This is a genomic window from Streptomyces flaveolus (assembly GCF_000716535.1).
GTDB classification, from domain to species: domain Bacteria; phylum Actinomycetota; class Actinomycetes; order Streptomycetales; family Streptomycetaceae; genus Streptomyces; species Streptomyces flaveolus_A.
The window spans coordinates 115,344-173,014 of sequence record NZ_JNWV01000013.1; the positions used below are offsets into that span (position 1 = coordinate 115,344).

At 72.0% G+C, this 57,671-nt stretch carries 48 protein-coding genes (2 of these 48 cut by a window edge); 36 read left to right on the plus strand and 12 right to left on the minus strand.

Annotation, left to right across the window (positions count from 1 at the left end):
- Positions 1-521 carry the 5' portion of a response regulator transcription factor gene (locus tag OO52_RS15765; protein WP_030644519.1) on the minus strand. It extends 139 nt beyond the left edge of the window, so 521 of the gene's 660 nt are visible here — the first part of the coding sequence; its start codon is at positions 519-521; its stop codon lies off the left edge, out of view.
- Between the two features lie 351 nt (positions 522-872).
- Here OO52_RS15765 and OO52_RS15770 point away from each other — a divergent pair, with 351 nt between their 5' ends.
- From OO52_RS15770 to OO52_RS15805, 8 genes are all read left to right on the plus strand, one after another.
- Positions 873-1,610 (plus strand): SDR family oxidoreductase, encoded by a 738-nt coding sequence (locus tag OO52_RS15770; protein WP_030644521.1) that lies wholly within the window; start codon positions 873-875, stop codon positions 1,608-1,610.
- Positions 1,611-1,720: 110 nt separating this feature from the next.
- Complete coding sequence (locus OO52_RS15775; RefSeq protein ID WP_030644523.1) at positions 1,721-2,620, plus strand: SDR family oxidoreductase; 900 nt, start codon at positions 1,721-1,723, stop codon at positions 2,618-2,620.
- 181 nt (positions 2,621-2,801) lie between these two features.
- Positions 2,802-3,635 carry an alpha/beta fold hydrolase gene (locus tag OO52_RS15780; protein WP_030644525.1) on the plus strand — a complete coding sequence of 278 codons (834 nt, stop codon included), beginning with the start codon at positions 2,802-2,804 and terminating at the stop codon, positions 3,633-3,635.
- Positions 3,632-4,333 carry a DUF1275 family protein gene (locus tag OO52_RS15785; protein ID WP_030644527.1) on the plus strand — a complete coding sequence of 234 codons (702 nt, stop codon included), beginning with the start codon at positions 3,632-3,634 and terminating at the stop codon, positions 4,331-4,333. Before OO52_RS15780 ends, OO52_RS15785 begins: the two co-directional genes overlap by 4 nt.
- Before the next feature lie 69 nt (positions 4,334-4,402).
- Positions 4,403-6,751, plus strand: coding sequence for an FdhF/YdeP family oxidoreductase (locus tag OO52_RS15790; RefSeq protein ID WP_030644529.1), 2,349 nt, complete (start codon positions 4,403-4,405; stop codon positions 6,749-6,751).
- A 5-nt stretch (positions 6,752-6,756) separates the two neighbouring features.
- A complete protein-coding gene (locus OO52_RS15795) occupies positions 6,757-8,181 on the plus strand; it encodes a cytochrome ubiquinol oxidase subunit I (RefSeq protein ID WP_030644531.1) in 1,425 nt (474 codons plus the stop codon).
- 1 nt (position 8,182) lies between these two features.
- Complete coding sequence (locus OO52_RS15800) at positions 8,183-9,190, plus strand: cytochrome d ubiquinol oxidase subunit II (protein ID WP_030644532.1); 1,008 nt, start codon at positions 8,183-8,185, stop codon at positions 9,188-9,190.
- Positions 9,191-9,807: 617 nt separating this feature from the next.
- On the plus strand, positions 9,808-13,410 hold the full coding sequence (locus OO52_RS15805) for a S8 family serine peptidase (RefSeq protein WP_234339541.1): 3,603 nt from the start codon (positions 9,808-9,810) through the stop codon (positions 13,408-13,410).
- Between the two features lie 105 nt (positions 13,411-13,515).
- Here the strand turns inward: OO52_RS15805 and OO52_RS15810 are convergent, their stop codons facing one another.
- On the minus strand, positions 13,516-14,418 hold the full coding sequence (locus OO52_RS15810; RefSeq protein WP_030644534.1) for a TIGR03619 family F420-dependent LLM class oxidoreductase: 903 nt from the start codon (positions 14,416-14,418) through the stop codon (positions 13,516-13,518).
- A 205-nt stretch (positions 14,419-14,623) separates the two neighbouring features.
- Here OO52_RS15810 and OO52_RS15815 point away from each other — a divergent pair, with 205 nt between their 5' ends.
- Together OO52_RS15815 and OO52_RS15820 are read left to right on the plus strand one after the other, a co-directional pair.
- On the plus strand, positions 14,624-15,664 hold the full coding sequence (locus OO52_RS15815) for a Dyp-type peroxidase (RefSeq protein ID WP_030644535.1): 1,041 nt from the start codon (positions 14,624-14,626) through the stop codon (positions 15,662-15,664).
- Entirely contained in the window at positions 15,661-16,473 is an 813-nt protein-coding gene (locus OO52_RS15820) for a family 1 encapsulin nanocompartment shell protein (protein WP_030644536.1), read from the plus strand. The genes OO52_RS15815 and OO52_RS15820 overlap by 4 nt, the downstream gene beginning before the upstream one ends.
- A gap of 207 nt (positions 16,474-16,680) precedes the next feature.
- Here the strand turns inward: OO52_RS15820 and OO52_RS15825 are convergent, their stop codons facing one another.
- Both OO52_RS15825 and OO52_RS15830 read right to left on the minus strand, forming a co-directional pair.
- On the minus strand, positions 16,681-17,430 hold the full coding sequence (locus OO52_RS15825; RefSeq protein WP_051818418.1) for a sensor histidine kinase: 750 nt from the start codon (positions 17,428-17,430) through the stop codon (positions 16,681-16,683).
- Between the two features lie 83 nt (positions 17,431-17,513).
- Positions 17,514-18,383: a phosphatase PAP2 family protein gene (locus OO52_RS15830; RefSeq protein ID WP_030644538.1), complete on the minus strand. Its 870-nt coding sequence runs from the start codon at positions 18,381-18,383 to the stop codon at positions 17,514-17,516.
- Positions 18,384-18,616: 233 nt separating this feature from the next.
- Between OO52_RS15830 and OO52_RS15835 the strand changes: the two genes are divergently transcribed.
- The 6 genes from OO52_RS15835 to OO52_RS15860 all read left to right on the plus strand — a co-directional run bounded on the left by OO52_RS15835 (position 18,617) and on the right by OO52_RS15860 (position 24,230).
- A complete protein-coding gene (locus OO52_RS15835; RefSeq protein ID WP_030644539.1) occupies positions 18,617-18,931 on the plus strand; it encodes a helix-turn-helix domain-containing protein in 315 nt (104 codons plus the stop codon).
- Positions 18,928-20,499: a helix-turn-helix domain-containing protein gene (locus OO52_RS15840; RefSeq protein WP_030644540.1), complete on the plus strand. Its 1,572-nt coding sequence runs from the start codon at positions 18,928-18,930 to the stop codon at positions 20,497-20,499. The genes OO52_RS15835 and OO52_RS15840 overlap by 4 nt, the downstream gene beginning before the upstream one ends.
- Before the next feature lie 53 nt (positions 20,500-20,552).
- Positions 20,553-21,128, plus strand: a complete 576-nt coding sequence (locus OO52_RS15845; RefSeq protein WP_030644541.1) for a hypothetical protein — start codon at positions 20,553-20,555, stop codon at positions 21,126-21,128.
- A 209-nt stretch (positions 21,129-21,337) separates the two neighbouring features.
- Positions 21,338-21,874 carry a DUF4232 domain-containing protein gene (locus tag OO52_RS15850; RefSeq protein ID WP_030644543.1) on the plus strand — a complete coding sequence of 179 codons (537 nt, stop codon included), beginning with the start codon at positions 21,338-21,340 and terminating at the stop codon, positions 21,872-21,874.
- A gap of 131 nt (positions 21,875-22,005) precedes the next feature.
- Complete coding sequence (locus OO52_RS15855; protein WP_030644545.1) at positions 22,006-23,157, plus strand: acyl-CoA dehydrogenase family protein; 1,152 nt, start codon at positions 22,006-22,008, stop codon at positions 23,155-23,157.
- Between the two features lie 80 nt (positions 23,158-23,237).
- Positions 23,238-24,230 carry a helix-turn-helix transcriptional regulator gene (locus OO52_RS15860; RefSeq protein ID WP_030644547.1) on the plus strand — a complete coding sequence of 331 codons (993 nt, stop codon included), beginning with the start codon at positions 23,238-23,240 and terminating at the stop codon, positions 24,228-24,230.
- Between the two features lie 134 nt (positions 24,231-24,364).
- Here the strand turns inward: OO52_RS15860 and OO52_RS53975 are convergent, their stop codons facing one another.
- Positions 24,365-28,621 carry a carboxypeptidase regulatory-like domain-containing protein gene (locus OO52_RS53975; RefSeq protein WP_078876828.1) on the minus strand — a complete coding sequence of 1,419 codons (4,257 nt, stop codon included), beginning with the start codon at positions 28,619-28,621 and terminating at the stop codon, positions 24,365-24,367.
- A gap of 383 nt (positions 28,622-29,004) precedes the next feature.
- Here OO52_RS53975 and OO52_RS15870 point away from each other — a divergent pair, with 383 nt between their 5' ends.
- The 3 genes from OO52_RS15870 to OO52_RS15880 all read left to right on the plus strand — a co-directional run bounded on the left by OO52_RS15870 (position 29,005) and on the right by OO52_RS15880 (position 31,544).
- Complete coding sequence (locus OO52_RS15870; RefSeq protein ID WP_078876830.1) at positions 29,005-29,676, plus strand: TVP38/TMEM64 family protein; 672 nt, start codon at positions 29,005-29,007, stop codon at positions 29,674-29,676.
- A gap of 279 nt (positions 29,677-29,955) precedes the next feature.
- Positions 29,956-30,561: a TetR/AcrR family transcriptional regulator gene (locus tag OO52_RS15875; protein WP_030644554.1), complete on the plus strand. Its 606-nt coding sequence runs from the start codon at positions 29,956-29,958 to the stop codon at positions 30,559-30,561.
- Positions 30,558-31,544 (plus strand): DMT family transporter, encoded by a 987-nt coding sequence (locus OO52_RS15880; protein ID WP_267885019.1) that lies wholly within the window; start codon positions 30,558-30,560, stop codon positions 31,542-31,544. Before OO52_RS15875 ends, OO52_RS15880 begins: the two co-directional genes overlap by 4 nt.
- 241 nt (positions 31,545-31,785) lie before the next feature.
- Here OO52_RS15880 and OO52_RS15885 read toward each other — a convergent pair whose 3' ends face one another.
- Positions 31,786-32,025 (minus strand): hypothetical protein, encoded by a 240-nt coding sequence (locus tag OO52_RS15885; protein ID WP_234317028.1) that lies wholly within the window; start codon positions 32,023-32,025, stop codon positions 31,786-31,788.
- Between the two features lie 338 nt (positions 32,026-32,363).
- Here OO52_RS15885 and OO52_RS15890 point away from each other — a divergent pair, with 338 nt between their 5' ends.
- Positions 32,364-33,689 carry a helix-turn-helix domain-containing protein gene (locus OO52_RS15890; RefSeq protein ID WP_234339548.1) on the plus strand — a complete coding sequence of 442 codons (1,326 nt, stop codon included), beginning with the start codon at positions 32,364-32,366 and terminating at the stop codon, positions 33,687-33,689.
- Positions 33,690-33,836: 147 nt separating this feature from the next.
- Here the strand turns inward: OO52_RS15890 and OO52_RS15895 are convergent, their stop codons facing one another.
- Positions 33,837-34,877, minus strand: a complete 1,041-nt coding sequence (locus OO52_RS15895) for a helix-turn-helix transcriptional regulator (protein ID WP_030644560.1) — start codon at positions 34,875-34,877, stop codon at positions 33,837-33,839.
- Positions 34,878-35,373: 496 nt separating this feature from the next.
- Here OO52_RS15895 and OO52_RS15900 point away from each other — a divergent pair, with 496 nt between their 5' ends.
- Both OO52_RS15900 and OO52_RS15905 read left to right on the plus strand, forming a co-directional pair.
- A complete protein-coding gene (locus OO52_RS15900) occupies positions 35,374-35,910 on the plus strand; it encodes a hypothetical protein (protein ID WP_030644562.1) in 537 nt (178 codons plus the stop codon).
- Positions 35,911-36,141: 231 nt separating this feature from the next.
- A complete protein-coding gene (locus OO52_RS15905; RefSeq protein ID WP_030644564.1) occupies positions 36,142-37,485 on the plus strand; it encodes a helix-turn-helix domain-containing protein in 1,344 nt (447 codons plus the stop codon).
- 102 nt (positions 37,486-37,587) lie between these two features.
- Here the strand turns inward: OO52_RS15905 and OO52_RS15910 are convergent, their stop codons facing one another.
- From OO52_RS15910 to OO52_RS15920, 3 genes are read right to left on the minus strand one after another with little or no spacing between them, the layout of a single operon-like run.
- On the minus strand, positions 37,588-37,863 hold the full coding sequence (locus OO52_RS15910; protein WP_037629049.1) for a phosphopantetheine-binding protein: 276 nt from the start codon (positions 37,861-37,863) through the stop codon (positions 37,588-37,590).
- A 41-nt stretch (positions 37,864-37,904) separates the two neighbouring features.
- Positions 37,905-38,336, minus strand: coding sequence for a cupin domain-containing protein (locus OO52_RS15915; protein ID WP_030644566.1), 432 nt, complete (start codon positions 38,334-38,336; stop codon positions 37,905-37,907).
- Between the two features lie 44 nt (positions 38,337-38,380).
- Positions 38,381-39,250: a ParB/RepB/Spo0J family partition protein gene (locus OO52_RS15920; protein ID WP_234339549.1), complete on the minus strand. Its 870-nt coding sequence runs from the start codon at positions 39,248-39,250 to the stop codon at positions 38,381-38,383.
- 364 nt (positions 39,251-39,614) lie between these two features.
- Between OO52_RS15920 and OO52_RS15925 the strand changes: the two genes are divergently transcribed.
- Together OO52_RS15925 and OO52_RS15930 are read left to right on the plus strand one after the other, a co-directional pair.
- Entirely contained in the window at positions 39,615-40,277 is a 663-nt protein-coding gene (locus OO52_RS15925; protein ID WP_030644570.1) for an HAD family hydrolase, read from the plus strand.
- A 42-nt stretch (positions 40,278-40,319) separates the two neighbouring features.
- A complete protein-coding gene (locus OO52_RS15930; RefSeq protein ID WP_030644572.1) occupies positions 40,320-41,282 on the plus strand; it encodes an LLM class flavin-dependent oxidoreductase in 963 nt (320 codons plus the stop codon).
- On the opposite strand, the gene OO52_RS15935 is transcribed toward OO52_RS15930, so the two are convergent.
- Positions 41,269-42,270, minus strand: a complete 1,002-nt coding sequence (locus OO52_RS15935) for an aldose epimerase family protein (RefSeq protein ID WP_030644574.1) — start codon at positions 42,268-42,270, stop codon at positions 41,269-41,271. The two genes, OO52_RS15930 and OO52_RS15935, sit on opposite strands and share 14 nt — an antisense overlap.
- Positions 42,271-42,824: 554 nt before the next feature.
- Here OO52_RS15935 and OO52_RS15940 point away from each other — a divergent pair.
- Both OO52_RS15940 and OO52_RS15945 read left to right on the plus strand, forming a co-directional pair.
- Positions 42,825-44,174, plus strand: coding sequence for an aldehyde dehydrogenase family protein (locus OO52_RS15940; protein ID WP_030644576.1), 1,350 nt, complete (start codon positions 42,825-42,827; stop codon positions 44,172-44,174).
- A gap of 76 nt (positions 44,175-44,250) precedes the next feature.
- On the plus strand, positions 44,251-44,763 hold the full coding sequence (locus OO52_RS15945; RefSeq protein ID WP_234317031.1) for a GNAT family N-acetyltransferase: 513 nt from the start codon (positions 44,251-44,253) through the stop codon (positions 44,761-44,763).
- On the opposite strand, the gene OO52_RS15950 is transcribed toward OO52_RS15945, so the two are convergent.
- Positions 44,760-45,032: a phosphopantetheine-binding protein gene (locus tag OO52_RS15950; RefSeq protein WP_030644580.1), complete on the minus strand. Its 273-nt coding sequence runs from the start codon at positions 45,030-45,032 to the stop codon at positions 44,760-44,762. The genes OO52_RS15945 and OO52_RS15950 overlap by 4 nt on opposite strands.
- Before the next feature lie 261 nt (positions 45,033-45,293).
- Between OO52_RS15950 and OO52_RS15955 the strand changes: the two genes are divergently transcribed.
- The 10 genes from OO52_RS15955 to OO52_RS16000 all read left to right on the plus strand — a co-directional run.
- The gene (locus OO52_RS15955; RefSeq protein ID WP_030644581.1) at positions 45,294-46,199 is read left to right on the plus strand and encodes a TauD/TfdA family dioxygenase; all 906 of its coding nucleotides are present in this window, start codon (positions 45,294-45,296) and stop codon (positions 46,197-46,199) included.
- The gene (locus OO52_RS15960; protein WP_030644583.1) at positions 46,192-46,452 is read left to right on the plus strand and encodes an acyl carrier protein; all 261 of its coding nucleotides are present in this window, start codon (positions 46,192-46,194) and stop codon (positions 46,450-46,452) included. The genes OO52_RS15955 and OO52_RS15960 overlap by 8 nt, the downstream gene beginning before the upstream one ends.
- 71 nt (positions 46,453-46,523) lie before the next feature.
- Positions 46,524-48,083, plus strand: coding sequence for an aminotransferase class I/II-fold pyridoxal phosphate-dependent enzyme (locus tag OO52_RS15965; protein ID WP_030644585.1), 1,560 nt, complete (start codon positions 46,524-46,526; stop codon positions 48,081-48,083).
- A complete protein-coding gene (locus OO52_RS15970) occupies positions 48,068-49,681 on the plus strand; it encodes a class I adenylate-forming enzyme family protein (RefSeq protein WP_030644587.1) in 1,614 nt (537 codons plus the stop codon). Before OO52_RS15965 ends, OO52_RS15970 begins: the two co-directional genes overlap by 16 nt.
- Positions 49,682-49,756: 75 nt before the next feature.
- Positions 49,757-50,629, plus strand: coding sequence for a phytanoyl-CoA dioxygenase family protein (locus tag OO52_RS15975; protein WP_030644589.1), 873 nt, complete (start codon positions 49,757-49,759; stop codon positions 50,627-50,629).
- Positions 50,630-50,659: 30 nt separating this feature from the next.
- On the plus strand, positions 50,660-51,805 hold the full coding sequence (locus OO52_RS15980; RefSeq protein ID WP_030644591.1) for an acyl-CoA dehydrogenase family protein: 1,146 nt from the start codon (positions 50,660-50,662) through the stop codon (positions 51,803-51,805).
- The gene (locus OO52_RS15985; protein WP_030644593.1) at positions 51,802-53,421 is read left to right on the plus strand and encodes an amino acid adenylation domain-containing protein; all 1,620 of its coding nucleotides are present in this window, start codon (positions 51,802-51,804) and stop codon (positions 53,419-53,421) included. Before OO52_RS15980 ends, OO52_RS15985 begins: the two co-directional genes overlap by 4 nt.
- On the plus strand, positions 53,402-54,685 hold the full coding sequence (locus tag OO52_RS15990; RefSeq protein WP_030644595.1) for a serine hydrolase domain-containing protein: 1,284 nt from the start codon (positions 53,402-53,404) through the stop codon (positions 54,683-54,685). Before OO52_RS15985 ends, OO52_RS15990 begins: the two co-directional genes overlap by 20 nt.
- The gene (locus OO52_RS15995) at positions 54,682-55,743 is read left to right on the plus strand and encodes a serine hydrolase domain-containing protein (protein ID WP_030644598.1); all 1,062 of its coding nucleotides are present in this window, start codon (positions 54,682-54,684) and stop codon (positions 55,741-55,743) included. The genes OO52_RS15990 and OO52_RS15995 overlap by 4 nt, the downstream gene beginning before the upstream one ends.
- Positions 55,740-57,671: the 5' portion of a lantibiotic dehydratase gene (locus OO52_RS16000; protein WP_030644600.1), read on the plus strand. It continues 426 nt past the right edge of the window; the window shows 1,932 of its 2,358 coding nt (coding positions 1-1,932); its start codon is at positions 55,740-55,742; the stop codon falls past the right edge of the window. Before OO52_RS15995 ends, OO52_RS16000 begins: the two co-directional genes overlap by 4 nt.

Below are 57,671 nucleotides of genomic sequence, written 5' to 3' on the forward strand. Positions count from 1 at the left end.
CCGGTGTTGGAGTGTCCCTCGGCCATCAGCGCCAGTACCTCCCGTTCCTTCGGCGTCAGCGCGGCCAGCGGGTCCTGCGTGCGTTTCCGGCCGACCAGCGTGGCGATGACGTCGGGGTCGAGGGCCGACCCCCCGGCGACGACCCGCTCGACGGCGTCGGTGAGGACCTGGGGGCTCGCGACCTTTTCCTTGAGGAGATAACCCACGCCTCGCGCGTCGTCGCCGACCAGGTCCAGCGCGTAGGAAGCGTCGAGGAACTGCGAGAGCACGATGACAGCCGTCTCCGGCTGCGCGGTACGGATCTCCTGAGCGGCCTGGAGGCCGTCCGCGTTCAGGTTCGGCGGCATCTGGATGTCGGTGATCACGACGTCGGGGCGTTGTTCCCTGGCGACGCGGACCAGCTCCACCGCGTTGTCCATGGCCGCGACGACGGTGATGCCGGCACTGCGCAGGATGTGGGCGATGCCCTCCCGAACGATGGCCTGGTCTTCTCCGAGCACTGCTCGCAGAGGTTCACTCATGAACTGCATCCTAGTCCGTCGTTCAGTGGTGGGACATTGGAGTACATGTCGAAGGTTATGTCCGCCATATGACATAACCTTAAGTCGTCAAGTGGGGTAACCCCCACGTCATGTCAGGGCAAGCCACATGCCGACAGTCAAGCCTGCTCGATGGTGAGTCCTGTGCCGCGGCGGAAAGACTGGCTAGGTGCCGAGGGCCCAAGAGCCGGCCGCTCGGCGCTGTTATCGATGCTCACGGAAAAGTGTTGCCATCATTCCGATCCGCTGTTATCGTCGATAACGCAACGGCGACATCGCCGATGTAGTCCGTGGGATCGGACACGCTGCCACACATACGAAGGACTGGTCACCATGACGGAAACGAACACCCGCGTCGCGCTGGTCACGGGCGGTACCGGAGGCATCGGCCGGGCCGTGGTCGACCGCCTGGCCAAGGACGGCTTCGCCCTCGCGGTGCACTACGCCGGCAACAAGGCCAAGGCCGACGAGGCCGTGGAGGCCGTCAAGGCCCGCGGCGGCAAGGCGATCGCGGTGGGCGGGGACGTCGCCGACGAGGTCGCCATGGCCGCGGCCTTCGACGCCGTCGAGGCGGAGTTCGGCGGCATCGACGTAGTGGTCAACACCGCGGGCATCATGCTCCTGTCGCCGATCGCCACGCTGAACCTGGACGACCTGGACCGCATGCACCGCACCAACATCCGCGGCACGTTCGTCGTCTCCCAGCAGGCGGCCCGGCGCCTGCGCCGCGGCGGTGCCCTGATCAACGTCTCGTCGTCGCTCACCCGGCTCCAGTTCCCCACCTACGGCGCCTACGCCGCGAGCAAGGGAGCGGTCGAGGCGATGACCCTGGTGCTCGCCCGTGAACTGCGCGGCAAGGACATCACCGTCAACGCGGTCTCCCCCGGCCCCACCGCCACCCCCCTGTTCCTCGAGGGCAAGGACCAGGCGGCGCTCGACAACCTCTCCAAGGCCGCCCCACTGGAGCGGCTGGGCACCCCCGAGGACATCGCCGAGCCCATCGCCTTCCTCGCCGGCCCGGCGCGTTGGATCAACGGCCAGACCCTCTACGCCAACGGCGGCATCGCCTGAGCCCGCGGCTCCACCCCGCTCGGCCCTCCGCCGGGCCCGCCCCCTGACTCTCCCCCCACGCTCGCCCCTCCGCCCCCCGACAGCCCACTTCCGTGGTCAAGGAGACTGCCATGAGCAACATCGTCGTCATCACCGGCGCGTCCAGCGGTTTCGGCGCCCTGACCGCCCGCGCCCTCGCCGACACGGGGAACACCGTCTACGCCGGCATGCGCGAGACCACCGGCCGCAACGCGCCCCAGGTGCGGGCCGCCGCAGACTACGCCAAGGAGCACGGCGTGGACCTGCGCGCCGTCGAGATGGACGTCAACTCCCAGGAATCCGTCGACGCCGCCGTCAAGCAGGTGATCGAGGAGCACGGCCGCATCGATGTCCTGGTCCACAACGCCGGTCACATGGTCACCGGCCCGTCCGAGGCCTTCACGCCGGAGCAGCTTGACCAGCTCTTCGACATCAACGTGCTGTCCACCCAGCGCGTCAACCGCGCCGTCCTGCCGCACCTGCGCAAGGCCGGCCGCGGGCTGGTCGTCTGGGTCTCCAGCTCCAGCGTCAAGGGCGGGACCCCGCCCTACCTCGGCCCCTACTTCGCCGCCAAGGCGGCGATGGACTCCCTGGCGGTCACCTACGCCGGCGAGCTGGCCCGCTGGGGCGTGGAGACCTCGATCGTGGTCCCCGGCTCCTTCACCAGCGGCACCAACCACTTCGCCCACTCCGGTCACCCGGCCGACCAGGCCGTCGAGGCGGAGTACGAGACCAAGTACGCGGGGCTGATGGAGCAGGTCTCCCAGAAGCTCGCCGCCCTCGCCCCCGAGGGTGCGGAGGCCTCACTGGTCTCCGACGAGATCGCCCGCATCGTGGCCCTGCCCGAGGGCCACCGGCCCTACCGTGTGCACATCGACCCGGCGAACGACGGCTCCGAAGAGGTCTCCGAGGTCGCCGACCGCATCCGCCGGGAGTTCCTGGCCCGGATCGACCTGACGGACCTGCTGACCGTGCACCCGGCCGACGCGTGACCACCTCGGCCTGACAGGGCCGGGGCCGACCCACTGGGTCGGCCCCGGCCCTGTGACGTGCGACGGCCGACCCCATGAGGCGGATCCCTCCCGTTGCGGACCCTCGCACGTTCATGTGATGCGGGGCCGCTGAACGGCTGGGAGGCTGAGCCCCAGGACTCGACGATGGGGAGTGGTTGCGATGCCGTTCGTGACGGTGGGGCGGGAGAACAGCGGTGCGATCGAGCTGTACTACGAGGACCACGGAAACGGCCGGCCGGTGGTGCTGATCCACGGATATCCGCTCAACGGGCACTCCTGGGAGAAGCAGGAGCGGGTGCTGCTGGAGGCGGGGTACCGGGTGATCACGTACGACCGGCGGGGGTTCGGCCGGTCGAGTCAGCCGACGGTGGGGTACGACTACGACACGTTCGCGGCGGACCTGAAGGTGCTGCTGGAGCACCTGGACCTGCGGGACGTCGTCCTCGTCGGGTTCTCGATGGGGACGGGTGAGGTCACCCGGTACCTGGGCCGGTACGGGTCGGAGCGGGTGGCGAAGGCGGCGCTGCTGGGCGCGATCCCGCCGTTCCTGCTGAAGACCGACGACAATCCCGAGGGCGTGGACGCGTCGGTGTTCGAGGGGATCAAGGCGGCCGTGCTGAAGGACCGGCCCGCGTACTTCAAGGACTTCCTCGACAATTTCTACAACGTCGACATGTACGCCGGCACGCGGATCAGCGACCAGGCGTGGCAGAACAGCTTCAACGTCGCGGTGGCGGCGTCGGCGTGGGCGGCCTACGCGTGCGTCGACACCTGGCTCACGGACTTCCGTGAAGACCTGCCGAAGATCGACGTGCCGACGCTGCTGGTGCACGGGGACGCGGACCGGATCCTGCCGTACCAGAACACCGCCAAGCGGCTGCCCGGCCTGATCGACGACCTCACCTTCGTGACGGTCGAGGGCGGCCCGCACAACATCGCCTGGACCCATCCCGATGAAGTCAACGCCGCCCTGCTGGAGTTCCTCGCCAAGTGACCGCGGCAACACCCGCCCAACCCCCGTGGCCCGGGCGGAGCGGCGCCACCCGGCACCTGCTGACCCTCGCGGCCGGGGCGGCGAACGCCTTCGGGTTCCTCGCCCTCGGCGGCGTCTTCACCAGCGTCGTCACGGCGAACTCCGCCCTCCTCGGCCTGCACCTGGGCAACGCCCACCTGGCCGCCGCCCGCCTCGTCGCCGTAGCCCTGCTCGGCTACGTCGCCGGGGCGGCGGCCGGCGGCCTGGTGGCGGCCGGCCGGGGACGGCTCCGCGGCGCGGGCATCCGGGGCGGCCTGCTCCTGGAGGCCCTGCTGCTGTGGCTGGTGGTCAGCGGCTGGCTGGGCTGGCACATGGCACCGCACGGCGCGGCCCGCACCCTGCTGCTGTTCCTCACGGCCGTCGCCATGGGCTGCCAGAACGGCAGCGTCCGGGTCACCGCCGGCGGCGAGATCACCACCGCCTACCTGACGGGCCTGCTCACCTCGACCGTCACGGCGTTCGCCACCCGGGGACGCCTCCAGGCCCGCAGCGTCGGCATCGTGGCCTCGCTGATCGCCGGGGCGGCCGCCGACGGCGCCGCCTACCGCTGGCTGCGCCCCGGAGCCCCGCTGGTGCCCGCCGTGCTCGTCACCGCGGCGCTGGCGGCGACCTGGCTGCGCGCGCCGGCCCGCCCGGCCGCCGTCCCGCTCCGGCTCTGAGCCGTCCCAGCCCCCGTCTCCGACCCCTCCGACGCACCACGGCCCGTTTCGACAGAGAGAGCGCACGACATGACCGCATCCGATGTTGACCCGACGCCGAACCCGCAGGACGGCCCCGTCGGCCGCTCGGCCACCGGCGGCGACGGACCGGCCGACGACAAGCGGCCGGCCCACCGCTCCTACCACCACCCGGCGGCCGGCTGGGGCGCCGCCAAGAGCGTCGGCCGGGTGCTGATCAAGGAACGGGCGCTGTTCGAGGGGCCGCGGGCCATCTTCAAGATGAACCACGAGAACGGCGGCTTCGACTGTCCGGGCTGCGCCTGGCCCGACGACACCAAGGGCCTCAAGCTCGACATCTGCGAGAACGGCATCAAGCACGTCACCTGGGAGATGACCGCCAAGCGGGTCGGCGCCGACTTCTTCGCCCGGCACACCGTCTCCGAGCTGTCAGAGTGGTCCGACTTCGCCCTGGAGGACCAGGGCCGGCTGACCGAGCCCCTCGTCTACGACGAGACGAGCGACCGGTACGTCCCCATCACCTGGCAGGACGCCTTCGCCCTCGTCGGCCGTGAACTGCGAGCCCTGGACAGCCCCGACGAGGCCGCCTTCTACACCTCGGGCCGGCTGAGCAACGAGGCGACCTTCCTCTACCAGCTCATGGCCCGCGAGTTCGGCACCAACAACCTGCCCGACTGCTCCAACATGTGCCACGAGGCCTCCGGCCGGGCCCTGACGGCGGCCCTCGGCACCGGCAAGGGAACCGCCGACCTCAAGGACTGGGAGACCGCCGACGCCCTGTTCGTCATGGGCGTCAACGCCGCCTCCAACGCCCCCCGCATGCTCACCGCGCTCGCCGAGGCCTACCGCCGGGGCGCGCAGATCGTCCATGTGAACCCGCTGGTCGAGGCGGCGGCGACCAGCACGATCGTGCCGCACGAGTTCACGGACATGGCCCTGTTCAAGGCCACCCGCACCAGCACCCTCAACCTCCAGGTCCGCGCGGGCGGCGACATGGCCCTGCTGCGCGGCATCGCCAAGGCGGTCCTGGAGGAGAGCCGCGCCGACCCCAAGGCGCTCGACAAGGAGTTCATCGAACGCCACACGCACGGCTTCGAGGCCTACCGCGAGCTGTGCGAGGCCACCCCCTGGGAGGAACTGGAGGAGCAGTCCGGCCTCACCCGCGCCGACATCCTCGAGGCCGCCGGGATCTACTCCCGCTCCGACCGCACCCTGATCAGCTGGTGCCTCGGCCTCACCCAGCACGAGCACGGCGTCGACACCGTCCGCGAGATCGTCAACGTCCTGCTGCTGCGCGGCAACCTCGGCCGGGAGGGCGCCGGCCCCTCGCCGGTGCGCGGGCACAGCAACGTCCAGGGCAACCGCACCTGCGGCATCGACCACCGGCCCCGGCCCGAGTTCCTGGACCGGCTCGCCGACGTCTGCGCCATCGACCCGCCCCGCGAGCACGGCATGGACACGGTCGACACCATCGAGGCCATGAACCAGGGTCGGGTGAAGGTCTTCGTCGGCATGGGCGGCAACTTCGTCCTCGCCGCGCCGGACACCGCGTACACGTCCCAGGGGCTGCGGAACTGCGCACTCACCGTGCACGTCAGCACCAAGCTCAACCGCAGCCACCTCGTGCACGGCAGGAAGGCGCTGATCCTGCCCTGCCTCGGCCGCACCGAGAAGGACCACCAGCGGCGCGGCCCGCAGTCCGTCTCCGTGGAGGACTCCATGAGCATGGTGCACCTGTCGGTCGGCATGAAGAAGCCCGCCTCCCCGCACCTGCTGTCCGAGCCGGCCATCATCGCCGGCATGGCGCGGGCCACCCTCCCGGAGAGCACCACGCCCTGGGAGTCGTACGTCGAGGACTACGACCGCATCCGCGACACCATGGCGAAGGTCCTGGACGGCTTCGAGGACTTCAACCGCAGGGTGCGGCTGCCGCTCGGCTTCCGCATCAAGCAGCCCGCCCGGGAACTGGTCTTCCTCACCCCGTCCGGCCGCGCCGAGTTCTCCGCCGCGCCGCTGCCCGAGGCGCCGCCGCGGGACGACGTGCTCATCCTGCAGACCATGCGCAGCCACGACCAGTGGAACACCACGATCTACTCGGACAACGACCGCTACCGCGGCATCAGCAACCTGCGCACCCTCATCCTCATGAACGGCGACGACATGCGCGCCCGCGGGATCAAGCCCGACAGCCTCGTCGACATCACCGCCACCGCCCGTGACGGCAGTACGCGGCACCTGGAGCGGTACACGGCGATCGAGTACAGCATGCCCAGGGGCTGCGCCGCCGGGTACATGCCGGAGATGAACGTCCTGGTCGCCGCGAGCGACTACAGCGAGCAGAGCAACCAGCCCCTGATGAAGAACATCAGGGTGCGGGTCGCGCCCAGCGCCGGGGACTGACGGTCATGACGACAGCCGGCGCGCTCGCCCACCTGCCCGCCCTGGCCGCCGCGGACCCCGCGCAGCTGCTGCCCGCCCGGGAGCAGATGGCCTTCACCCTCGGGTTCCACATCATCCTCGTGCCGTTCGGCGTCGCCCTGACCACCCTCATGCTGGTCGCGCACTGGCGAGGGCTGCGCAAGGGCGACGCCGAGGCGCTGCTGCTCGCCCGCCGCTGGTCGAAGGTGGCCGCCGTGCTGTTCGCGGTCGGCGCCATCACCGGGACCGTCCTCTCCTTCGAACTGGGCATCCTCTGGCCACGTTTGATGGGCGACTACGGCTCCGCCTTCGGCTTCCCCTTCGCGATCGAGGGCCTGTTCTTCTTCCTCGAGGCCATCTTCGTGGCCCTCTACATCTACGGCTGGGACCGGATGCCGCCCTGGGCGCACTTCTGGACCGGGGTGCCCGTCTCCCTGGCCGGCGTCGGCGGGACCGCCTCGGTCGTCGCCGCCAACGCCTGGATGAACCAGCCAGGCGGCATCACCGTCGAGCACGGCAAGGTGGTCGCGGTCCGGCCCGTCGAAGTGTTCTTCAACGACGCCTTCTGGCTGGAGTTCTGGCACATGCTGATCGCGGCGTACATCGTCGCCGGCTTCGTCGTGGCCGGCGTCTACGCGGTGGGCATGCTGCGCGGCCGGCGCGACCGCTACCACCGGGTCGGCTTCCTCACCGGATTCGTCACCGCGGCCTGCGCGCTGCCGGTGCAGATCATCGTCGGCGACACCATCGCCCGGCAGGTCTTCGACGACGAACCGGCGAAGTTCGCGGCCCTCGAACTGCTGCCCGACACCGGCTCCCACGTCCCCGAGACCCTGGGCGGCGTACTGATCGACGGCAAGGTGCGCTACGGCATCAAGATCCCTGACATGGCGTCCCTGCTGGCCGGCTTCAAGCCCTCGACCACCATCAAGGGACTGGAGGCCGTCCCGGCAAACGTCCGGCCGACCGACGCGCAGGCGAACGTCGTCCACTGGGCGTTCGACATCATGGTCGGCACGTCGTTCCTCATGCTCGCCGTCGCCCTCTGGTTCGCCTGGCTGTGGTGGCGCCGCCGGCACACGCTCGCGACCGACCGCTGGTTCCTGCGGGCCGCCGCCGCGTGCGGGGCCGTGGCGATCCTCTGCCTGGAGAGCGGCTGGGTGGTCACCGAGGTCGGCCGCCAGCCCTGGATCGTCGTCGGCCATCTGCTGACCCGGGACGCGGTGGCCACCCGGGGCGACCTGTGGCCCTTCTTCGGCGCCGTCCTCCTGCTCTACCTGGCCGTCGGCGCCACCGCCCTGTGGGTGCTGCGGTCCATGACGCGGCGCTGGCGACAGCAGGGCGACGAGAGCGTGTCCGTGCCCTACGGTCCCGAACGCCCCGCCGGGACCACCACGGGAAAGGCGTCCTGACATGGCGGACCTGGTCGCGGTGTTCCTCTTCATCGGGGTGATCGCCTACTGCGTCCTGGGCGGCGCCGACTTCGGGGCGGGGTTCTGGGACCTGATCGCGGGCGGGGCCGGCCGTGGCCGGGAACCCCGCCACCTGATCGACGACTCCCTCGCCCCCGTCTGGGAGGCGAACCACACCTGGCTGATCTACTGCCTGGTCATGCTGTGGAGCGGCTTCCCCCCGGCGTTCGCCGCGCTGACCTCCACGCTCTACCTCCCGCTGGGGATCGCCGCGCTCGGCATCGTGCTGCGCGGAGCGGGCTTCGCCTTCCGCAAAGCCTCGATCCGCACGCCCGAACAGCGCGTGTACGGCGCCGCGTTCGCGTTCTCCTCCGTGCTGACGCCCTACTGCTTCGGCTCGATCGCCGGCGCCCTGGCCTCCGGGCGCGTGCCCACCCGGGGCGACGGGGACCCCGTCACGAGCTGGCTGAACCCGACCAGTGCCCTCGGCGGCGTGCTCGCCGTGCTGGCCTGCGCCTACCTGGCGGCCACCTACCTGACGGTGGCCGCCCGGCGGCACGGGGACCCGCGCCTGTCCCGGTACTTCCGCGACCGTGCCCTCGCGGCGGGCGTCGTCACCGGCGCCGTCAGCATCGCGGGGATCTTCGTCCTGCGGGCGGACGCCCCCCGCCTGTTCCACCAGCTCAGCCACCGCGCCCTGCCGCTCGCCCTGCTCGCGGTGCTCTGCGGCCTGCTGGGCCTGGCCCTGCTGCGCGCCGAGCGGACCCGGGGTCTGCGTGCGACAGCGGCGGCGGCCGTCGCGCTGATCGTCAGCGGCTGGGGCGTCTCCCAGTACCCCTACCTCCTCGGCACCCACCTGCCGGTCGAGGACGCGGCGGCACCGCACGCCACCCTCGCCGTGCTCGTCGGCGTCGCCTGCGCCGCGGGCATCCTCATCCTGCCGTCCCTGGTCCTGCTGTTCCGGGTCATGGGACGCGTCGACGTCGCGGACCCGGCCTCGCACGACTGACGAGTCGGCGCGTGAGGGTGGATGGGTCGCGCTGTCCTGTTCGCGCGCCGTTCTTCCGGTGTCGAGGAGCCGGTCTCGCCTGCGGCGTTCGCGGTGGGCGAGGGCGTGCTCGACGGTGATGCGATCGGTTTTCCGCTTCTTCTTGCCCGGGACGCGGAGACATGTATGCCGTACGGCTCCGGCAACCTCTTCGCCCAGCGGTGCCCTCGGGCGACGTCGTCTGAGTGCGCCGCGAGAGCGGATGACCCGTCGGCCAGGGACCAACTCGCGCGCCTCAGTGCCGAGTTGGAGGAAGGTGTTCGTCCAGGGAGTCGCGCATCATACGGCCAAGTACCGGCGTTTCCAAGTCCTTTACATGCCTCCTCAAAGGTGGTCGGATCTGATCGATCACCGATCATGGAGGACATGTGAACGTCCGTTTCTCCCGGGTACGCACAACATCGGCGGCTGCCCTTCTGGTGGCCGCCCTGGGCGTTCCGGCAGCGGCCCACGGTGCCGAGTCCCCGCCCCCACCCCGTGTTTCCCCGTCCGCACTCGGCGGTTCCCGCAGCGCCACGCTCGCGGTGACGTTGATCACCGGCGACAAGGTGACGGTCACTCGAGGGCCGGGACACACCGTGTCGGTCGAGACGGTCGAGCGTCCGCCGGGAGCCGCCGGATCAATCCGTGTCGCCGTGGAGGACGGTGACACGTATGTGTACCCGGACGAGGCCATGGCCTACATCGCGACCGGCAGGCTCGACCGGCAGCTCTTCAACGTCACACAGTTGGTGGCCCAGGGCTACGACGACGCCCACACCAGCGTCCTCCCCCTGATCATGACTCACCCGCAGGGCACGTCCGCTGCCAAGGAAACCGAGCTGCCGGGTGCGAGGACCACGCGGGAGCTTCCGTCCATCGGCGCCCGGGCCGTGCGCGCGCAGCGCTCGAAGGCCGCCGCCCTCTGGTCGGCTCTCACCGGCACCGCGGGCCGGAACGCCTCGCCGTCGACGGCACGGGCCGGCGGTGGCCCGGACGCCGCCGCACCCTCGCTCGCCGCCGGCGTCGGCAAGGTGTGGCTCGACGGCAAGGCGCGGTCGGCCCTGGCCGATACGACGGCGCAGATCGGCGCTCCCGAGGCATGGGCCGCTGGGGGCACCGGTGCGGGCGTGCGAGTCGCCGTGCTGGACTCCGGGGTCGACACCACCCATCCCGACCTCGCCCCCCGCATCGTGGGGTCCCGGAGTTTCATCGCGGGTGAGGACGTCATCGACCGGGTCGGCCACGGCACGCACACCGCCTCCACCGTCGCCGGGACCGGCGCCGCCTCCGGCGGAAAGGAACGAGGGGTCGCTCCCGGTGCCGATCTGCTGGTCGGCAAGGTCCTCGACGACACCGGCACCGGTCAGACGTCGGGGATCATCGCGGGCATGGAGTGGGCGGCACGGACCGAACACGCCAAGGTGATCAACATGAGCCTGGGCACGCCGGTGTACCACACCCAGGACGATCCCCTGAGCCAGGCGGTCAACCAGCTCAGCGCCGAGACGGGTGCCCTCTTCGTCATCGCGGCGGGCAACTCCGGGAACGGCCCCTACAGCGTGAGCGCGCCGGGAACCGCGGACGCCGCCCTCACCGTGGGCGCGGTGGACACCTCCGACCGCCTCGCCGACTTCTCCAGCACCGGACCGCGGCTGAACGACGACGCCCTCAAGCCCGACATGACCGCTCCCGGCGTGGACGTGCTGGCCGCGCGCTCGCAGTACTCGCAAGGGGGCGACGGCTACTACGTCTCCGAGAGCGGTACCTCGATGGCGGCGCCTCATGTCGCCGGGGCCGCGGTCCTGCTGGCCCAGAAGCATCCGCGGTGGACGGGTCAGGAGATCAAGGACGCGCTGATGAGCACCAGCGCGCCGACCCCCGCCTACAGTCCGTACCAGGCCGGAGCCGGACGCCTGGACGTCGCCGCCGCCTACCTCCGTGACCAGGTCATCGCCAGCGGGTCCGTGGACGCCGGACTCGTTCGCTGGTCGGCGGACGGCGAGCGCGAGCCGGTCACGCGGCGGATCACCTACCGCAACACCACGGACCGCCCCATCACGCTGCGGCTCTCGACCGACCGCGGCACTTCGCCCGCCGGGGTGTTCACCCTGGCGGCCTCCCAGGTCACGGTTCCGGCGCGGGGCACCTCCACGGTCGGCCTCGTCGCGGACCCGGCGGGACTGGCGCCGGGCCAGTACGCCGCGCAGGTCACCGCGCGTTCCGGGGACGGTGCCGTCCACACGGCCGTGGGCATGTCCGTCGAGTCCGAGAAACATGCACTGACGATCCATCTGAAGGACCGGTTCGGCAAGCCCGTCAGCAACGACGTGGAGATCACCGGGGCGGACGGCAGGACCACCGTCATGTGGGTACCGGACGGAACGCTCACCGCCCGCTTGGCCCCCGGCTCGTACACGGTCGTGTCCACACTGGACGTGACGGGCGGCCACGGCCCCCACTCCCTCGGGTACGCGGTGCTGACCGCTCCCGAACTCGTCCTGACGGGCGACCGGGAGCTCGTGCTCGACGCGTCGCGCGTACGCCGGGTCAAGGTGGACACGCCCAAGCCCGCGTCCGTCACCACCAGCAGGATCGACCTCTTCCGCTCCTTCACCTCCGGCGAGCCGACGCCCAGCGACGGGCACGCCCTGCACGAGGTCCTCATGCCCTCGGCCGCCTACGACAGCCTGTGGGCCCTTCCCACCAAGGGCACTGTGAAGAAGGGCAGTTTCGTCTTCACCACCCGGATCCGGGCCGAGCAGACACCCCTGAAGATCACGTACGGCGGGCACAGCCTCGACGAAACCCTGCTGGTGCAGCCGGGGAGCCACCCGTTTCCGGACGGCACCACACACGTCGACGCCGTCTTCGCCGGCACCGGCACGCCCGACGAGTACACCGGCCTGGACGTCCGCGGGAAGGCCGTGGTCGTCCGCGGCGGCGCCGGGGCAGCCCCCGCGGACCAGGCAGCCGCAGCGCACGCCGCGGGTGCGGCGATGCTCCTGGTGGTCAACGACGGCGACGGCCGCGGGATCGACTGGTACGGCGAGCCGGACGGCAGGACGACCGGGCGGATCCCCGTCACCTCGGTCACCCAGGACGCGGGCGGTGAACTGATCAGGAGGACCGAGGACGCCGGGAAGAGCCGGGTGAGGCTGGCGGTCGTCGCCCACCCCTCGCCGGAGTACCTGTACGACCTGGCCGACTACCACCGGGGAGGGGTGCCCGACGACCCGTCCGCGGCGACGGATCCCGGCAGCCTCGCGCGCATCGAGAACGACTTCGCCCCGCCCGCCGGCAAGCAGGTCACGGAGAGCCGGGAGGACAGTCCGCCGTACGAATACTGGCCGGCCGCCTACCCCTACGCCGGGTTCGGGATGACGCGCGTGCCCCGGTTCCCGCGCGAGCCGGTCGCCCCGGGACACCGCACCGACTGGGTGTCCGCCGGACACGGCGTCAAGTGGCAGCAGTACGCGGACATCGCCGGCTGGTCGACCTTCACCGACGTGGTGGGCTACCGGCCGGGCAGCGTGCGGAACGAACGCTGGTTCGGTCCCGTCACACGGCCCCGGATGGTCGGCTTCGAGGTCCCGCACCGGGTCGGGAACGCCCTGGGCGGCATGCTCGCGGGCTTCGGCGACGGCGGATCCGCCCACAGCGGTGACTCGAACCTGATGTCGCGCAGCTTCTCGCTCTACCAGGGAGACACCCTGCTGATGCGGAACGGAGCACGGCCCGACTTCGGAGTGGGTGATCTGGCCCCGGAGAAACTGCCGTACCGACTCGTCGCCGACACGGAGGCGGACACCGATCTCCTTCCGTACTCCAGGACCACGCACACCGAGTGGACCTTCCTCTCCGGCAGCGCGGACGATCAGGTCATTCCGTTGGTCCAGCTCGACTACGGAACGGACGTGGACCTCGCGGGGCGGGCCAAGCGCACCTCGCTGTTCTCCGTCAGGCCCGTCGTCGTCGGCAGCGACGCCGCCAAGGACGCGGTCTCCTCGGTCCGACTCGAGGTGTCCTACGACGACGGGGCGTCCTGGCGGCGGCAGGAACTGAAGCGGAACAAGGATGCCTGGCAGACGCTGCTGCACGCCCCGTCCCGGGCCGGCTACGTGTCCTTCCGCGTCACCGCCGAGCAGCGCGACGGCGGCGGCGTCACCCAGACCATCACACGGGCCTTCGGCCTGCGATGACCTAGGCCAGGCGGCAGGTGTCCCACTTCTCACGAGGCGTGGGACACCGGACCGGCGGCGAGGCCGCTGCACTGCTCGGGCTCCGGAAGGGGCCCGAGCCGTGGGTTACTCGGCGGGCAGCAGCGTGAGCAGCTCGCGCGCGTACGCGAGGGACTCCTCCACCGTGTCCACCTCGTACATGGTGTCCACCATGTAGTGCTCGATGCCCGTCCGGTCGTGCACGGAACGGATCGCGTCCGCCACCGCCCGCGCACCCGTGCCCGTGGAGACGTTGACCCGCAGCACGGTGTCGATGTCCCCCGGCTCCCGGCCGGCGGCACGCGCCCACGTGTCGAGCTGCGCCCGCTGGGCGGTCAGGCCGTCGGTGTCCATGTACTCCGGCACCACGCACAGCGGCAGCCACCCGTCCGCGCGCCGTGCGACCCGGCGCAGCGCCCGCTCGGAGAGGGCGCCCAGATACACCGGGGGACGCGGCAGCCGGGCGGGTTTGAGCGGGGCGTGGTGCCGGGGCACCGACAGCAGGGTCCCGGAGTACTCGGCGGGGTCCTCGGTCCACACGGCGTCGAGCGCGTCGAGCAGTTCGTCCAGCAGGGCCCCGCGCCGGCCGAAGTCCCGCCCCGCGGCCTCGTACTCCTCCGGCGACCAGCCGATGCCGAACCCGGGCAGCAGCCGGCCGCCGCTGATCAGGTCGATGGTGGTCAGCGCCCGCGCCAGCTGCACGGGCGGATACAGGGGTGCGATGAGCACATGTGAACCGAGCAGCACCCGTTCGGTCGCGGCGGCGGCCACCCCGAGGAGTACGAAGGGGTCGGCGGCCGGGTTGAGCTCCGGCGGAATGGTGGTGCCCTGCCCGCCGTAGCCGACGCTGGGCCGCACCGCCGCCAGATTGCGGTCGCCGACCCAGAGGCTCGCGGCACCGGCCCGTTCCACCTCCCGCGCGAATTCCGCGACCCGGGCGACCTCGAACGCCTGACGGTGGAACTGGGGGAGTGCGAATCCGATGCGCATGACTGCCTTCGCGGGGTGGGGGTGCTGGGTGGGCCCACCCTACACATGTCCGCTGAGGCATGTACCGGTACACACGTATGTCACTGGCCGCACAAGGTGTCTGCCCACGTCAGTGCGAGCTGTCGCGCGCGGGCCACGGGTTCGACCTAGAGTGAGGCATCCACGCATTCGTCCGTCGCCGACTCGGCTGGGAAGGGTATGACGCATGGCCCAAGACGTTCCCGAACCGGTGCCCCAGATGGTCCTGTCCCCGCTGACCAGCGCGGCGATCTTCCTGGTGGTCACCATCGACAGCGGCGGCGAGACCACGGTCCGTGAGCTGCTGTCCGACGTCGGCTCACTGGAACGGGCCGTGGGCTTCCGCGCCCAGCCCGAGGGCCGGCTCAGCTGTGTCACCAGTATCGGCTCACACGCCTGGGACCGCCTGTTCACCGGGCCGCGCCCGGCAGGGCTGCACCCCTTCCGGGAACTGAGGGGACCGGTGCACCGGGCCGTGTCCACCCCCGGCGACCTGCTCTTCCACATCCGCGCCGCGCGGCTCGACCTGTGCTTCGCGCTGGCCACGGAGATCATGAGCCGGCTGCGCGGCGCGGTCACGGTCCAGGACGAGGTGCAGGGCTTCAAGTACTTCGACGAACGCGACCTGCTCGGGTTCGTGGACGGCACGGAGAACCCGACGGGTGCCGCGGCCCGCGCGGCCGTCCTCGTCGGCGACGAGGACCCGCCGTTCGCGGGCGGCAGCTACGTCGTCGTACAGAAGTACCTGCACGACCTGGAGGCCTGGGAGGCCCTGCCGGTCGAGGCGCAGGAGCGGGTGATCGGCCGGCGCAAGCTGTCCGACGTGGAACTCGCCGACGACGTCAAGCCGGCCGACTCGCACGTCGCCCTCACCACCGTCACCGACCCGGACGGCACCGAACACGAGATCCTGCGCGACAACATGCCCTTCGGCGCGGCGGGCCGCGGGGAGTTCGGCACCTACTTCATCGGCTACGCCCGCACCCCCGAGGTGACGGAGACGATGCTGGAGCGGATGTTCCTGGGCACGGAGTCGGCACCGCACGACCGGATCCTGGACTTCTCCACCGCGGTCACCGGCTCCCTGTTCTTCACACCCCCCGCGGACTTCCTCGAAGACCTCCCCGAGCCTCCGGCCGCCGGGGCCGTCACACCGACCGACAGCCAGGTCCGATCCTCCGGGTCCTCCCTCGGGATCGGCAGCATGAAGCGGAGCCTTGCCCGATGAACAATCTGCACCGTGAACTCGCGCCCGTCTCCGATGCCGCGTGGGCGGACCTGGAGGAGGAGGCCCGCCGCACCTTCAAGCGCCATGTCGCGGCCCGTCGCATCGTCGACGTCCCCGAACCGGGCGGCGTCGCGCTCGCCGGCGTGGGCACCGGTCACCTGGACGCCGTCGACACCCCCGCGGACGGGGTCATCGCGCACACCCGCCGCTTCCAGCCGCTGGTCGAACTGCGCGTGCCGTTCACCGTGGACCGCCGGCAGGTGGACGACGTCGCCCGGGGCGCCAAGGACGCCGACTGGCAGCCGGTGAAGGACGCGGCCCGGCGGCTGGCGTTCGCCGAGGACCGGGCCGTGTTCGAGGGCTACCCGGCGGCCGGGATCACCGGACTGCGGGCGAGCTCCTCCAATCCGGCGCTGACGCTCCCCGCCGACGTGCGCGACTACCCGGACGCCATCAGCCAGGCGGTGACGGCCCTGCGCCTGGCCGGCGTGGACGGCGCCTACACACTGGCGCTGAGCGCGGAGGCGTACACGGCCGTCAGCGAGACCTCCGACCACGGCTACCCGGTCATCAAGCACCTCGCCCGGCTGCTCGACGGCGACATCGTCTGGGCGCCCGCGATCGACGGCGCCTTCCTGCTCTCCACCCGCGGCGGCGACTTCGAACTGCGCCTCGGCCAGGACGTGTCGATCGGCTACCTGTCGCACGACGCGACGAGCGTCACGCTGTACTTCCAGGAGACCCTGACCTTCCTGGCGTACACCAGCGAGGCCGTGGTGGCCCTGTCACCGGCCTCGGCCGGCGCCTGACGCGCGAGCGGCACCGGGTGGACGGCGGCCACCCGGTGCCGCGCTGTCCCCGGCGGCAGCACTGTTCTCGGCGGGAGCGTCCCGCCCGGTCCGCGCGAGACGGGTCGAGCAGGCCCGTCGGCCGCGGTGCCGCGCGACCCGGGATCCGCGCGCCCGGCACCGCGGGCATCGCTCCGGCGGCGTGCCCCCCACGGCACCGTCGTCGCGTCATTCCGCCCCGGTCGGCACCGGCAGGACGGCACGGACCGTGGTGCCCGCGGCCGAGGAACACGTCACCGTCAGCGTCCCCTCCAGCAGGGTGACGCACTCCGTCATCGCCGCCACCCGGGCGTCGGCACCCGGTCCGCGCGGCGGACACGCGTCGCTGACCACGCTCACCACGAGGGCGGAGCCGATACGTGTGAGCTCGACCTCGGCGCGGCCCGCGCCGGAGTCCCGCACCGCGTGGGCCAGCGCCTCCGCGACCAGGAAGTACACATGGGTCTCCACCGCGCATGGCAGCCGGCCGGTCCGGTCGGGGCGGACGGTGACGGTGACGGGAACCGGGCTCGCCGCCGCGAGCGCGGCGACGGCCGGGCCCAGTCCGCGCAGCTGGAGCACCTGCGGACACAGCCCCGCCGCCACCTCCCGGACCTGTGCGAGCGCCGTCTCGGCATCCCGGATCGCGCCGTCGAGGAGTCCGGCGGCGGTCGGCGTGGCCGCCTCGCCCAGTTGCTCACGCGCCATGCGCAAACCGAGCAGCAGGGACACCAGCCGCTCCTGGGTCCCGTCCCGCAACAGGTGCGCGGCCTGCCGACGCCGGTGGGCCGCGGCGTCGGCGGCGGGCAGTGCGGCGGCCCGTGCGGCGGTGAGTGCCGGGGCGTCGGCGGCGGGCGGTGCCGTGGCGTCCGTGCCCTTCGGCGCGACGCCCTGGCTGGGTGTCACGTTCTCGGCGATCGACTGCGGTGAAGCCGTCATGAAAGTCACCTTGGCACCGGCAGCCCGGTGACGACAGGAGTCCCCGCCGTATGACCTCATAAGCTCCGTTTATGAGCGACAGGTCATGCGCCGTCCGGCTCCCGGGGCCGGTCCAGGTCGACCCGGCGCAGCAGAGCGAGCAGCACGAGGGTGGCCGCCGCACTGGCCCCCGCGGCCAACGCGTGGCCGCCCGCGTAGGCCAGGCGCGGCACCGCCGGGTCACCGGGCGGCAGCCGGAACATCGAGTCGACCAGCAGCAGCGCCCCGCTGCCGAGCCCGGCCAGCGCCACACCGCACAGCGGGGCGATCACGAACAGCGCGCGCAACGGACGAGGGTGGTCCGCGACGGAACGCACCCGCCCGCTTCGCGCCAGGAGCGCGGTGAGTGCGCACGCGACGGCCAGCACCAGCAGGTCGGCCCCGATGGTGTCACTGGGCCGGTGCCAGCCCGCCGCCACCGTGTAGGCGCCGACGAAGGTCGCCCACAGCGCGCAGACGCCGACGGCGACACCCCGCAACCGGTACGGAACGACCAGGGTGAGCCCGAACAGCACACTCATCGCGATGGTGGTGTGCCCGCTCGGGAAGCTGTTGCCCAGCAGCCGCTCCGGGGCGTCCACGAGATCCGGACGGCGCAACAGGTACCGCTTCAGCACCTCGGCGACCAGCAGGGAGACGCCCACCGTACCGACGGCGACCACCGTCAGGGCGGAGCGGCGCCGCGCCAGCCCGATCAGGACGAGCACCGCCACCGCCGCGCCGAGCGAGGACACTGTGATGTGGTCCAGAATCCCGTTCGCGGCCCGGGCGGCGGCCAGGGTCTCGTCCTCGCGCCGCCCCGCAAGCACCGCGTTCTCCCAGCGCTGCCCGGTCGCCGTCCGCACGAACGCGGCGTAGACACCGGCCAGCAGCAGCGCCGCGCCCGCGGCGGCGGCCTCCAGTCGTCCGCGCACACGCGTGGCGAAGGGCTTCTCGTCTTTCCCGCAAGGGCACACATACCGATGTTAGGTCGGTCGGCGCCCTCATGCCTTTCTCACCCGAACATGTGAAGTGTCGCGATGTCTCCGTGCCCACCTCTCGATGAGGTGTGGGGAACACCTGACATCATCGGGGACGGTGCTCGGCCCGCACAGAAGCCATGCGACTTACGCATGAGCGATGTGGCAGGCGTGCTAGATTCGGCCTCATGAGCATGGGTCTGGCCGAGCGAGTGCGGTCCGCGGTGGCCGCGCTGCTGCACGCGACCGGCGAGTCGCAGACCGCTCTCGCCACGGCGCTGGGGGTGAGTCAGGCCCAGGTGAGCCGCCGTCAGTCCGGGAGCGCGGCCTGGAGCCTGGCCGACTGCGACGCGGTCGCCGCACACTACGGCGTGGACGTCCTCGACCTCCTCGCCGGACCCACCCGCGCCGTCGAGGCGCTGCCCGAGGCACGCCGTCGCCTCCCCGGCGGCCGTGCCACCACCGCCCGACCCGCGGCCGTACCGGACGGGGGAACCCGATGACGGACTTCGACGCGATCGACGCCCTGCTCGCCGGCGCCAAGCAGGAGGTCCCGCTGCCGCCCGCCGAGGAACGGCGTGCCCTGCGCGAGGGACTGAACCTCTCCCGGGCCCAGCTCGCTCGGGCCCTGAAGGTCAGCCCGTCCACGGTCGCGGGCTGGGAGTCCGGACGCGACCCGAGCGGCGAAGTCCGGGAGAAGTACGCGTACTTCCTCAAGGGAGCGCGGACGAAACTCGCGGGCCCGGCCGAGAAGCCGGAGGACCCCGAACCGGTGGAGGCGGCGGCCGAGGCCGACCGGCAGCCCGTCCAGGACGACGGCGCCGACGACGACGTGGTGGCCCTGCCCACGCCCCGGCCCTGCGTCCTGTGCGGACAACCCGCCCGCCACGAGGTCGCCGGGTTTCCCCAGCACCTGGACCCCGCGCACTGCGGCACACCCGAGCACGCGCGGCCGACCGGGCCCACCCGTACGACCCAGCCCGCGCGCCCGGCCGAGCCCACGCCCCAGCGCACACCCGCGACCCAGCCCGCACGACCGCCCGCCCCCGCGCGCCCCCGCGCGCAGACAGGCGGCGGCGTCAAGGTCGTCACCGCCGGCCGCCGGCTCAAGACCGCCGACGCCCCGGACCTGATCGCCGCCGCCGTGTCGGCCGCCCTCGACGAGCACGGCGGCGACGTCGAGGCGGTGACGGCGGCACTGGTCAGGCGGGCCATCCCGGACGCGATGGCGTTGCTGGACCAGACCCGCAAGGGCGGCCGGTACGACATCGTCGCGCACCCCTGGCTGCCCGACGTCCTGCGCAAGCAGACCTCCCGTGGCCCGGACCAGATCTGGGAGGCCCGCCCCAAGTGGACCCGCCCCGAACTGCCGCCCGGCGAACACGAGGTCACGGCGCTCGACGTCAACGGCGCCTACCTGTCCGCGCTCAAGACGCACCTGCCGCTCGGCCAGCTGGAGCACTCCACCGGCAACCAGCACGACCGCCGCCGCGCCGGCGTCCACCTGATCACCCCGCCCGCCTGGGAGCACGACGCCTACCTGCCCAACCCCATCGGCAGCCGCGACGAGCCGGGCCCGCTCTGGGTGACCGAGCCGACCCTGCGCCTGCTGCTGCGCCTGTCGGGACCGAAGTACGGCCTGTGCGACCCCCCGGAGATCCACGAGTCCTGGACCTCCGGCGCCACCGAGGGCCTGCTGGAGAAGTTCCGCGTCGCGCTGAAGGACGCCCGGGACCGCGCGATCGCCGACAACGACGACGTGACGCTGGAGTACGTCAAGGCCATGTACTCCAAGTTCGTCTCCACGATGGGGGAGTCGAACTACAACCGGGAGCTGTACCGCACCGACTGGATGCACCTGATCCGCTCGCAGGCCTTCGCGAACCTGTGGTGGAAGGCGCACCGCGCCTATGACGAGGGGCTGATGGTCGTCCGCGCGATGGGCACCGACGAACTCCATGTGATCGGCGACTGGCGCGCGGTGTTCCCGGAGGGACGCGGGGTCAGCGAGGTGAAGGTGAAGGACGTGTACGGAGTCGGCACCCCGGTGGCGGCCGACCGGGACGTGTAGCGTGACGCGTACGTGAGGTCGTATCGGGACGAGGGGCGGCAGGAGAGAGGGAGATGCCGGAGAGGACGCTCAACTTCGGTGCGTACGGGGCGCGTGGCATCAAGGGGTACGAGGCCGTCGCCCGGCAGTTGGACGCGCTGGCCGGGTTCGTCGCCACCCCGATCACGGTCCGGCGCGGCCTGCTAGCCCGCCTGCGGTACCTCACCCGCACCGACCAGGCCCGCCGGGCGGCCCGCGACGCCGGCCTGACCGTCACCGACCGCACGCTCAGGGCCTGGCTGCGAGAGGAACGCAATCCTTCGAAGCGGAACCTGGAGCGGATCGAGACGGCCTACCGCGCGGTCCGCCGCCAGAACGTCTCCCGGTACCTGCTGGCGCGCCTCAACCGCGAGGGCCGCGGCACCCGGGTCGAGTTCCACCCCCTCAACCAGTCCCAGGTCCTCCGCCCCCGTCAGCGGGTGGTCGCCTACCGCACGCTCAACGTCCGCCGCTGGGACCGCATCGTCGAGGCCTGGGCGGCGGGCGACGCGCAGGCGCTGGACGACGCCTGGATCTACGACGCGGTGGTGGACCTCGGCTCCGAGTGGGGCCAGTACGAGTACGTCACCAACATCGGCTTCGCCGCCTGAGCCCCGCTGCCCCTGACGGCAGCTCCGGCCGGCGCGCGTCGCGACCGGATGGCGGCTCGGCACCTCCGTCTCCGTCATGGAGGCGCCAACGGCAGGTCAACAGGCACTCTCGGGCAGCAAAGATCGGGTATGTGCCAGAACCGTTCCGCACGGGTGGGCCTCATACCTCTCAGAGATACCCAAATGGGGCATCCGGAAGGGATATGACCATGCTGTTCGGTAAGCGCACCCGCACCCTCGTCGCCCCCGTCACGCTCTCGGCGCTCTCCGCCGTGGCACTGATCGGCGTCGCCGCGGGCCCCTCCCAGGCCGCGGCCCGGCCGGGCTGGGCGGACACCTCCTCGCTGTCCGTCCGCGTCCACGCGCTGGACTCGGGCGCCGGGCAGCGCTACGCGACGGTGATCCTCACCAACAAGACCCACAAGACGGTCCGGACCCAGGGCTACGTGGGCCTGCAACTGCTCGACTCCCACGGCAAGGACGTCACCACGCACGTCGTGCGCGACCGCGGCCAGGCCAAGCTGATCACCCTCAAGCCGGGCCAGAGCGCCTACACCCGGCTGCACTGGGGGGCCGTGGCGGGCGCCGGAGAGCCGACGAAGGCGGAGAAGAACCCGACGCGGCTGGAGGTCACCCCGCCCGACTCCTACCACCACCTGAACACCGCCTGGAAGCTGGGCGAGGTCCTCCAGAAGGGCCGCATCGACATCACCCCGCTCGCCAAGGGAACCGGCCCGAGGTACTGACCGGCGAACCGACATCCACCCGGGGTCCTGCGGCGGCAGGACCCCGGTCGGCTTTCCCGACACCTCTCCGACACATGTGTTTCCGTCCGAGTTCCTCCCGCAGACACATACGCAGTGTTCATACTGGTGGCATGAACGACACAGCCCTTTCCGGCTCCTCCGCGGACCTGGTGGAACGGGCGCGCGGACTCGCGGCCCTGCTGCGTGAGCACGCCGACGAAGCCGATCGCGGCGGGCGGCTGCCGGAAGCGGTGGCGACGGCACTGCGCGACGCCGGCTTCCTGAGCCTCCAGGTGCCGCGCGCCCTCGGGGGGCCGGGCGCGGACTTCCGTACCGCCTTCGACGTCTACACCGAGCTGGGCCGGGGCTGCGGATCCAGCGGCTGGCTCGCCATGGTGCTGTCCGGCGGGTCGTACATGGCCTCGTTGCTCGGGGAGCGGGCGCGTCAGGAGCTGTGGGGTGCGGACGCCGGGGCTGTCGTCGCCAGCCGGCTGCCCGCCGCGGGCACGGGCCGGGTGACCGAGGGAGGGCTGGTGGTGTCCGGCCGGTGGTCTCCCACCTCGGGCGTCCACCACAGTGAGTGGGTGATGGCGGCGGTGGCGGCCGGTGACGACACGGACCTCGCCCTGGCCGTGGTTCCGACGGCGGCGGGGTCCGTCGACGACACCTGGGACGTGACGGGCCTGCGGGCCACCGGCAGTGACACGTTCGTCCTCGACGAGGTGTTCGTGCCCGACCACCGGGTGCTGTCGCTGACCCGCATGATGGCCGGCGGCTACGCGGAGGACCACCCGGACGAGCCCCTGTGCGCGGCGGCCGTCGTCCCGGCCCTGACCGTGACACTCGTGGCTCCGCTGCTCGGCATGGGCCTGGCGGCCCTGGAGCACACACGGGAGCAGCTGGGTGCCTCGGCCCGGCGGGCCGGGTCGGCCGGCGTGCGGTACGCCGTGGCCGATGCCGCCGCTTCGATCGACTCCGCACGGCTGCTCCTGCTCCGGGCCCTGGACGACGTCGAGGCGGGCATCGCGCGGCGGGCCCGGCCCGGGGAGCTGGTGAGCGCGCGTATACACATGGACGCGGCCCTGGCGGCACGGTACCTGCGGGAGGCCGTCCGGCACCTCCTCACGGCACTCGGCAGCGCGGCTTTCTCGACGGGCTGCCCGGTGCAGCGCATCTGGCGGGACATGGAGGTCGCGCTGTCCCACGCGAACGTCGTCCCGGACCCGAACCGGGAGGCCTACGGGCGGGCGCTGCTCGACCTCGCGGACGCGGAGGCGGGCTGACGGCTTCCGCCACCGAACACACACCGGGACACATGTGGACCGGATAGACTGCCCCGACCGGTCAGTCGTGGGGGTGCGTGGTGCTGGAGGCCCTTGGCCTGGACGAGCGTGCCGAGACCGCCTACCTCGCTCTCATCGACAACCGGTCGCTCACCGTGGCGGAGCTGGCGGCGCTGACCCGCGCGGCCCGGCACGAACTGGAGGGCGCGCTCACCCGGCTGGAGAGCGGGGGGCTGATCGCTCGGGTGCCCGGCCGTCCGCCGCGGTACACGGCACTGCCGCCGGAGCACGCGGTGGAGGTGCTGCTCCTCGCCCGTGAACGTGACATCCAGCGGGTCAGGGCCCTCGCGCAGCGCCTGGGCGAGCGCCATCACCGGGCCAGGGGTGGACAGGACTCCGCGTCGCTGATCGAGGTGATCACGGGAGTGGACGGCGTGGCGCGCTGCGGTGAGCAGTTGTTCCGCCGGGCCGAGCGGGAGATCCGCGGTATCGACGCGCCGCCCTACGCGGTGCCGGGGGACGGCGGCCGGGTCAACTCGGTCGTCAACATCACCGGGGGGCAGATCAGCAGCCGTTTCATCCACGGTCGGGACGCCCTCGACCTGCCGGGCGTGGTGAGCCGGATCGAGCGGGACGTCGCGGCCGGAGAGACGGTACGGGTGGTGCCCCGGGCGCCGATGAAGCTGTTGCTCGCCGACGACCAGGCGGGGCTCATCCCGCTGGTGTCGACTCCCAGCGTGCTGGACACCTGCATCCTGGTGCACCCCTCGTCCCTGCTCGACGCGCTGAGCGTTCTCTTCGAGACCCTGTGGGAGCAGGCGCAGCCCTTCGTACCGGACCGCGCGGGCCCCGACGACACGGGTGACTTCGTCAGCGAGGAGGAGCGGCGCATCGTGTCCCTGCTGGGCCTCGGGCTGCCCGACGAGGCGATCGCCCGTCATCTCGGCATCGGACACCGCACGGTGCAGCGGAGGGTGCAGGCGCTGCTGGTGCGGCTGGGTGCCACCAGCCGGTTCCAGGCCGGCGTGCTGGCGGCCCGGCGGGGCTGGTGGAGGCCGGACGAGGAGTCGTAGGACGAGGCACGGCGGATCGTGCCCGGGCGGGCGGGTGCGCAGCGGCGGGACGAGAGATGCCGGCACGGGCTGACACGTTGGCCGTGGGGCCGGCCGGCAGGGTGCCGGCCGGCCCCACGATGTCCGTCCGCCGGTTACCGCCTGGTGAGGGCGAGGTCGGCGGTGACGGTGGTCGTACCGTGCGGGCGTACGGTGCGCCGCCCGGTCCGGTAGCCCTCGGCGTCCGCGGTGATGCCGATCGTGGTGGGCGCGTCCGTGAGCCACACCTCGTAGCGGCCGTCCACGGCGGTGCTCAGGGTGTGCGTCGCGCCCCTCGCGGTGACCTTCACCTTCGCCCCGGCGAGCGGTGCCGCCGACGGCCCCACCCCCGCCACCGTGCCGGTGAGGTGGACCGCGCCCCGCGGCGGCACCACCGTCATGGTGACCGGTACGGTCACGGCGCCGTACGGACCGTCGCTGTCGATGATCAGCCGTGCCCGGTGGACACCCGCATCGGCGGGCCCCATCGCGCGGGCGTCCGCGGTCACCGTCAGCCGGACCGTCCGGCCGGGGGCGACGGTCGTCGTCCCGGCCTTCTCGCCGAGCCACGGCACGTCGGCGTGCGGCGTGTCCCAGCCCGGCAGCACCTGGGCGCCGGACTCGACGGCACCGCCCGCGCCCTGCCCGCCCAGCACGTACCAGCCCGGCGCGGACGCCGCCGCGTACAGCGGTTGCGGCAGGTTGGGCAGCGCGGTCCAGGTGTCGGCGACGGGGTCGTAGGCGTACGCCTCGTTGGTGACGACGCCGGCCCCGGTGAGGACGCCGCCCGCCGTCAGCAGGCGGCCCCCAGCGCTGGTGCCGGCCGCGCCCCAGGTGTCGACGGGCGGGTCGGCGATGGGCGTCCAGTGGCCGGCGGCGGCGTCCAGGGCGTACCCGACGGGGGTCGCCCGCGGCGTGCCGCCGTCACTCTGGGAGACGCCGCCCGCGCAGTACACGGTCGCGTCGACGGTGCCGCAGGTCTGCCATGAGGTCGGCGTGGGATAGGCCGGACCGGACGCCCAGGTGTCGGTCGCCGGGTCGTAGACCTGGACGTCACCGGTGCCGCAGCTGAACTGCGCGCAGCCGCCGATGACATACAGCTTGTCCCGCACGACCGCCGCCGCGGAACCGGCGTAGGCGACGGGCTCGTCGGCGATCGCCGACCAGGAGTCGGTCGCCGGGTCGTAGACCTCGCCGCCCGCGACGGGCTGTCCGGCGGCGTTCTTGCCGCCGGTCACGTACAGCTTGCCCCGGATGAAGCCGGACGCCGCCGCGTACCGCTTGGTCGCGGCCGGGGCCAGGGTCTTCCAGGCCCCGCTGGCCGGGTCGTAGGAGCGCAGGGCGTTGCTCCACTGGCCGTCGGCAGTCGCGCCGAGCCCGGTGTAGACGACGCCGCGGTAGCTCGCGGCGATACCGCCCGCGGTGCCCTGGGGAAGGTCCGTGACCGGCCGCCACGCCGGGTCGGCGGCGGTGGCGGTGGCCGCGGCGGAGGTTCCCGCCGTGGTCCCGGGCATGTCCAGCGGTCCGGCTCCGGTGGCCGCGCGCCTGCGCGGGGCGCCCTTGGCCGCCGCCGTGGTGCCGGCCTTGACGTTCTGTTCGCCGAGGCTGACCGTGGCGGGGGCGCTGCCGGTGTCGCGCAGTCGGACGGTGATGTCGCTGCTGCTTCCCCAGGGCACGGTGACGCCGATGGCGGAGGGCTTGACCTCCAGCTTCGCCGGACTCAGCCGGAAGTCGGCGGTCGTCACGGCGTCCGCCCGGACCTTCACCGCGCGGGTCTGCGCCGGATAGCCGAACTCGGCCAGGTCCGCGGTGAACTCCTCGCGGCCGGTGCCGGAGGAGAAGGCCCAGTACAGGCCGTCGTCCACGGCCGGGTCGTCCGGGGAGGCGATGCTCCGGCCGCTGTCGGCGGGGGTCCGGCGGGCGGCGACCGTGGCGCCGAGGACGCCGGCACCCGTGTGGGCGTCCCGGACATGACCGGTCAGCAGGCCGCCGGGCACGATGTCCACGGTGCGGGTGCCGAGGGCCACGTTGTCGACCTGCCAGAAGCCGGTCAGGGAGCCGGTGTAGTGGAACCGGACGCGTACGGACTTCTCGCCCGCGTACTTCGTGAGCGCCACCTTCTCGTGCGCGGGGCCGTTCACGACGTCCGTGTGGTGCCAGACGTTCTCCCAGGTCGCCCCGGAGTCGGTGCTCACGTCGACGTCGGCGGTCGGGTCGTTGAAGCGGTAGCTGCCGGGCAGTGCCGTGTCGAACTCCAGGGCCGGGTGGGTGAGGGCCGAGAAGTCGTAGGCGGGACTGATGAGTTCGGTGTCGACGGGGGACCAGCCGAGGGCGTAGTCGTCGGTCTGGGCGAAGCGGCCCTCGCCGCCGGTCTGGTTGCCGCGGGTGAGCGGGTCGCCGAAGTCCCAGCCGCCGGCGCCGGTGTGGTTGACCACGCTCCAGCCGTCGGGGGTGGTGGCCTTGTCGAAGGGCTGGAGGCCACCGCCGTGGTAGGAGACCGCGTAACCGGGCGGGAGGACGCCGGTGCCGGTGAGCGGCAGTTCCAGGTCCGCGGTCCTCCCGGCCGACCTCAGGTCGGCCTCGACGGTGGCGGGCCGGTACCCGGGGTACAGGCCGGTGGCCCGAAGGGTGTACTTCGCCCCGCGGGGCAGCCGGATCGCGTAGTGGCCGGTCGCCGGGTCGGTGAACGCGGTTCCGGGCACTCCGTCGACGGTCAGCCGGGCGTACACGCCCCAGCCGTGTCCGCCGCCGTCGCGGACGCTGCCGGAGAGGGTCACGGTGGGTATGGCGTCCAGCACCGCGTCGCCGCGCACCTGGGCGCCGTCGGCGACCACGATCTCCCCGAGGTCCTTCTCGGCGTAGCCGAAGGTGCTCACGGTCAGCCGGTACCTGCCGGGCGGGACGACAAGTGACCAGGTCCCGTTGGCGCCGGACAGGGTGTGGTAGTCCCCCAGTCGTACGGTGGCACCGGGGATCGCCCTGCCGCCGGCGCGGTCGGTGACCTTGCCTGTGACGGTGCCGTGCGCTCCGGGCCGGAAGGCGGCCAGGCCGTCGGGGGTGCCGAGACCGGTCGGCCCGTCGTAACCCGGGCCGGCGGTGCAGCTCTTCACCGGTTCGCAGTGCGGGGTCGGGCCGGAACCGCACAGTCCGGAGTCGCCGCAGCTCGCGTCGTCGCCCTCGGTGACGTCGTGCAGGGCGCCCGGGGTGAGGTAGGGGTACGAGGCGGGGTAGGTGCCCTCGGCCGGGGTGCCGGCCAGTGCGTAGACGCCCGCGACGATGGGAGCGGAGGCGCTGGTGCCGCCGTACACGTTCCAGCCGGCGTCGGAGAAGCTGTTGTAGACGGCCACGCCGGTCGTGGGGTCGGCGACCGCGCTGACGTCCGCGACCGAACGGCCCGCGCAGCCCGTGTCCGGCTGGAACGACGGCTTGGGCTCGACCGCCGAGCAGCCCGATCCGGTCGCACCCCAGGACTGCTCGCCCGACGGGGTGGTGACGACGGTGTTCCAGACCTTCTCCGACCAGCCGCGGCCGGTGCCCGGGTCCCGGGTCAGCGAGGTGCCGCCGACCGAGGTCACGAGCGGGGAGGAGGCGGGGTAGCTGACGCCGTAGCCGTTGTCACCGGAGCTGAAGAGCAGGGCGGCGCCGGGGTGGTCGAAGTACGCGGCGTCCAGGGCGGGCAGGCTCGCGTCCTCGTGGTACGCGCCGTAGGAGTTGGACACGTACCTGGCGCCGAGCGCGACGGCCGTGTTGACCGCGGCGCCCAGGTCGTCCGTCGAGGCGCTGTCGGCCTCCAGGAGGAGGATGTGCGCCTTGGGCGCCACCGCGGACACCATGTCCAGGTCGAGGGAGATCTCCCCGGCCCAGCCGTCGTCGGGCGCGGGGTAGTCCGCCCCGCCGCGCTGGTCGGTCTTGCGGAAGCAGCCGTTGTCCGTGGTGCAGGCCGGCAGGCCGTACTGCTCACGGTAGGTGGCGAGGTCCTGCTCGGCGCGGGGGTTGTCGTACGCGTCGACGATCGCGATCGTCGCACCGGCGCCGCCGTCGGCGGGCAGGGAGTAGGCCGAGCGGAGGTCCGCGGGGCCGTAGCCCTCGGGTGTGACCGTGCCGTCGGCGCGCACACGTGCTTTCGGGGCGTCGGTACGGCGGACGGCGAAGCAGCCGAAGTGTCCCGGACGGGGGGTGCCGCACAGGGCCTCGGTGTCAGGGGTGCCGGGAGCGGCGGAGGAGGACGTCGCCGAGGTCGGGGCGGGGGCGGCCGATGCCGCCGCCGAGGCGGGCAGTTGGACCGTGAGCGCGGTCAGCAGCACGGCCGTGACCGCGCCCAGGACGGGTCTCGCGCGGCCTCGGCCGAGGCGCGGGACAGCAGGTCTACGCACGGAACAGCTCCGATGGACGAGGGCGGGCTGGGGAGCGAAACCGGTCTGACTCCGTTGTCCGATCAAGGGGGTTCGCCGGTGAAGAAAGATCGCTTCGGGGGACCGGGCCCGTCAATGCGCTGCCTCTGGCGTCTTGCCGCCGTGACGTATTCACGCCCCCGTTACCCGGGCGCCGTTCGCCCGGTTCGGTCACTCGGTGAACGGCGCCCGTCGAGGTGGAGCACGCAGGCGGGTCGTCGGCCGGGTCGCCGCAGTCCTCGCACACCTGGCCTTCGGGCGCGAGGAGGGAGCTCCGCGTGTCGGGACGTTCACCCCCACATGTCCTCGTTTCTGGTTCGACATGTGTCTCGGGTCGAGACACCCGGATCGGTACGCTCACCGCCATGCGAATGTTCTGGCTGGTGTGCGCGCTCTTCGCCGCGATCCTCGTTCCGTTCTTCCTCTTCGGGGACTACTTCGAGGCGCTCGCGGACCAGGCGTCGGACGGTCGCTTCTCCACACCGCTGGCCGTGGCGGTCATCGTGGGTCTGCTGGCGCTGGACGTGTTCCTGCCAGTGCCGTCCAGCGTGGTGTCCGCCGCGGCGGGCGCACTTCTGGGTTTCGGATGGGGCGCGGTGGCCTGCTGGGCGGGGATGACGGTCTCGTGCGGTCTGGGCTACCTCGTCGGAGCGCGTTCGCTGTCCCTGTCCCGGCGGCTGGTGGGCGAGGCCGGGCTGGCCCGCGCCGCGGCGACGGCCGGACGTCACGGCACGGTCGCCCTCGCGCTGTGCCGTCCGGTACCGGTCCTGGCGGAGGCGAGTGTCGTGCTCGCGGGCACGACACGGGTGCCCCTCGGCCGCTTCCTGTTCACGTGCCTGTGGTCCAACCTCGGTGTGTCCGTCGGCTATGCGGCGATCGGTGCCTGGTCGGTGTCCGTCAACTCGTTCCTGCTCGCCTTCCTGGGTGCCCTGGCCTTCCCGGGGCTGGCGCTGCCGGCGGCCAGGGCTTGGGCGAGCGTCGCGCCGCGACGGGCGGCCGACGTGGAGCGCGGGACCGCGGGCGTCCCGGAGAGCTGACGTCGAGGCGTCGGCCTTCCGAGACGCCCGCGGTGTCCCCGGGTCGCCTTCGAGGCAGCAGCTCCACACGTACCCGCATCGCGCTCGCCGGGCACGCCGGTGGCCCTTCGAACCCAGCGGCCCTGCGAGCCCCGCGGCCCGGGTTCTCCTCGACCGCCTGCGCCACGTCGTCCTCGAGCGAGCACGTGCGGTACTTCCCAGCGATCGCCTCCAGCGCTGTGGACCGGGGCCTCCGATTGACCTACGCTAGGTAGACCGACCTACCTAGTCTGGACTGTGATGAGCGGAACCGATGTGAGCACGACGGACGGCGCGCGACGGCGTCCGGCCCGCGAACGCCTCCTCGCGGCGGCGGCCCGCCGCTTCTACGCCGACGGCGTGGCGGCGACCGGCATCGACACGATCACCGCCGAGGCCGGCGTGGCGAAGATGAGCCTCTACAACAACTTCTCCTCCAAGGCCGACCTGGTCAGGGCCTACCTGGACGCCCGGCACGAGGAGTGGCTCGGCCTGTACCGGGCCCGGCTGGAGCACGCCCGGGGCCCGCGGGACGGCGTGCTGGCGGTGTTCGACGCCTACGCCGACCACGCGGCCTTCGCCTACGAGCGCGGCTTCCGCGGCTGCGGACTGCTCAACGCCGCCGCCGAGCTGCCGGCCGGCGACGAGGGCCGTGCCGTGGTGCGCGCCCACAAGGAGGAGGTGGAGCGGCTGATCGCGGGCCACCTGGAGGAACTGCTGCCCGGGCGCCCCGAGGAGGCCCGGGCGACAGCGGAGCACCTCGCCTTCCTGCTGGAGGGAGCGATGGCCCGCGCCGGCCTGGAAGGCGACGGCGACCGCCTCCGGCACGCCCGCTCCATGGCGGCGGCCCTGCTGGACCGGCTGTGAGCCGGCCCGCCGCAACAGGGGCGCTGTGCGTGCTGGCGGCCTCCGTCCTGTGGGGTACGACGGGTACGGCCGCCACGTTCGCCCCGGAGGTCGGCCCGCTCGCCATCGGCGCCGTCGCCATGGGTCTGGGCGGACTTCTCCAGGCCCTCGTGGCCGCCCCGCGGATCGCCCACCACGCGGCCCGCCTGCGCGAGGGACGCGGCACGGTACTGCTCGGTGCCGCCTCCGTCGCGGTGTACCCGCTGGCGTTCTACAGCTCCATGCGCCTGGCCGGAGTCGCCGTGGGCACCGTGGTGTCCCTCGGCACCGCCCCGCTCGCCTCGGCCCTGATCGAACGCGTCGCGGACGGCCGACGGCTCACCCGCCGCTGGACGACCGCCGCTGCCCTGGGCCTGCTCGGCACCGCCTTGCTGTGCGTCGCCGAGGCCGCGCACGCGGGCGACGGCACGGGCCGGGCATCGGTGGCCGCCACGCTGCTCGGCGTGAGCCTCGGCCTGGTCGCCGCCGCCACCTACGCCCTCTACTCCTGGGCCGCGCACCGGCTCATCACCCGCCGGATCCCCTCCCGCGTCGCGATGGGCGCCGTCTTCGGACTCGGCGGGCTGCTCCTGTTGCCCGTCCTCCTGGCCACCGGCGCCCCGCTCATCAGCTCCTGGTCCAACGCGGCGGTCGGCACGTACATGGCCCTGATCCCGATGTTCACCGGTTACGTCCTGTTCGGCTGGGGTCTCGCGCACGTGCCCGCCAGCACCGCCACCACGCTCTCCCTGCTGGAACCGGCCGTCGCGGCCGTACTCGCCGTCCTGGTCGTCGGCGAACACCTCCCCGCCGCGGGCTGGGTGGGCACGGCGCTGGTCATCGCCTGCCTCACGGTCCTCACCGCCGCCCCCCGCCGGCGGAAGCTCTCCCGGAACCCGGCCGGAGCGGCCCCCGACGAAGCACCGCCGGTCACGGCCGGCCTCACGGAGGCCTCGCCGTCGTAGGCGAGGACGGCCATCGCGGAGGTGCGGAAGCCGCCGCGCTTCCCGCACGCGGGCGGATCACCGCGCACCTCGCCGGCGACGGGCGCGTCCCGGCGCCCGGCGAACCTCCGGCCAGGGCGTAGGGCGCGGGATCGCGCCGCGGGGGTCACCCCGCGCCCGCGGGGCCCCCGCCCTCGCGGCGTGCGGCAGCGGCCCGGCGGAGTACGGCGGCGGCCGGGTGTGCGGCGGCGGTCCCGTGCGGCTACGGCGCAGGGTCCTCCTGCGTGCTGCGGACCGCCTTCTTCACGGACTGCTCCAGCTCGTACCGCGACCCGCCCTCGCGCGCCGCGTACGCGGACAGAGCGGTCTGGAACGCCTCGGCCGCCCCTCGCCACGCCCGCCACTGGGCGTCGTACTCCTCACCGCACAGGCCGGCCAGCTTCGCGCGCTCCGCTTCGCAGGAACGTTCCAGCCAGACCAATTCGTCGGGAATGTCAGTCACACAAGGATGCTATGCAGAGCATGACCGGGGCGCCTGTCAGGACCCGCGGCGCAGAGGAGCCGGCAACCCTGCCCGCCCCCGGCGCAACCCGAGCGTGGAATGTTTACTGACCGGGTCAGTATAGTTGACGATAGGTGAGCGCTGAAATCCCGTGGACGGTTTGTGCAGACGTCCGGGATGATCGCTGGAGCACGGGACGGTGGCCGCGCAGTCGGCTACAAGTGAAAAAACAGTGACGGTACGATTGCTGCGTCTGTCGGTCCGAGAAGAGTGCGCTTCGTGCATGACTCCTTCAAGACCTGACAAGTGAGGGGTCACAGTTGACGGCGAACGAGAGTTTGGGTTCACGTATTCGGCGACTGCGCAGAGCCGCCGGGCTCTCTCAGGAGGCGCTGGCGAAACCTACTCTCTCGCCCAGTTACGTCTCACTGCTGGAAGCGGGCAAGCGTTTCCCCTCCGAGGAGGTGCTCGCGCAGCTCGCCGAGCGGCTCGGCTGCGACCCCGGGTACCTCACCGGCCTGATCACCGCGCCGGGCACCGACGACATCGAGGTCCAGCTGCACAGCGCGCAGCTCACCCTGCGCAACGGTGACGCGCGGGCGGCGCTGGACGGGTTCACCGCGCTGCGGTCCCAGGTCGCGGACAGCGACCGGACCGATCTGCGCTTCGCGGTCGAACTGGGCGTGGCCCAGTGTCTGGAGGAACAGGGCGATCTGGAGGAGGCCGCCCGCGCGTTCGAGTCGCTGCTGCACCGGTCGGCGGCGGAGGGACGCGGCATCCTGAGCCGGCTCGGTGCGGCCACGCCGCTGTGCCGGTGCTATCGCGAACTCGGCGACCTCTCGCGCGCCGTCGACGTGGCCGAGGAGATACTCGCGGAGGCGGACGCGCTCGACCTTCCGCCCACGGTGGACCAACTGGAGCTGCTGTCCACGCTGATCGGCGTGTACAGCGAGCGCGGCGACCTGCACCGGGCGAACTTCCTCGCGGACGAGGCGACGAGCCGTGCCCAGCTCATGTCGGACCGCAAGGCCCTCGGCAGCGCCTACTGGAAGGCCAGTGTCGACCTCAACCGGCGCGGCCGGTCGGGCGACGCGCTGGTCCTGGTGAAGAAGGCCGTCGCCCTCTACGCCGAGGGTGACGACGAGCGTGCCCTGGCGCGGCTGCGCCACGCTCAGGCCACGGTGCTGCTCCAGTCCGAGGAGTGCGACCCCGAGGTGGCCAAGGGGCTTCTCCGGCGGAGCGCCGCCGCGCTGCGGGCGGTGGGCGGCAAGCTCGACCTGGCGGAGGTCGAAACCGCGCTCGCCCGTGCCGAGGTGCTGCTCGGCCGGCCCGAGAAGGCCATGGAACACGCGGAGACCGCCCTAGGCCTGCTGGAACCCGAGCACCGGCTGGAGAACGCCCGCGTCCATCTCGTGGTTGCCGCGGTCTGCCTGGTCCAGGGCGATCAAGAAGGCGTCCGGGCCGCGTACGAGCGCACCGCCGCGCTGCTCGAAGGGGTCGACGCCGGGCGGCAGGCCGCCTTCGCGTGGTCGGAGCTGGGGGAGATCCTGGAGAAGAGCGGGGAGAACGAACGCGCCGCGTGGGCCTTCCGCCAGGGCATGCGGCTGATGGGGCACCGTGGGTCCCTGGTCCCCGATGTGCCCCGCCGGGTCCGGATCGACTGACGCCGCCGGGACCACCGGCTCCGACGGGTGGTCCGCGCGGGCGTGCGCCGGGCCGCTGACGGGCGCCCGGTGGCCTGCCGCGGACGCCTCGTGACATCGAGGCCGACGTGTCGCGCGGGGATCGGCCGGGCGCGCGCGTCCCGTGCCTCAGTCGACCGAGGCGCTGTGCTGCGGTTCCTCGTCCAGCAGTCCCTGGCGAGCCGCCAGCACCCCGGCCTGGAACCGGCTCTCCGCACCCAGCGTTTCCATGATGTCCGCGATGTGCCTCCGCGCCGTGCGCAGTGACATGCCGATACGGCGAGCGATCGTGGCGTCCTTCATGCCCGCCGCCAGCAGTCGCAGGATCGTGCGGTCGATGTCCTTGGCGACGAGGTCCAGACCGTCGGCGGCGGCGTTGGAGAAGGGGGTGGCCTGCGACCACTCCTGCTCGAACATGTCGCACAGGTAGCTGACGGTGGACGGCTCCCTGATGACCACGGCGCCCCAGGTGTCTCCGGACTGGGGGATGAAGGCCAGCCTGCGGTCGAAGACGATGAGCCGGCCGAACAGCTGGTGCCTCGTCCGGTATTCGGCACCGCGGGCCGACAGCGTGGCCACGTACTCCTGGCTGGGACCGTTGAAACGAGCCGTGTGGTGGTAGAGGGTCCGGATCCGTACGCCGCGGGCGAGCATGGCGGTGTCGCGGGGCAGGGCCTCCTGGAGGACTTCGGGGGACCGGCTGCCCCCCGGCTGGCAGGCGAGCACCTCGTGCGCGCATTGCTGGGAAGCCATGGTCAAGGCGGCGCGCACCTCCTGGGGACCGGGGACGACCTCGATCCCGAGGACGGGAAGCCGGCTCACGCTCTTGCGGTAGTGGTCGCGCAGGTTCGCGAAGTGCTCCCGGATGGTGTGCAGTTCGGCCTGCTGGGTGCGGATCGCGGACTCGATGGACGTCGTGACGACGGCTGCCACCAGGTCCGGGTTGACCGGGCGGAGCATGGCGGGGTCGTCGGATTCCGGCCGCAGAAGCCCGAGGTCCGTCAGCGAGGTCACGGCCGACTCCAGCTCGGCCATGGTCAAGCCGAGGTCCCGGGCGGCCAGGGCGGCGTCCATCCTGCCGTTCTCCGCCACCCAGCGGTACAGGGCGACCTCCGTCTCGCAGGGCCGCCCGGGCGTCTCGGGTGACCGGCTCTTGTTCACTGTGAACACTACGTCCCCTGTTCCTCTGACCCGCGGGACACCTCGCTGGATACCCCGGCCCCGGCCTGGTCCTCGGTGTGCGCGAAGGGGGTGCGGCGCGGTGATCCGCGTACCGCTCCCACGGCCGGGCGGAGTGAACGTGCGGTGCCGGAAGCGGCGTCGGTATCCGTGGAATACCGGTTCGGATTCTCGGCGCCACCTTGCTTCAGGAAGAGCCTATGCAGCCCTGTCAAAGTCTGTCAATATCGAGTCAATAAAGTCGGGCGGGTGGTCACCGTGCCCGCTTCGTCCCCCAGGCATGTTGGTGCCGTGCAGCTAGATGAGCGGGCCGGCGGCGGGTCGCCGGCGGCCCGCCGCACCAGAATCGATGGCACCGCCACCGCGCGGGCGGCCGTACTCGCGGCCCGCCCGGGATGACGGCCACGGACGCGGGAGGCGGCCGGGACGCCCGCACCGGGATGTCCGGCCGCACGCCGTGGGGCTGAACGGGAGGAGAACGGACGGAATGGCAGTGCCCGACGGTCAGCTCGACCTGTTCCTGTCGGACGTGGAGCTGTCCCTGTCGGCGTACGGCCGCGGCCAGGTGGTCGTGGTGTGGCCGCGTGGCGCGGACCTGCTCGTCTCAAGTCTGGCGGACACCGCCGCCGGAACCCCGGTCACCGGCAGCGGTCGCAGGCCCCCTGAGCGGGCTCTGGCCACCCGGCTGGCGGAGCGCTTCGCCGTGCGGCTCGGCGCACCGGTCACGGCCGCGTGGCGCGCGCTCGCCGGGCAGCCCGGCGGCGGCCGGACTCCGGAGGTCGTGTACCGCACGGAGTGGGACACCCTGCTGCTGACCGTGCGGGGCGCCCTGCAACTGGGGGTCGGCCCGTTCGACGTCGACGTGCACATCCGCCTGCCCGCGGGCCTTGAGCGCACGGGACCGCTGAGCCTGCGTCTCCGTACCGGCGAGGCCGTCTACGCGCCCCGCGGTTTCATGTGCGAGATGTCGGCTGCCGCGGCGCCGACACTGGTCCTCGAACTGACGCTGACCGGTACCGACTGAGCCGTGGGCGACCGGTCGGTGCGCGACCCCCAGGGCGGCACATCGTGAACGGCAGTTCGTTCTCCCCTCGCCTCCGGGACGCCTGCTCGACTCGCCCGGCGGTTTGACTGCGATTTTGACTGCGATAATGAGTGATGTGCTGCACGGCCGGTCAGTAGCTCCAGTGCCGAGGGCGGCCCGTCCGTCATCACCGGTTCAGCTGCCTTCGGGCTTGGCGAGTGAGGAGTCACAGTGACGGAGAACGAGTCCTTGGGCTCGCGGATCAGGCGCCTCCGTCGAGCAGCGGGACTCTCGCAGGAGGCCCTGGCCCGCCCCGACTTGTCCCCCAGCTACATCTCACTCGTCGAAGCGGGCAAGCGCATCCCCTCCCAGGAGGTCATCGCGCAACTCGCCGAGCGACTGGGCTGCGACGCCTCCTACCTCTCCGGACCGCTCGCCGAGCCCGACATCGCCGACCTGGGGGTGGAGGTGCAGTACGCGCAGCTGGTCCTGCGCAACGGCGACGCCGAGGCCGCCTTCAACACCCTCACCAACCTGCGCCTCAAGGTGCCGGCCACAGCCACCGGTCACCGGGACGTCCTCTTCTCCATCGACCTCGGCATAGCCCAGTGCCTGGAGCACAAGGGGAATCTGGAGGAGGCCGCGGTGCGTTTCGAGGCACTGCGCCAGCGCTGTGCCGAACAGGAGCGGGGGAGGGTGGAGGAACTCAGCGTGGTCATGTCCCTGTGCCGCTGCTACCGCGAGCTGGGGAACCTGTCCCATGCGATACAGGTGGCCGAGGAGACCCTGGCCGGCGTCGCCGAGCTGCCGCCCACCATCGAGTACCTGGAACTGTTCTCCACGTTAATCGGCATCTACTGCGAACGCGGTGACCTGCACCGTGCGGGCTTCCTCGCTTCCCAGGCGATCAGCCACGCCGAGATCATCACCGACCGCAGGGCATTGGGCGGTGCGTACTGGAACGCCAGCGCGGTCCTGCACCGGCAGGGGCGGTCGAACGAGGCACTGGCACTCATCAAGAAGGCCGTCGCCATCTATGCCGAGGGGGATGACGAGCGAGCCCTCGCCCGGGTGCGCAACGCGCACGCCACCCTGCTGCTGCAATCGGAGGAGGCCAACCCGGAAGCGGCCAAGACCCTGCTCGAACAGAGCGCCGCCACTCTGCGGGCCTTGGGCAGCAGCATCGACGTCGCGTACGTCGAGACCGCCATGGCGCGGGCCGATGTGATGCTCGGCCGGCCGGAGAGCGCGATCGAGCACGCCGAGCGGGCCCTGGACCTACTGGGTCCGGAGCACAGGCTCGAAAGCGCGCGCGTCCACCTCGTCATCGCGACCGCGCACCTGTTGCGTGACGACCACGAGGCGGTGCAGGCCGCCTACGAGCGCGGCGCCCTGCTGCTCGAAGCCTCGGAGGCCGGGCGCCAGGCTGCCTTCGCCTGGTCCGAGTTGGCCGAGATCCTGGAGAGGAGCGGGGAGAACGAGCGGGCGGTGTGGGCGTACCGGCAGGGGATGCAGCTACTGGGCCACCGCAGCACTCTCCTGTCCACCAGGCACCGGGACATCAAGGGGACCTGAGACGTGTCCCCGCGACGAGACGGACGGACGGGGAACGAGAAGGCGCAGCGTCCCGGTGCACTTCGTGGGACGCTGCGCTCGGTCTCGACGACGCCGGTGTCGTCAGCCCGACTCCCGTGACTGCGCGAGAGCGTGGATCTTGGCCTCGGTGAACTCTGTGATCAGCTCGATCGTGCCGAAGTTGCCCGGGTGCAGTTCCTGGTCCCGTACCGTGATGCCGAACGCCTTCTCCAGGTGCACCACCAAGGTGTAAACAGCGAGCGAATCGAGGAGCCCCGAACTCAGCAGCGGGTAGTCGTCGGTGATTTCCTCCGCCGGTACGGTGCTTGCGGCGGACGTGCTGAGCAGGAATTCGCGCACGCTTGTCTTGACGTCCATGAGCCCTCTCGGTCGTGTGGTCGTGTGCTGTGAGCGGCGGCTCAGGAGTGGGTGACGACCGACATCCGCTCGCTGGAGTCGATGGGCAGGTGCGGTACGCCGAACGACAGGATCTCGAAGGCCTCGTCGACCTCCGGGTTCGTCTTGACGCCGTGCGCGAACCGCGCGGGGACGTAGACGGTGTCCCCTTCGGTCATCTCGTAGTCGACGCCGTCGACATGGATGAAGCCGGAGGCCCGCATGACGTAGAGAATGTGCGCGCCGGGATGGGTGTGCAGCTCGAACGCGGATCCGGGCTGCATGATGATCCGATCGGCTCCGATCTCGATGCCGGAGTCGATCACCTCGCTGACGCCGGGCACTCCCTCGATGCCGTTCAGGGGCGTGCCGTCCGGCTCCAGCATCTTCAGCGTCGAGTTCGCGAGGATGTTCTGGATGTGACGGGTCGCGTCGAACTCGTGGTGGTGGCTCACTTGTTCTCCAGGAGAGACGGGTAGGAGGGTGAGGTGAGACGCGCTCAGCTCACCTTGCGGTCGGAACACTGCATGAGGTGCTCGGCGAGTTCGCCGAGTTGCTTCCAGCTCTCGGCGTAGCTGTTCGCGAGCGTGATCACCGCGGGCAGGCAATGCGGGAGGACCGCGGAGATCAGGCTGGCCCAGGGCTGGTCGGTGACCATGGACTGCTGGTGCAGGCCACGAAGGAGGCTGCGTCCGGCCTCGGTGTAGCGCAAAGAGGGGTCACGCATCAGCCCGGCCAGGATCTGCTGTGGCTGCTGGTGCGTCGGAAACGCGAGCAACGTCGACGATCCCGCGGACTCGCCGGTCCGGGACGGTGCTCGACGTGGCTCGGACGATGCGGCCGGCTCGGCGCCCGCGTCCGGCGGGTCCGTCGTCGGCCGGGAGTCCGGCACGACGTCGCGCGGGGCGCTGATGGCCCGCACTCTGCCGTCGCGTCCCACCCGGGCGCCGAGCTGGGGCAGATCGTCGATGGACCGGCGCAGTGCGCCGACCGTCTTCCCGGAGAGACCGGCCAACTCGGCGATCGCGCGGTCGGACTTGTCCGGGCAGATCCGCAGCAGCCGCGCCGCCGCCTGCTTCCGGTCCCGCAGGGTCAGTGGCAGACCGTGCCGGCTGTTGGCGGTCACCGAGCGGATGAACGCTTCGCTCTCGCTGTCGTCCACCACGATGGCGTCGATGTCGTTCCGACCGCGCAACTGCGCTGCACGGACCCGGTGCGCGCCGTCTATGACGTGCATCGACCGTCGCACCAGTATCGGCGGCAGTTCGCCGTCGCATTCCGCCAGCGACCGGGCGTGGTCCTCGTTCAGGCCGGCCACACGGGGATACCAGGGAGCGGTGCGGAGCGCCGCGATCGGCACACGTGTCACGCGTGGGGAAGGCGGGTCCGGCTGCGGGACCGGGCCCCCCGCCAGCCGGGTCGAAGACGCGCCGGACACGTCAATTCCTCGAAGAGGTGTCCGCAGCCAGGGAGGTGAGCCGGCGAGGGCGAACCGACGACCGACGCTCCGTGCGGGCGCGGAGGTCAGCGGCAGGCAGGGGGAAACCTCGTTTGTGCATCACAAATCCATTTCTCCGTGCGTGGGATCGCGGATGTCGCAAGAACTAAATCAGCGGCCGGGGCGCCGGTCACGACCGGCGAGGGGCGGAAAAGCTGCCATGGCAGGTCGTTACCCCGGCGTCCTTCCTCCGCGGACGCTGGTGTGAGCCCCTCGCTACGGTGAGACTTCACACGTGTCTCAAACCCACGGAAGATCCCGCGTCCCCTTCTCGGCCGGTCCATTCGTCGTCGGGTTCGACCTCGACCAGACTCTGCTCGACACGCGACCGGCGGTGGCCGCGGCACTGGGCCGGGCCGCCGCGGAACTGGGTGTGCGGGTCGACGTCGACGCCGCGGTCGCCCGTCTCGGGCCTCCGCTGCACGACCTGCTCGCCGAGCAGTTGCCGGCGGGCGAGGCGCGGCGCTGTGCCGAGCGGTACCGGCGTGTCTACCCGGTGTACGGGCTCCCTCACGCCCGCTTGCTCCCCGGCGCACGGCAGGCCGTGCGGGCCGTGCACGACAGGGGCGGCCAGGCCATCGTCATCACCGGGCAGAGTGAATCGACGGCACGTCACCACCTCAGGCACGAGGGTCTCGGCATCGGTGTCGTGGCGGGCGGGGTGTGGGGAGTGCGCAAGGCCGAGGTGCTCCGGGCCCGTTCGGCGGACGCCTACGTCGGCGACCATCCCGCGGACATCCAGGCCGCCCACACCGCCGGCGCGCTCGGCGTCGCCGTCACCACCGGCGGGCACCGGGCCGGCGACCTCGCCGAGGCGGACGTGGTGCTGTCCACGCTGGAGATGTTCCCCGCCTGGCTGACGGACGCGATCGACACCGCACGACGCGTCGGACGCTGAGGCCGATGGACAGCGGAACAAGCATTTGCTCTGCTGACGCCCATGCAGATCTACGGCGACAACGTGCGATTCGGTATCCACTCTGGGCAGCTGCACGGCAGTTACGACGTCTGCGTACGCCTTTGGCGGACGGCGGAACGGCTCGGCTACGACTGGGTCTCGCTCATCGACCACCTGCGCCCCCACCTCTACGCACCCGACCAGCCCTGTTTCGAGGGGACGACACTGCTCGCCGCGCTGGCGGGGGTCACCAGCCGGATCCGGTGCGCCATCCTCGTCACCAGCGCCACCTGGCGTCACCCGGCCGTCACGGCCTCCGTCGCCGCCACCATCGACCACATCTCGGGAGGCCGTCTCGAACTGGGAATGGGCGCCGGCGGACCCGACCGCGCCCACGCCCAGTACGGCCTTCCCTTTCCGGCGCCCCGTGAGCGGTTCGAACGGCTCGACGAGGCGTGCCGGATCCTGCGGATGCTGTGGTCACAGGAGACCAGCACCTTCGACGGACGGCACTTCCAGCTTTCGGACGCCTGCCTGGCCCCCAAGCCGCTCCAGGCGCATCTGCCCCTCGTCATCGGCGGGGACGGGCTGAAGACCCGCCGGATCGCGGCGGAACACGGTGACATCTGGAACGCGCTCGCGGACACGCCGGAGGGCTACCGGGCCAAGGCGGAAGCCTTCGACGAGCAGTGCGCCGCGGTGGGCCGCGAGCCCGCGGACGTACGCCGGTCGGTCACCTTCCGTGCCGTGCTGGTGGAGCGCGAGGAGCAGTTGCCCGGCCGTGCGGCCGAACTTCTCGACGGGGTCCACGACGAGGTCCGGGCCGAATACCTGAGCTTCGGCACCGCCGAGCAGTGCGTCGAGGACCTCAAGCCCTATGTCGACCTCGGCGTGCGCGACTTCCTGCTCGCGGTGAAGTCACCGATCGACTGGCTCACCGTCGAACTCGTGGCCACTCGCGTCGCCCCGGCCCTGAAGGAGTACGCGGGGCTCAGTCGACGGTGAAGTGGTGCGTGGTCCGACTCGTGTAGACGCCGTCCGGGTCCAGCCGGGCGGAGGGGAACTCCGGCCGGTTCGCCGCGTCCGGCCAGGCCCCGGTCTCCAGACAGAGGCCGGCCCGGCTCCGCGCGTACCGGTCCGCCGAGTACAAACCGATGCCGGGCTGGTCGGTCACCACACGCATGCGGCGCCCGCTCGTCGGATCGCTCATCTCGGCCGCCCAGGCCGGATCGGAGAGGGTGAAGAAGTTGTCGATCCGCGTCCGGCCGAGCCTGCGGGCGGTGGTGAAGTCGTACTCGGTGCCGTGGACGGGGGCGGGCCCCGCGACCGGCAGGAACTCGTCGTCGAACGGCAGCATGTGCGTGGCGTTCAGCCGCAGTCGGTGGTCGTCGATGACACCGCCGTCGCCGGATCCCCCGAGGTTCCAGTACGCGTGGTTGGTGAACCCGACGATCGTGCTGGCGCTCGTCGTCGCCCGGTGCTCGAAGGTCAGTCGTCCGCCGGCTTCGACGCGGTAGCTCGTCTCCGCCGCCAGGGCGCCGGGATAGCCCTGGTCCCCGTCCGGGCTCAGGTAGCGCAACCGCAGGGTGAGCGCGTCCGCGGTCCGTGTCAGTTCGGCGTCCCAGACGACACGGTCGAAGCCGTACGCGCCACCGTGGATGTGGTGGCGGCGGTCGTTGAGGTCCAACTGGTAGGACCGGCCGTCCAGGGTGAACTTCCCGTAGGCGATGTTCCGGCAGAACCGGCCCACGGTCGCGCCCAGGTACGGGTTGCCGCGGCGGTCCTCGTAGTCCCGCAGACGGGCGTGGCGCAGGACGACGTTCTCCTGCCGGCCGTGGCGGTCGGGCACGCGCACCTCGACCAGCGTCGCCCCGTACGTCCAGACCACGATCGCCAGACCGTCCCCGGTGTCCAGCTCGTAGGCGTCCACCGGTCGCGGCCCCTGACCGGGGTGGCCGGCCGTGACACCGACCGATTCCTTGCGTGCGTGCACCCGATCCTCCGAATCTCGGCTGTTCGTTCCGCCGAGCCATGCTGGTCCAGGCGCCACGGCCCGGCAAATGTGCCGGCGCGGAGGTGGGAACCGCGGAAATTCCGCAGTTGCGCGCGGAGTTGTCCGCGCCGGCGCCCCGGCGGTGACGCGCACGCGACCGGTGGCCGGCCGCGCCGCTCGCGTCACCGGACGTCAGGTCAGCGCGCGACCGGTGGGCCGGCGATGGGGCGGACCTGGCGGCGCGGCCGTGGTCCCGGGCCCGCGGGCCTGTGACCGGGCAGCCTCGCACACGCCGCCGCAGGTCATGTCACACCTCGCCCGGCTCGGCCCGGCGTCCCCGGGCGCTGCCGACGGGCAGGCACGGCCACGAACTCTGCCCAGGCCCCCGCGCATCACCGTGTCACGAACCCGGTCCCGCCGCCGGATCGCGGTTCGCCTGGCCTCCCGACCAGCGACAACGCGCCCGCGCTGCGACGGCCGTGGCGCTTCACGCGGTGGTCGGCCCGCGCGGCCGTCTCTCGATCGGAGCGGGGGTGATGGCTACTGTTCCGGCCATGCCTCCCCACACTGAGCTGACCGACCCGCGCACCGGACTGGTCCGGTCCGTCCAGCCGGTCTCCGAAGAGAACGACGTGCTCGACGCCGTGCGACGCGCCTCCGAGGCCGCCCCCCGATGGGCGGCACTTCCGGTGTCCCAGCGCAGCCGACGCCTGTTCGCCCTGGCCCAGCTCGTCGAGGATTCCCTCGATGCGTACGCGCTGGCCGAGCAGGCGGGTACCGGCAAACCGCTGGAGCAGGCCCACGGCGAGATCGCCGCCGCCGTCGACGTCCTGCGGTTCTACGCCGGCGCCGTCCGCGCGGACACCGGGCCGTCCGCGGGCCGGTACCTGCCGGGCCGGGAGAGCTGGGTCCGCTGGGAACCGTTGGGCGTGCTCGCCGCCATCGTGCCGTGGAACTACCCGCTCCTGATGGCCGCATGGCGGCTCGGTCCCGCGCTGGCGGCCGGGAACACGGTCGTGCTCAAACCGGCGGAGACGACCCCGGACACCGCGCTGCTGATCGCCTCCCACGCCGAGCAGACCCTCGGTCCGGGTGTTCTCGTCACGCTCCCCGGCGACCGGCGCACCGGGCGTCTGCTGGTGGAGGGCGCGGTCGACGCCGTGGCGTTCACCGGCAGCAACGCGGGCGGAACCGATGTGGCGCAGCGCGCCGGAATCCGACGTCTGAGCCTTGAACTGGGCGGCAACTGCCCGGTCGTCGTCCTGCCGGACGCTCCGGACTACAGCTACGACGAGATCGTGGCGGCCTGCGTCTACAACGCCGGACAGAGCTGCGCCGCCCCGGCCCGGGTCATCACCCTCCAGGAGAACCACGACGAGGTGGTCGAGCGGCTGGCCGAGGCGATGGCACGGCGGCCCGCCGGCACACACTTCGGCCCGCTCAACAATCCCGACCAGGCGGCCCGGTTCGACCGCGTCGTGGAAGCCAGCGCCGCCAAGATCCGCCATGTCGCACCGCTGGAGGTCACCGCCGCGGAACAGGGCGGCTACTGGCGTCCGGGCCAGATCCTCGCGGGGGTGACCGAGGACGATCCGGCCGTCGTGCAGGAGGTGTTCGGACCGCTGCTCACCGTGCAGGCCGCCGTCGGCGTGGACGACGCGGTCCAGCTGGCCAACGGCGTCGACCACGCGCTGGCCGCCAGCGTCTGGAGCACCGCCGGCGGTCCCGCCCTCGCCCTCGCCCAGCGGCTGGACTGCGGTGAGGTCTGGGTCAACTGCCACCTGGAACAGACGCCGGAGCTGCCGCACGGCGGCCGTAGGAGTTCGGGGCAGGGCACCGACCTGAGCGTCCTGGCGCTCGCGGAGTACCAGCGGCCGAAGACCGTCACGGTACGGCTCGACTGACCGGAACCGGCGCCGTCCCGACTGCGGAATTTCCTCAGTTGACGAAGCCGCAGAGACCTGAGGAGGACGAGAAGCTGTGACAGAAGGCCATGGTCACACCTGGCAATGGGGTGTCGCCGAGCTCGACGAAACCCCGCAGGTCCACGCGTTGCTCAGCGCGTGCGACACCTATCAGGCGGAACAGTCCGGTACGCCGGTGCCCCTGCGCCGGCCCGAGCGCACCCGGGAACTCGTCATGTCCGCCGCCGTCCATGTACTGCGGTCCGTCGACGGCATCACCGCGATGTTCACACTCGCCTGGGAGGACTCGACGCCCGACGGATACCCAGCCGCCGCCCGGCCGGCCCGGCTCAGCCGGCTGGCGGTGCGGCCCGAGCTGCTCAGCACCGGCTCCATGGCCGGCGTGCAGTGCGTCCGCAGGGCGATCGAGCTGGCCACCGCACGGGGTGCCGACGTCCTGCGTGCCGAGGCGAACCCGGATCTGGTCCAGACCCGGGCCCTCCTCGGACACCTGGGGTTCCGACAGCACGGCCCCGTCGAGTCGGACGGTCACCGGCGCTGGGTGCGGCTGCAACGGCAGCTTGCCTAGGCCGTCGTGTCACCGGTCGCCGGCGCGGGCCGCAGGCCGGCGACCGCTCGGCTGATGCTGCGCACACTTCGGAACGTGTCCCACTGAATCAGCTCTGCCGGGAAGGTGACCGACAGCTCTTGCTCCAGATCGACCAGGAGCGCCACCACCAGCAGGGACTCCAGTCCGGCGGCGGTCAGTTCGGCGTCCGGATCGGACAGCGCGGTCGAGGACTCCGGGGGCAGGTGCCGCCGGGCGATGTCGGCGACGCGGGTCATCAGCTCATCCATGCGGCGGAGTGTAGGGAGGGGTCCCGGTGGCGGACAGCCGCGCCGGGACCCGGTCCGGGGACGCTGGCCCGGTCCTCCGGCCCGTGCGAGACTGCGGCCATTCCTGGTGCGGGACGGGCCGACGGCACACGTCGGACCACGTCGTACCGCGCCACCCCCGCCATGCCGCGTTCCAGCCGGTCGTTCCGGCCGCGGATGGCCGCTGCCCGCTCGTCATCGGTGCCTATATGACGCCTCGTCAGACAGGAGACGACCACCTTGATGCACGGCGAGATCTCCGAACAGCCGGACGCGCCTCATGTGCGGCGGCGCCAGGAGCTTCTGTCCGGCAGTCACCGTTTTCCCGAGCCGGGGCCGGTGACCACCGCGTCCGCGGCCGGCTTCCTGCCGGCAGGCGTCCCGGGCCTGCTGGCCGACCTGGCCGAGCGGGGCTTCGCGATGCGGCAACTGGACCGTCCGCTGGACACGCGTGAGTTCCGCGCGCTCGGCGACGTCCTCGGTTCCCCGATCCCGGAGACCGACGAGCAGGTGCGGCCGTTCGTCGAGGACGGCGTCGTACTGAACCTGATCAGTCGGCACACCGAGACCGCCGACGTCGGTCTCCAGCCCTTCGCGACGAACTACCTGTCGCTGCACACCGAGGGCAGCGGGCGCCCGGTCGCGCGGCAGCCGCGTTACCTCGTGCTGATGTGCCGCGAACCCGGCGACGGCGACGGAACCGCCCAGACGGTGCTGACGCCGATGGCCGGTGTCGCCGCACGGCTGGCACCGGAGCAGACGCGGACGCTGGCCCGCACCTGCTACCGGCACGCCGGGGGCGACCCGTGGATCGCCCGGGACCAGGACGGCCGGACGGTCTTCTCGTTCCGGGACTTCATGGGCCAGACTCTGCGCTGGACGCACGACGGCCACGCGACGGACACAGGGACCGTCGACGACGCCCTGCGCGCACTGCTCGACGCCATGTACCACCCCGACGGCATGGTGGCGGTGCGCTGGCACCCCGGACTGCTCGTCGTCTTCGACAACACCTTCTTCTTCCACGGCCGCACCGCACGTGTCGGTCCCCTGAAGAAACCTCGCCACCTCATGCGGCTCCGTGTGGCCGAGGCACGGCCCGCCGCAACCGAGGAGCCGATCGACCAAAGGAGAGCGGAACATGTCTGACAAGGATCTCGGACTCGACGACCTGGTGCAGCTCGTCGCCGAGGTGATCGGCGGCGCGTCGGTCACCGCCGATGACAACTTCTTCGATCTGGGCGGCGACTCGCTCCACGCGGCGCAGCTCGCGCTGCTGCTCGACGAGAGGTGGGACCAGTCGGTCGACGTCATGGTCATCCTCACGGCGGACTCGATTCGTGAGATGTACACCGAAATCGTGGAGGGCCGGGCGGACAGCTTCACGCCCGCCCTGAACTGACGCGCCGACACAGCATCCGCCCGCCAACCGCCGTACCGGTCAGTCCCGTACCCACAACCATCGGAGTCGCAGTGCAACTCTTCTCGCGCATCCCCGATCCGCGGCCCGCACCGGTGCCGGCGGAGGCCGCGGCGGCCGCCCGCCGGGCGGAGGACTCACACGCGGTCCTGCTGCCCGGCGTGGACGAGCGCATGCTCGACGTGTACCGCCATGCGAAGGACCCGGGAGACCCCCTGGAGCTGCGCAACCTCTGGCTCGGCCGGGTGGAGCACGAGCTGGGCCGGCACAGCGGCCGGCCGTGGCTGGCCGACCAGTGGCGCTCGGCCTCGCGGCGCCGCGAGGTGACGGCCGACGAGGTGCTGCGCTCCCGGGCGACCGTGCGGTTCGTCAAGGAGCTGTTCAACTGGTACTTCCGCGACGACCTCTACGGCGAGCTGGCCTCGCCGGACCTGCTCATCATGTCCAGCGGCGCGGTCCAGGAGGAGCTGTGGGGACTGCCCGAGACACTGAAGGAGTGCATCCGGTACGCACTGGAGCGTGACTGGTACGGCTACTCGGACTCGCGCGGCCGTACCTCGGCCCGGGAGGCGGTCGCGGCCTACGAGAACGCCCGCATCGAAGGCGCCTCCTACACGGCCGACCGGATCGCCCTCACGATGGGCGGCACGTTCGCGGTGAGCAGTCTCGCCGACTTCATCCTGGAGAACTCCGCCGGCCGGGCACTGTGCGGCATCCCCAACTATCCGCCGCTCGTGGAGTCGATCGCCCGCCGCCGGCCGGTCCAGCTGGTACCGCTGCCGTCCGTGGACGGTGTCACGGACCTGAACCCGCTCATCGAGGCGCTGACCCCGTCCACACCCCTCGTCATGCTGCAAACGGTCGGCAATCCCACCGGAGCGGCGGTCCGGGAGGCCGACCTGGCCAGGCTGATCGCGACCGCGAGTCCGACCACGATGATCGTCCTCGACGAGTGCCATGAGTGGCTGGGACCGGTTCACCGCGCATCGGCCCGGCGGGCCGCGCCCAACGTCATCCGGGTGTCGAGCCTGTCCAAGGCGTGGTCCGCGCCGGGGCTGAAGGTCGGCTGGATCACCGCGGACGAGCGGTTCATCGGTGAGTACTACGAGTACGCGTCGACGTCCTTCGGTGGACCGCCGTCCTTCTTCTACACCGTGGTCGAGTTCCTGGCCTCGATGGAGCGCTGGCTCGTCGAAGGACTGGACGAGCCCGGCCCGGCGGAGCTGGCCGGGTTCGAGTCGGGTTACGGGCTGGACCTGGACCGGCTGGGCCGCGCCTACCGGTCGTACCGGCAGGACCGGCGCAGCCGCGAGGGGGCACTGACCGTGCTGCGCGACGCCACGGTGGCCCGTCTGGCCGACACCACCGCCGTGGTGCACCGGCCGCACTACTCGATCAACGCGGCGGTCGAACTGCCCGGTTGGGACGACTCCTACCGCTGCTTCCGCGACCTGCTCCGCGAGACAGGTGTCTCGGTCTACCCCGGGATACTCAACTTCTGCCTCTCCGGAAACGTCAGCCGGATCACCACCTCGCGTGGCTGGGCAGACCTGTCCGCGGCGCTGGACCGCCTGAAGGCCCACCTGGAGGCGACACCGTGCCTGGTCCGCTGACGTCCGCCGCGATGGACACCACCCGGGACGACCACGCCAGGGCGCACACCTACCGGGGTACGCCGTTCGGCCCGCCCTGGCCGCTCCACGACGACATCATCAGCCGCCTGACACGGCACGCGGCATCGCGTGCCGGAGCGCCCTGTCTCACCACGGTCGCGGCCGACGGGACCGAGACGACGCTGTCCTACCGCGAGGTGGACACGGCCGGCCGGCGCATGGCCGACTGGCTGCGCCGCACGGCCGGCCCGCCGCGCGGCACGGTGGTCGGCCTGATGCCCCGCAACGACGCCGCGTCGGTCGTGGCGATCCTGGGCCTGCTGCGGGCCGGGCATCCGATGCTGATGCTCAGTCCCGACGACCCGCCCGGACGGACCCGGCAGCTCCTCGACGCCATGGACGTCACGCTCCTGCTGCGGTCCCCCACGGTCCCGGCGGCGCCAGGACTCGCATCGCTCGCCCTCCCCGGCGTGCCCGAGCTGACCGGCATACCGTCCGAGGTGACCGAGAGCGCACCGGACCCGGCCTCGGACGCCTTCTTCTTCGGCACGTCCGGCTCGACGGCCGCCGCCAAGCTGGTCGCACAGTCCCGTTACAACGCGACGGTCAACGCGGCCGCGGTGACCGCACACCACCGGCTGAAGCCAGGGGACCGCATCCTCGGCTGCCTGCCCCTGCACCACGTCAACGGCCTGCACTTCACGGTGCTCGGCACGGTGGCCGCCGGCGCCCACCTGGTCCTTGCCCACGAGTTCGACCCCTTCCGGTACCCCGGACTGCTCGCCAGGTTCCGGCCCCGTCTGGCCAGCGTCGTCCCCAGCGTGCTGGAAGGGCTCGTCCACACCTCCCGCGGCCTGGCGCTGCCCGGCGAGTTCGAGTACTTCGTCTCCGCAGCCGCGCCGCTGACCACACGGACCGCCCGGGACGTGCGGCAAAGGCTGGGTGTGCCCGTCGTCCAGGGGTACGGGCTGACCGAGACCACGAACTTCTCCGCGACGATGCCGCCCGACCTGTCCGCCGAGTCCTTCCGGCGGCTGCTGTACGACGCGGAGATCCCGTCCATCGGCACGGCCGTCCACGGCAACGAGATGGCGGTGCTGCGCAGCGACGGCAGCCGCGCCGACCCCGGCGAGACCGGTGAGATCTGCATGCGCGGTCACAACGTGATGAGCCGGTACGCCGGCAACGAGGAGGCGACCGCCGCCGCCTTCCTGGGCGGCTGGTTCCACTCCCAGGACCTGGGTTACGCGGTCCGGGACGAGGACGACGGCAGGGAGTTCTTCTTCATCACCGGACGCAGCAAGAACATCGCCAAGATCGGGGGCGAAAGCGTCTCGCTGGAGGAGATGGAACGGCTGCTGAGGGCCGTGCCGGGCGTACGGGACGCCGCGTGCGCCCGTCTCCCGCACCGGCTCACCGGCGAGCAGATCGCGGCGGCGGTCGTCTTCGAGGGTGAGGAGCGTCCCGATCTGCGAGCGCACCTGGCCGCCTCGTTCGCCGCCGCAGTGCTGCCGCGGCGCTTCGTCGAACTCGACGCCGTACCACGCACGGCCACCGGGAAGATCCTCAGGCCCCAGCTGGCCGAACTGCTGTCCTGACGACCGGCGCCGCACACCGCGTCACACCGTCCTCGACACCCCACATCACCATCCGGATCCGGAGGGATCAGTGCCATGAGTTTTCCGCTGAGCACGAAGCAGCGTTCCCAGTTCGACGAAGACGGCTTCCTGGCCCTGCCCGGGCTGCTGACGAAGGAGGAGATCGCGACGATCCTCGACGTCGCCGACAGCGCCCACGCCCAAGGGCTCCGAGAAGGCCACGGGGGTGCCGAACGCACCGTGCACGACTACGACATCGCCGCCGTCGACCCCACGCTGTGGGAGTTCGGTGCCCACGAGCGGATCCTGGACGCGGTGGAGTCACTGATCGGCCCGGACATCCAGATCCACCACTCGAAGATGGCGTGGACGCCGGACGCGGTGGGCAAGGGCGGCGTCCGGTGGCACCAGGATTTCGCCTTCCTGCCGCACTCCAACACCTCGCTCGTGTCCGCCTTCATCTACCTCGACGACACCACCGTGGAGAACGGCGCCATGAGGGTCGTACGGGGGAGTCACAAGGAGGGCCTGCTCGACCACACCGACGGCAACGGCATCTTCCTCGCCCACTGCCAGGAGAGCCGGATGTGGGCGGACGAGAGCCGCATCGCCGCCATCGAGGTGCCGGCCGGCAGCGTCAGCATCCACCACTGCCTCGCGCTCCACTCCTCCGGGCCCAACCACGCCGGCCGGCCCAGGCGCGGCCTGATCTTCCAGTACCGCGCGGCCGACGCGGTGCAGCTCGGTGGTGTCGTCTTCCAGGACACCGGCCGGACCGTGCGCGGCTCGTTCCCCGGGCGTGCGCGCTGCGAGGCGGTCTCCTTCAACCTGCCGTTCAACGTCTGGCCCGGCGAGACCGACCGGAACTTCGGTACGTACGACCGTCTCCTCGGTGACGAGGTCAGGCGCCGCGGCCTGAACCCCGTCCCCGCCGCAGTGGCCGGCTGAGCGGCCGGCCCATCGAGGAAGGACGATCCGGTGGACTTCTCATGGTCACCTGAGCAGCAGGCGCGGATCGACGAGGTCGTCCGCTTCGGGTGCGAGCAACTCGCCGACGACGTCGAGCGGCGCGACGCGGAGGGCATCTTCTGGCACGAGGGCTGGCGGCGGTGCGGACGGTTCGGCCTGCTCGGGCTGCCCAGCCCGGCCGAGTACGGCGGTGCCGGCGCCGACCGGCTCACCGTCATGGCCACCCTGGAGGCGCTCGGTTACGCCTGCCGGGACAACGGGCTCCTGTTCGGGATCAACGCCCATCTGTGGGGCTGCGTGCTGCCCGTACGCGAGTTCGGCAGCGACGCGCAGCGGGCGCGCTGGTTGCCGGGGCTCTCGGACGGCTCGCTCATCGGCGCACTGGCCATGACGGAGCCCGGATCCGGGTCCGACGCGTACCGGCTGTCCACCACGGCGGTCGCCAAGGAGGGCGGTTACCTGCTCAACGGCGCCAAAGCCATGGTGACGAACGCTCCGATCGCCGACCTGATCGTGGTCATCGCACGGACCGACCCGGCCGGCGGCATCGGCGGACTGTCCGCGTTCCTGGTCGACCGGCACACCGCCGGCCTCCAGGTGAGCGAACCGGTGGCGAAGATGGGCCTGCGCACCGTGCCGATGGGAGAGCTCACCCTCACCGACTGCTGGGTGCCGGCCGACGCCCTGCTCGGGCACCTCGGTGCCGGCATGGCCGTGTTCAACCTGGCCATGGACTGGGAGCGGGCCTGCATCATGGCCAGTGCCGTCGGTGTCATGCGCCACCTGCTGGAGCGCAGCACCGCGTATGCCAGGGAACACGAGCGTTTCGGGCAGCCGATCGGTCAGTTCCAGGCGGTGGCGCACCGCCTGGTCGACATGAAGCTGCGGCTGGAGACCTCGCGCCTGCTGCTGTACCAACTGGGCTGGCTGCGGGACAGCGGCCGGCAGTCGCCCGGCGAGCCCGCCCTGGTCAAACTGCACCTGAGCGAATCCCTGGTGCAGTCGAGCCTGGACGCCTTGCAGATCCACGGCGGCAACGGCTACCTGGCCGACTCGGGCCTGGAGCGACAGGTGCGGGACGCGCTGGCCGGCCGGTTCTACTCCGGGACGTCGGACGTCCAGCGGAACATCGTGGCAAGGAGCCTCGGGCTGTGAGCGGTCTGCTGCACGAACTGCTGGCGGACGCCGCCGCACACGACCCCGACGCCGTCGCGGTGGTGGACGGCGACCGCGGCATCAGCTACGGCGAACTCGACGCCGGCGCGAACCGGGTGGCCCGGAGCCTGGCCCGCGAGGGCATCGGCCCCGGCCAGCGGGTCGGCCTCTACCTGGAGAAGTCCATCGAGGCGCTCACCGGCCTCTACGGGATCCTCAAGGCGGGCGCGGCCTACGTGCCCGTGGACCCCGACGCACCGCTCGCCAGGGTGGGCGCCATCCTCGCCGACTGCGGCGTGCGCACCCTCGTCACGTCGGGGCGGCTGCGCGACCGGTGGTCCGGCCTCCCGGCGGTCGGCGTCTCACCGGCGCTGGTGCTGGTCCTGGACGAGGAACGCCCCCACAGCCCGCCCGGAGTCAGGGCGGTCGGCGCCGAGGCGATACGGGAGCTTCCGGCACGAGCGCCGGAAACTCCCGTGGCCGAGAGCGACCTCGCCTATGTCCTCTACACCTCCGGCTCGACCGGTACGCCCAAGGGAGTGATGCTCTCGCACGGCAACGGCCGCGCCTTCGTGGACTGGGCGGCCCGGACCTTCCGGCTGGACATGACCGACCGGCTCTCCAGCCTGGCCCCGCTGCACTTCGACCTGTCCGTCCTGGACGTGTTCGCCGCGGCCAGGGCCGGCGCCGCCGTCGTTCTGGTACCGCGCCGTCTGGCCGCGTTCCCCCCGCTGCTGACGCGGCTGGTGGCCGAGCAGGGCATCACCGTGTGGTACTCGGTCCCGTCCCTGCTGGTCATGCTGGCCGCGCGTGGTGGTCTGTCGCCGGGTGACCTGCCGCAGCTGCGGACCGTGCTGTTCGCCGGCGAGGTGTTCCCGGCCAGACACCTGCGCCGTCTGATGGGGTTGCTGCCGCACGCCCGCTTCGCCAACCTGTACGGCCCGACCGAGACCAACGTGTGCACCTGGCAGGAGGTGACGGATCCGCCCCTCGACGACGAGGACATCCCCATCGGCCGGCCGGTCGACGGCACCGAAGTCCTCGTGCTCGGCGACGACGGCCGGCCCGCCGGCCCCGGAGAGGTCGGCGAGCTGCTGGTGCTCGGCCCCACCGTGATGCAGGGCTACTGGGGTGACCCCGAACGCACCGCCCACGCCCTGGTCACGCCGCCGCCCGGGACGAGACACCCGGGCCCGGCCTACCGGACCGGCGACCTGGTCGTCCGAGGCGCCGACGGGGTCCTCGCGTTCCTGGGGCGGCGTGACAGCCAGGTCAAGAGCCGCGGCTACCGCATCGAGCTGCGCGAGGTCGAACGGCACCTTGAGGAGCATCCCGGTGTCGACGAGTGCGCGGTGGTGGCGGTGCCGGACGAGGTGGCCGGCTGCCTGCTCGTCGCGTTCGTGGTCAGCCGGACCGCCGCCACCCGGCAGCAGCTCGGCTCCTTCTGCGCGTCGCGGCTGCCCGCCTACATGTTGCCCGCCCACATCGAGCTCGTCCCGGCGCTGCCCCGCACCTCGACGGACAAGGTCGACCGGCAGGCCCTGACCGAGCGCTGGACGCGCCGGGACCAGAGGCCATCACGACAGGAGGTGAGCCATGAAACAGCCGGAAGGTGAACTGGCCCGGGCGCTCTTCGAAGCGATCGGTCCGCAGCGCCATCTCGGTGTCCAGCTCTACGTCTCGGTCCGCGGACGGCCGGTCTTCGACCTGGCGGCGGGCCGGCGCGACGACGGAACCGCGCTGGACCCCGACGATCTGCTCGTCTGGTTCAGCGCGGGCAAGCCCCTGGTCGCGGCGGCCGTCTGCCAGCTGTGGCACGACGGACTGATCGACCTGGACGAGCCGGTGGCGACCTATCTGCCCGCCTTCGCGGCGGGCGGCAAGGCGGCGATCACCACCCGCCACCTGCTCACCCACTCCGGCGGGCGGATGTCGGCCCCGGGGCCGCCGGGCAGCGGCATCGCCGATCCGTTCGCGGTGGACTACGAGCCGGCGATCGGCCTGGCCCTGGCCGCCGAACTGCATCCGGAGGACCGGCCGGGCGAACAGCCGTCGTACTCCGCCTCCGTCCTCACCTGGCTGGTGCTCTCCCAACTCGTGCGCCACCACACCGGCGCCCGGTTCGACGACGTCGTCGCCGAACGCATCGGCCGACCGCTCGGGATGGAGACGCACTACGGCTTCACCGAGTCCGAACTGAGCGAGCTCGGCAACCGCGTCTGCACCTTCGTCGCACCGCGCACCGGCCTGTATCTGAACGACGCCGACGCGCGGGAGGGCGCCGCGATCCGCGAGGTCATGGCCGGCGGCACCTTCCACCGCACCGTCGACCCGGGCGCCGGACTGTGGGCCAGCGCGCGTTCGCTGGGCCGCTTCTACGAGCTGCTCTGCGCCCGCGCGGTCGGCGGCTCGTGGGCACCGGCCGACGGCGTCCTGGACGAGCGGACGGTGGCGGAGATGGTCAAGCCGCAGCGCCCCAGCTTCTTCGAGGAGGCGCCGCTGATCGACTTCGGTCTCGGCCTCACCCTGGAAACACGGCGCCTCGGCCCGCAGTACGCGTATTTCGGCAGTTCTTGCTCGTTCGCCACCTTCGGGCACCAGGGGCACGGGGCGCCGATGGCGTTCGCCGACCCGCGGCACGACCTGGTCGTTTCCTTCAACGGCAACGGCCTGCCGGGCCGGGTGCTCGGCAAACGTATCTGGCAACGGATCTCCGACGCCGTCTACGAGGAGCTGGGCCTGACCCTGCCGGACGAGCCCGCCCGCGCCGGCGGCCCCCGGCCGGTCCCCCGGCGCCGGCTGGACCTGCGTCCCCCGTCCGCACGGGCGGAACGCGGCGACGCGCCGACCGGCGCGGCCACCCCCAGGAGGTTCGAGTGACGACGACGGTGACCGACGCTTTGCGGACCCGGGTGCGGGACCGGCTGACCGCCGCGGTGAACCCGCGCGGCCGTCTCGGGGTCCAGTTCTACGTGTCCCGGCACGGTGAGCCGCTGTGCGACGTGGCGGTCGGCGAGTTCCGGCCCGGTGAGACGCTCACCACCGCGCACCGGCTGCGCTGGATGTGCGTGAGCAAACCGGTGCTCGTGTTCGTGCTCGCCCGGCTCCACGACCGGGGCGAACTGAGCACGGACACACGTGTCGCCGACGTCATACCCGAGTTCGCCGCCGGCGGCAAGCAGGAGGTGACGGTCGAGCACCTGCTCACCCACACCGCTGTCTTCGCACAACGCGATTTCAAGGCATGGCGGATGAGCAGGGACGCCGCTGTGGAGTTCGTCTGCGGCTGGACGCTGGAGGACCCGGCGGGCACCCGGGCCTGGTACAGCGGCGTGGCCGCCTGGCTGGTCCTGTCGGAGGTCGTCCGCCGGGTCAGTGGCCGGGACTACTTCGACCTGGCCCGGGAGTGGGTGCTGGATCCGCTGGGCATGGCCACCACCACGGACTTCGGCGGCGCCGGCGAGGCCAGGCCGTCCGGAGCGCTCTTCCAGCGCCCCGAGAACGGCCCGCTGATGCGCATCCCCGAACCGCCCCAGGCCACCCCGTGGCCCGGCACCGAGATCTGGGGACCCGCGCGTGAGCTGGCGCGCCTCTTCGAATGCGCGGTCTCGGGCGGCGTGGCGGACGGCCGACGGCTGTTCTCACCGGCCGCCTTCGAGCACTTCTTCACCCCGTGCCGGACCGGACTGCGCGACGGCTACTTCAGCGACCTGGAACTGGACTGGAGCCGGGGACTGTGCGCCGATCCCGTCCTGTTCGGCGCGCCCGTCGGCGCCCGGGTCGTCGGGCACACCGGATACGTCACCGCGCTGGCCCTCGGCGACCTGGACACCGGCCTGGTGATCTCCTACCTGTCGAACACGGCGGTACGCGAACCGCTGCTGCACACGCTGGAGAACGAACTGGTACGAGACGTCTACCAGGCGGTGGGGCGATGAGCGCGACGCCCGTAGCGGCCGCGGCGGACACCGCCATCCCGGTTCAGGGCAGCGAGTGGACCCTGTGGCCCCACGTCATGGTGCGCAGTGCCGGCTTCCCGGTCGACGCGGTGGACCTGCTGGCCGACACCACCGTGGCGACGGCCGCCGACCGCGTCGCTCCCGGCCTGCACGGCGATCCGGAGTCCGACCCGGCGTTCCGGCAGGCCTGGGGGGACCACCTGCGGCGGCGCCGGACCGCCCTGGCCGACGTGCTCGACGACCCGTGGTTCCAGCTGGCGGTGTCCTGGCAGAACCGGCACGTGTTCGACCTGGGACTCGCCCCGCTGCGTCGGAAGATCGATCAGGAGGGGGCCCGTAACAGCAAATGGCGGCAGCGGGAGCGGGCGCTCACGCGCTACTGGCAGCGCTACTGCACGAAGAACGAGTCGATCGGCTTCTTCGGCCCCACCGGCTGGGCGCGGCTCCGGCTCGATGGCCCCGCCCTCGACGTGACCCCCGGCCCCGGCCTGGTCGACCGCGCCGAGGTCTTCTTCGAGAGCTGGGTCGTCGACCTGCTCGGCCGGGAGCTGGAACAGGAGGCCGACCTGCGCCCGTGGCTGGCACCCCGGCGCGCTCCGCACGTCGCGCTGGCCGCAGACCACGTGGTGCTGCCCGGCGGACGGGGACGTCACCGGGTGGACCCGCTCTCCATGGCCGCGCTGGCCGACGCGGACGGGCGTACTCCGGCGGCGGAACTGATCGCCCGCCTGGCCGCGCGCTTCGACGTCGGAGCCGACACGGTCGACGCCGCGCTCCGGGAACTCCAGCGGCGCCGCTGGCTGATCTGGAGGCTCGACCTGTCCGCGTCCGTCCGGCCCGAGGCGGAACTGGCGGCCCTGCTGGAGCGCGCCGACCCGGACAAGCGATGGAAGACCACCGTGGTCCTCGACGGGTTGCGGGCCGCCCAGGAGGAGCTGCGCGCCGCCTGGGCCGACGGCGCCCGCGTGCGCGCCGCCATGGCCGCGCTGGACGAGACGTTCACCGTCGCCACCGGCCACCTGGCCGTCCGCAACGAGGGGCAGGCGTACGGCGGGCGCACCCCCACCTACCTGGAGTGCGGCCGGGACGTGGCGGTGGACCTGGGCGGGGAGCTGGTGGCCGCGCTGGCCCCACTCGGCCCGGTCCTGCGCAGTGTCCGGTGGCTGCTGGCGCACATCCGCCAGGGCCTGCTCGCCCCGGTCCACGAGGCCTACCGGAAGCTGGCCGCCACCTGCGGCACACCGAGCGCGACGGAGCTCTGGACGGCCTGCATGCCGTGGCTCACGAGCCGCCTCGACGCGCTGGTCGGGGAGGCGGTCGCCGAACTTCACCGGCGCTGGGCCGACCTGCTCGACGTACCGCCGGACGCGACCTGCGTGACCTACCGCCTCGCGGACATCGAAGCCGGCGCCCGCGAGCGTTTCCCCGGCAGCGAGGCGGGGTGGACGCAGGCGCGCTGGTGCAGCCCCGATGTCATGATCGCCGCCGCCGACCAGTCCGCCGTCCGCCGCGGCGACTTCCAGCTCGTGCTCGGCGAGGTGCATCCCGCGGTCAACAGCCTGGACTTCGCGTGGGCCCATGCCACCCGGTCCCGGCGCGACGAGCTCATCGCCTGCCTCGACGGGGACCACCCGGCCGGCCGGCTGCTGGTCGCGCTGCCCCGTGAGGCACGGCCGAGACTGACCGCGCGCTCCCACCCGGTCCTCGTCCGGGAGACCGACGACGTGCTGGTGCTCATGCCCAACATCCCGTTGCCCCGGCGCGGGCGCGTCCATCTGGGCGCCGATGTGCCGGTGGTCGCCGACGGCGACGGGTTGTACCTGTCGGTCGCGGGCAGGCGGTTCGACGCGCTCGACCTGTTCACCGGCCCGCTGCGCGCCGCGGTGATGCAGGCCTTCGACATGTTC

Bases quoted from the DNA above. Each gene is read 5' to 3' on its own strand.
- OO52_RS15875 (WP_030644554.1), top strand. From the start codon at position 29,956: ATGAGCGGAACCGATGTGAGCACGACGGACGGCGCGCGACGGCGTCCG.
- OO52_RS15815 (WP_030644535.1), top strand. From the start codon at position 14,624: ATGGCCCAAGACGTTCCCGAACCGGTGCCCCAGATGGTCCTGTCCCCG.
- OO52_RS15950 (WP_030644580.1), bottom strand. From the start codon at position 45,032: ATGGATGAGCTGATGACCCGCGTCGCCGACATCGCCCGGCGGCACCTG.
- OO52_RS15975 (WP_030644589.1), top strand. From the start codon at position 49,757: ATGAGTTTTCCGCTGAGCACGAAGCAGCGTTCCCAGTTCGACGAAGAC.
- OO52_RS15835 (WP_030644539.1), top strand. From the start codon at position 18,617: ATGAGCATGGGTCTGGCCGAGCGAGTGCGGTCCGCGGTGGCCGCGCTG.
- OO52_RS15855 (WP_030644545.1), top strand. From the start codon at position 22,006: ATGAACGACACAGCCCTTTCCGGCTCCTCCGCGGACCTGGTGGAACGG.
- OO52_RS15960 (WP_030644583.1), top strand. From the start codon at position 46,192: ATGTCTGACAAGGATCTCGGACTCGACGACCTGGTGCAGCTCGTCGCC.
- OO52_RS15845 (WP_030644541.1), top strand. From the start codon at position 20,553: ATGCCGGAGAGGACGCTCAACTTCGGTGCGTACGGGGCGCGTGGCATC.
- OO52_RS15870 (WP_078876830.1), top strand. From the start codon at position 29,005: ATGCGAATGTTCTGGCTGGTGTGCGCGCTCTTCGCCGCGATCCTCGTT.
- OO52_RS15820 (WP_030644536.1), top strand. From the start codon at position 15,661: ATGAACAATCTGCACCGTGAACTCGCGCCCGTCTCCGATGCCGCGTGG.
- OO52_RS15770 (WP_030644521.1), top strand. From the start codon at position 873: ATGACGGAAACGAACACCCGCGTCGCGCTGGTCACGGGCGGTACCGGA.
- OO52_RS15810 (WP_030644534.1), bottom strand. From the start codon at position 14,418: ATGCGCATCGGATTCGCACTCCCCCAGTTCCACCGTCAGGCGTTCGAG.
- OO52_RS15990 (WP_030644595.1), top strand. From the start codon at position 53,402: ATGAAACAGCCGGAAGGTGAACTGGCCCGGGCGCTCTTCGAAGCGATC.
- OO52_RS15930 (WP_030644572.1), top strand. From the start codon at position 40,320: ATGCAGATCTACGGCGACAACGTGCGATTCGGTATCCACTCTGGGCAG.
- OO52_RS15795 (WP_030644531.1), top strand. From the start codon at position 6,757: ATGACGACAGCCGGCGCGCTCGCCCACCTGCCCGCCCTGGCCGCCGCG.
- OO52_RS15825 (WP_051818418.1), bottom strand. From the start codon at position 17,430: ATGACGGCTTCACCGCAGTCGATCGCCGAGAACGTGACACCCAGCCAG.
- OO52_RS15790 (WP_030644529.1), top strand. From the start codon at position 4,403: ATGACCGCATCCGATGTTGACCCGACGCCGAACCCGCAGGACGGCCCC.
- OO52_RS15850 (WP_030644543.1), top strand. From the start codon at position 21,338: ATGCTGTTCGGTAAGCGCACCCGCACCCTCGTCGCCCCCGTCACGCTC.
- OO52_RS15780 (WP_030644525.1), top strand. From the start codon at position 2,802: ATGCCGTTCGTGACGGTGGGGCGGGAGAACAGCGGTGCGATCGAGCTG.
- OO52_RS15955 (WP_030644581.1), top strand. From the start codon at position 45,294: ATGCACGGCGAGATCTCCGAACAGCCGGACGCGCCTCATGTGCGGCGG.
- OO52_RS15910 (WP_037629049.1), bottom strand. From the start codon at position 37,863: ATGGACGTCAAGACAAGCGTGCGCGAATTCCTGCTCAGCACGTCCGCC.
- OO52_RS15940 (WP_030644576.1), top strand. From the start codon at position 42,825: ATGCCTCCCCACACTGAGCTGACCGACCCGCGCACCGGACTGGTCCGG.
- OO52_RS15775 (WP_030644523.1), top strand. From the start codon at position 1,721: ATGAGCAACATCGTCGTCATCACCGGCGCGTCCAGCGGTTTCGGCGCC.
- OO52_RS15900 (WP_030644562.1), top strand. From the start codon at position 35,374: ATGGCAGTGCCCGACGGTCAGCTCGACCTGTTCCTGTCGGACGTGGAG.
- OO52_RS15800 (WP_030644532.1), top strand. From the start codon at position 8,183: ATGGCGGACCTGGTCGCGGTGTTCCTCTTCATCGGGGTGATCGCCTAC.
- OO52_RS15840 (WP_030644540.1), top strand. From the start codon at position 18,928: ATGACGGACTTCGACGCGATCGACGCCCTGCTCGCCGGCGCCAAGCAG.